The following is a 56,761-nucleotide window of genomic DNA, read 5'->3' as shown; positions in this document are numbered from 1 at the left end:
CAGGCCGCGGCCTCGTCGAGGGAGAACGAACGGCGGCGGCTCGCACTGGTCTGTTCCGGAATCTCCACCACCTCCTCGAGCTCGTCAGCCTGCCGACCGACCGGCTCGAGGTCCATGTGCCTCAGCGTAGGTGGCGCTCGCGGCCACCGGCAACGGCAGAGGCACGTGGCGCACGCCACGGTCGGCGATCCTGCCGCGACGCGCCCGCGATGTTGTAGACAACACGTGTTGTCACAATTATGGTTGTGTCAGGTTCGCCAGACAGGAGACGTGATGACCGTTACACCGACCACGTCCGCCGAGCGGGCAGCAGAGCCCGCCGAGCAGAGTGCCCCGTTGCAAGCCCCGCCCAAACCCGCAGCGGCTGTCGAACCGTTGAACTCAGAATCGCTGACCTGGAAGTACTTCGGCGACATCCGCACCGGCGTGATGGGCATGTGGATCGGCACCATCGAGAACATGTATCCCGGCCTGGGCGCCGGTGTGCAGGAGCACTCCAGCCTGTGGCGTGAGCCGCTGCAGCGGGTCACCCGGTCGGTGTATCCGATCATGGGCGTGGTCTACGACGGGGCCCGCGCCCAACAGACCGGCGCCTCGATCCGCGACTGGCACCGCGACATCAAAGGAACCGACGAGCAGGGCCGGCGCTATCACGCGCTGGACCCCGACACCTTCTATTGGGCGCACGCCACGTTCTTCATGCTGATCATCAAGCTGGCCGAGTACTTCTGCGGCGGGCTGACCGAAGCCGAAAAGCACCAGCTCTTCGACGAACACGTGCAGTGGTACCGGATGTACGGCATGAGCATGCGCCCGGTGCCGAAGTCCTGGGAAGAATTCTTGGAGTACTGGGACCGGGTCTGCGAGGAAGAGCTGGAGATGACGCCGGCCGCGCAAGGCATCTTGGACATGCGTATCCCCAAGCCGTGGTTCGTCATGATGCCGACCCCGGTGTGGGATCAGCTGTTCAAGCCGATGCTGGCCACCCAGCGCTGGATTGCCGCGGGACTCTTCGAGCCGGTGGTCCGGGAGAAGGCCGGCCTGCGCTGGTCCGAGGGTGACGAGGTGCTGTTCCGGTTGATCGGCAAGTTCAGTCAGATAGCGTTCAGCTTCGTGCCCGAGGAGATCCGGCTGCACCCGCGCGCACTGGCCGGCTATCGCCGTGAACAGGGCAAGATTCCCGCCGATGCACCGCTGGAAGAAGCGCCGTGGCGCACCGCACCGCCCAGGGACCGTCGCGCCAGCGGGATGCACTACGTCCCGCCGCGGCGGTTGAGCCTGATCGAGCGCGCCGGCTCGTTGGTGCACAGCACCTTCTCGCTGGCCGGGGTGCGCCCGCCGCGGCCACGACCACGGCCGAAGGCCGCCTAGGCGCGGGCGGCGTGGCGCTGCGCCCGCGCACTCTGGTACAAGCAGATCGCAGCTGCCGCAGCCACATTCAAGCTCTCCGCGCCACCGGACATCGGGATTCGCACCCGATGATCGGCGGCGGCTGCGGCGGCGGCCGGCAAACCCTGGGCTTCCGGTCCGAACAGCCAGGCGGTGGGCGCGGCCAGCACCGGGTCGGCGTCGTCGAGGCACAGCTCGCCGTCCAGTGCCGTCGCCAGCACCTGTAGCCCCGCCTGCTCAAGCGCGGCCAGCACGGCATCGGTGTCGGCCGCGACCACCACCGGGACGTTGAAGATGCTGCCCGCCGAGGAACGCAGGCACTTGCCGTTGTAGGGATCGACGCTGTTGCCGGTCAACACCACCAACCCGGTCCCGGTGGCGTCGGCGATGCGGATCAGGGTGCCGGCGTTACCCGGCTCGCCGATACCGACCGCCACCGCCACCAGCTGCGGCGGGCCCGCCAGCACGGCGTGCAGGTCCGGCTGCGGAAGCGTACACACCGCGACCAGCCCGGCCGGAGTGACGGTGTCCGACAAGACTTTTGCCGCCCGATCGGTGACCAGGTGGACACGGGCGGGTGCGGTGGCCAGCAGTTCGCCGTGGCGCTGGGCCGCCGCTTCGGTGGCGAAGACTTCAATGAGCAGGCCGCGACGGATCGCGGCCTCGATCAGATTGGGCCCCTCCGCCAGGAAGCGCTGTTCGCGCTTCCTGGCGGCATGCCGGTGCAGCTTGACCGCCGCGACCACCCGGGCCGAGCGTTCGGTCAGCATCCCAGAAAGACCCAGCAGGGTCAGGCGGCCTCGCCGGAGGGCGCGTTGACATCCTCGGGCAGCGCCGCCTTGGCGACCTCGACCAGCGCGGTGAACGCGGCCGCGTCGCTGACGGCGATCTCGGCGAGGTTCTTGCGGTCCACCTCGACACCAGCGGCCTTGAGGCCCTGGATCAGTCGGTTGTAGGTGACGCCGTTGGCGCGGGCCGCCGCGTTGATCCGGGTGATCCACAGCTTGCGGAAGTCGCCCTTGCGGGCGCGACGGTCACGGTAGGCGTAGGTCAGCGAGTGCAGCTGCTGCTCTTTGGCCTTGCGGTACAGGCGCGACCGCTGGCCGCGGTAGCCTTTCGAGGCCTTCAGGATGGTGCGCCGCTTCTTCTGGGCGTTGACTGCCCGCTTCACGCGTGCCATTGGGTGTTCCTACTCTCGTTGGGACGTAAGGGATGTGCGTTGCCTGGAGCGGCTGTCAGCCGTTGAGCATCGCATTGACGCGCTTGGTGTCGCTGGCAGCCACATCGGTGCGCCCGGCCAGCCGGCGGGTGCGGGTGCTCGGCTTGTGCTCAAGCAGGTGGCGACGGTTGGCCTTCTGCCGCACGATCTTGCCGGTGCCGGTGCGACGGAACCGCTTTGAAGCGCCACTGTGGGTTTTCGCCTTGGGCATGTTTCCTCAGTTCTGGTGTCGGGATCAGTTGTCGGGTTTGGGCTCGGCCGCGTCCGCCGGGGTCTCCGGGGTGGGTGCGGGCGGAACCGCGCCGGCGCCGGCCTGCTCGGCCGCCTTGGCCCGGGTTTTCGCGCCGCGGTGCGGTGCCAGCACCATCGTCATGTTGCGCCCGTCCTGCTTGGCGGAGGTCTCGACGAAGCCGTATTCGGCGACGTCGGCGCCCAGCCGCTGCAGCAGGCGGTAGCCCAGCTCCGGCCGGGACTGCTCGCGTCCGCGGAACATGATCGTCACCTTGACCTTGGCCCCGGCTTCGAGGAAGCGGACCACATGGCCCTTCTTCGTCGCGTAGTCGTGGTCGTCGATCTTGGGGCGCAGCTTCTGTTCCTTGACGACGGTCTGCTGCTGGTTCTTGCGAGACTCGCGCTCCTTCTGGGCCGCCTCGTACTTGTACTTGCCGTAGTCCATGATCTTGCAAACCGGCGGTTTGGCGGTCGGGGCTACTTCGACAAGGTCGAGATCGGCATCCGCGGCGACGCGAAGCGCATCTTCGATGCGCACGATGCCTACCTGCTCCCCTCCCGGGCCGATCAAACGGACCTCAGGTACGCGAATGCGCTCGTTGACGCGGATCTCAGTGCTGATGGGACCTCCCTGGGTAGTCTTTCGGTCGCGCCGGCCGCCGTGGTCGTCCGGACGCAGCGGCGGAAGAAACCACCCACCAGCAAAAAGGCCCTGCACGAAGCAGGGCCCGATACCGACCGATCGCGACCCGATGCCATCGGGCCACCTGCGCGGGTGCGCAGAGCAGGCGGTTCGCACCGCCTGCGACCGGACCACTGCGCCTGACGGATCGCTCCTCGGCGAGTGGTGGGAGGGAACTCCACTTGCAGTCCTGGCGTACGCCGGGACGGTCGCGGCACACAGTCTAGCAGCAGTTGCGCATTCCACTAGCCCAGCCGTTGCACCCAAGGCCGGGCCTCACACTATTTTCCAGGTTTGACTGCTTATTCTCGCGGGCTATGACGCTGACTGGGCCATCCAAGCCGGGCTTGCGCCGGCGTTCTTCCTCGCGGTTCCACTGGGTTCCGGCGGCCGCCGCTTGGGCCGTGGGCACCGCCGCCACCTTGTCGCTGGTGGCGAGCATGTCCCCGGTGATCCGCTGGGTCATCCGGGTGCCCCGCGAGTTCGTCGACAAGTACCTGTTCAACTTCCCCGACACCAGCCTGGCCTGGGCGTTCGTGCTGGGCCTGTTGGCCGCAGCGCTCAGTGCCCGCAAACGCATCGCCTGGTGGCTGCTGATCGCCAACCTGCTGGTCGCCGGGGGCTGGAATCTCAGCCGGCTGGTGTCGGGCGGCAGCGACCGGCTGCAGGTCGTCAGCGGCGTTGCCGGTCTGGCCCTGCACGCCGCCGCTTTAGTGGTGCTGGTGCTGGCCCGCGGTGAGTTCTGGGCCAAAGTCCGCCGCGGCGCCCTGCTCAAGTCCGCCGCCACCCTGGCGGCCGGCTGGACGGTGGCCATCCTGCTGTGCTGGGGGCTCATCGAGGTGTTCCCCGGAACCGTCGAGCGGCCCTGGCGGCTGCCGTATGTGGTGAACCGGGTGGTCGGCTTCGCCCTGCTGGAACCGGACTTCTTCCCCGGCAAGCCCGATTTCGGGCTCAAGGCGCTGTGCGGGCTGCTCGGGGCGCTGGCCCTGATCATCGCGGCCATCGTGCTGTTCCTGTCCCAACGCGCCGACAACGCGCTGACCGGCCAGGACGAGTCGGCGATCCGCGGGCTGCTCGAGCAGTTCGGCCAGAACGATTCGCTGGGCTACTTCGCCACCCGCCGCGACAAGTCGGTGGTGTTCGCCCCCAACGGCCGCGCCGCCATTACCTACCGGGTCGAGGTGGGGGTCTGCCTGGCCAGCGGCGACCCGGTCGGCGACCCGCGGGCCTGGCCGCAGGCCATCGCCGCCTGGCTGCACATCTGTCAGGAATACGGCTGGGCGCCCGGCGTCATGGGCGCCAGTTTCGCCGGCGCCCAGGCCTTCCGGGACGCCGGCCTGAGCGCCCTGGAGCTCGGCGACGAGGCGATCCTGCGGACCGCGGAGTTCAAGCTGTCCGGACCGGATATGCGCGGGGTGCGTCAGGCGGTGACCCGGGCCCGCCGGTCCGGGCTGACGGTCCGGATGCGCCGGCACGGGGACATCGGCGCCGAGGAGATGGCCCGGGTGATCGAACGCGCCGACGCCTGGCGCGACACCGAATCCGAGCGCGGCTTCTCGATGGCGCTGGGCCGCCTCGGCGACCCCGCCGATGCCGACTGCCTGCTGGTCGAGGCGGTGCGCGGCGACCCTCGACCCGGCCCACAAAGCGGCGAAGTGGTGGCGATGCTGTCACTGGTGCCGTGGGGGCGCAGCGGGGTCTCGCTGGATCTGATGCGCCGCTCACCGCATTCCCCCAACGGCACCATCGAGTTGATGGTCAGCGAGCTGGCACTGCAGGCCAATACCATCGGCGTGAGCCGCATCTCGTTGAACTTCGCGATGTTCCGGGCGGCATTCGAACAGGGCGCCCAGCTGGGTGCCGGCCCGGTGCTGCGGGCGTGGCGTCGGCTGCTGATGTTCTTCTCCCGCTGGTGGCAATTGGAGACGCTGTACCGCTCGAACATGAAGTACCAGCCGCAGTGGGTGCCGCGGTACGCCTGCTACGAGGACGCCCGGCTGATCCCCCGGGTCGGTGTCGCGTCGGTGATCGCCGAGGGCTTTCTGGTGCTGCCGTTCTCCCGGCGCAACGAACAGCACACCGGACACCACTCCTCGGTACCGGCGGCGGTGGCCGCCAGCGGGCGGCTGCACGCCGACGGCACCGCCCCCGACGCCGAGACCACCGGGACCGCCGCGGTGCCCGAACCCGCCGCGGCGCTCCCCCGGCTTCCCGAACAGGTTCGGGTCCGGATGGCCAAGCTGAAATCGTTGCAGGACAACGGTGTTGACGCCTATCCGGTGGGCTCCCCGCCCAGTCACACCGTCGCGCAGGCGTTGCAGAGCGGCGCCGACGAAACCGTCTCGGTGGCCGGGCGGGTGCTGCGGATGCGCGACTACGGCGGCGTGCTGTTCGCCGAGTTACGCGACTGGTCGGGTGAAGTGCAGTTGCTGCTGGACAACGCGGTGCTGGCCGAGGCCGGCCAGGCCCGCGCCGCGGACTTCAGCGCCGGCGTCGATCTGGGCGACCTGATCGAGGCGACCGGCCGGATGGGCAACAGCCGCAACGGGACCCCGTCGCTGCTGGTGCGGCACTGGCGGCTGGTGGGCAAGTGCCTGCGTCCGCTGCCCGACAAGTGGAAGGGGCTGACCGATCCCGAGGCCCGGGTGCGGTCCCGCTATGTGGATCTGGCGATCAACACGCGAGCGCGCGAGCTCATCGCGGCCCGCAGCAAGGTGCTGCACTCGCTGCGGAACACCTTGTTCGCCAAGGGATTCCTGGAGGTCGAGACCCCGATTCTGCAGCAGCTGCACGGCGGGGCCAACGCGCGGCCGTTCGTCACCCACATCAACGCCTACGACCTCGACCTGTACCTGCGGATCGCCCCCGAGCTCTACCTCAAGCGGCTGTGCGTCGGCGGCGTGGAGCGGGTCTTCGAGCTGGGGCGGGCGTTTCGTAACGAAGGCGTCGACTTCAGCCACAACCCGGAGTTCACCCTGCTGGAGGCCTACCAGGCTCACGCCGACTACCTCACCTGGATCGACGGGGCCCGCGAGCTGATCCAGAACGCCGCGGTGGCGGCCAACGGCGCACCGGTGGTGATGCGGCCCGGCGCCGACGGCCGGCTGGACGCCGTGGACATCTCCGGGCAGTGGCCGGTGCGCACCGTGCACGACGCGGTCTCGGAGGCTCTCGGAGAGCAGATCGACGCCGACACCGATCTGGGCTCCTTGCGCCGGTTGTGCGACCGCGCGGGCGTGCACTTCCTGCGACAGTGGGATGCCGGCGCAGTGGTGCTCGAACTCTACGAGCAGCTGGTGGAGGCCCGCACCGAGCGGCCCACGTTCTACACCGACTTCCCCACCTCGGTGTCGCCGCTAACCCGGCCGCACCGCTGCAAGCCCGGGGTGGCCGAGCGCTGGGACCTGGTGGCCTGGGGAGTCGAGCTGGGCACCGCCTACAGCGAGCTCACCGACCCGGTGGAACAGCGCCGCCGACTGCACCAGCAGTCGCTGCTGGCCGCCGGCGGCGACGTCGAGGCGATGGAGCTCGACGAGGACTTCCTGCAGGCCATGGAGTATGCGATGGCCCCGACCGGCGGCCTGGGCATGGGCGTCGACCGGGTCGTCATGCTCATCACCGGCCACAGCATTCGCGACACGCTGCCGTTCCCGCTGGCCAAACCGCGCTGAGCGGGCGCACGGTCCATCATGGAGGGGTGACCACCGCGACCTTCGCCCGTCTTCGCCGCGCGGTCTTCGCCCGACACGCCAACCCGCTCAGCGCCTGGAGCCGCTGGGCGACGATGCCGCTGATCCTGCTGCCGGTGTGGCGGCGCTCCTGGCGGGATGCGGCGTGGATCTCGGTGTGGTTCGCGCTGAACCCGGTGATCTTCGGTGAACCGGCCGGGACGTCGGCCTGGTCGACCCGCGCGATGCTCGGCGAGGAGCAGTGGATCACCGACCGGCCCCGCGACGCCGCCCTGCTGCTGAATCTGGCCGGCAGCACCGCGACCGTCGCCGCCCTGGTGAGCGCCCGCCGCCGGCGGTTGCTGCCCGCCGTGATCGCGACGGCGGTGGCGATGACGCTGACCATGGGCTACTGGGCGTTGATGGTCCGCTACTTCGACCGCCGCCGGTAACGTGTCGAGCATGGGTGACGATCCGAGCGGCCCGCAGCCCGACCCCGGATTCGACGAGGCCGGCGTGCCGACCTTCGAATCGGTGCGCGAGAAGATCGAAAACCGGTATCAGACCTCGAACGGCGCGCAGGAACTGGATTCGGAGACGCCCGAGGGCCGCAGCGTCGAGAAGCAGTACCAGGACCTGCAGCGCGCGGCCGCCGAGCGACTGGAGCAGATCCGGACGTCGATGCATGAGGGTGAGCACTGACCGGTGCGCAGCTTCACCATCGCCGAGCGGCGAAACCGTTTGGCGCGCCGGCACTTCCTGGCCGCCGAAGCCGCGACCGAGCCGATAACGCAGGTGGCGGCCGCGCTGATCGGCCTGCACGCCACCGACCCCGCCACCCCCTATCTGTCGCTGTGGGCCCGGGTGGCACCGTTCGCCGTCGCCGACCTGGACAGTGCGCTGTATGAAAAGCGTTCCCTGGTCAAGCATCTGGCGATGCGCCGCACCCTGTGGGTGATCGATCCCGCCGATCTGCCCGCGGTGCAGGCCGCCGCCAGTGACCGGGTGGCCGCCACCGAGCGACGCCGGCTCATCGCCGATGTCGCCAAAGCCGGCGTGGCGGCCGACGGCGAACGCTGGCTCGACCGGGCCGGTGCGGCGGTGCTGGCTCACCTCGGCGAACACGGCCCGACCCGCAGCACCGAACTGCGCGCTGCCCTGCCGGAACTGGCCGGAACCTACGATCCGGCGCCGGGTAAGTCCTATGGCGGCCAAACGCATCTGGCGCCGCGGGCGCTGACCGTGCTCGGGGTCCAGGGTGACATCGTGCGCGGGCCCAACGACGGTGCCTGGACGTCGTCGCGGCCGCGGTGGACGACCGCCATGGACTGGCTCGGCGAGCCGGGTGACCCGCTGGCCGCCGAGGTGGCGCAGGCGCAGCTGCTGCGCACCTGGCTGCGGGCGTTCGGTCCGGCCACCGCCGACGACATCAAGTGGTGGTTCGGCACCACCAAAACCGCGGTCCGAAAGGCGTTGAGCGACATCGGCGCCGTCGACGTCGACCTGCACGGCACACCCGGATATGCACTGCCCGATGATCTGGAGCCCGAGCCGGAACCCGCGCCGTGGGGTGCGCTGCTGCCCGGGCTCGACGTCACCACGATGGGCTGGTATCACCGCGACTGGTACCTCGGCGAGCACCGCGGGCAGCTCTTCGACAACAACGGCAACGCCGGGCCCACGGTGTGGTGGAACGGGCGGATCGTGGGCGGCTGGTATCAGAATGCCGCCGCCCAGGTGCAATTGCAGCTGCTGGAGGACCCCGGCCGCCCGGCACGCCAGGCGCTGGAGAAGCGCGCAAAGCGGCTCACCGAGTGGCTGGGCGGGGTGCGGGTGCCGCCGCGGTTCCCGTCGCCGCTGGTCAAAGCGGCGCCGCGCTAAGCTTATGGCACTGGTACCATAACCATATGGCGCTGAAGAAGACGACGGTGATGGTCGATGAGGACGATCTCGCCGTGATCAAGGAGGCGGCCGCGCGAGACGGACGGCCGGAGTCGGAGTACTTTCGCGAAGCCTTCCACCTCGCTGCTTTGAGGGCCCGTCGCTGGCCTGAAGACTGGGACATTCCCGCGCTGAGCTTCGGACATCCGGTGACCGTTGACGAGATCCATCAGGTGGTCGCTGAGGTTGCCGGGCGCACTACCGAATGATCCTCGTGGGAGACACGTCCGGTCTGGTGGCCGCCCTGAACGTGGACGACCCGGAGCACGCCGCGGCACGACAGGCCCTGATCAAGGCTGCACTGACCGTCATCTCCCCCTTGGTTCTCCTCGAGATCGAACACGTCACCACGCGGAGCGTCGGTAGGCGGGAGGCGCTGGCGATCAACGATTGGCTACTCACCCAGGAGCGCACCGGGCGCGTCGCCGTCGACGTCGTTCCGGCTCGCACGCTGCGAACCGCTCGCGCTGTTCAAAACCGTTACGAAACCTTGCAACTCGACCTTACTGACGCGGTCACCGTCGTATTGGCCCAACAGTACGAGACCAACGCGGTGCTTACGCTGGACCGTCGCGATTTCCGGGCCATCGTCCCCCTCAACGGGGCTCCCGCATTTCGGCTGTTGCCCGACGACGCGTAACGCGTTCACACGCTAAGCGCTGGCCTTACGCCGCCGCTTGGTGGCTTTCGCCGGTTTGGCCGGCGCCCCCAGGATTTCAGCAAGAAACTTCCCGGTGTAGCTCTCCGGCACCGCCACCACATCCTCGGGTGTGCCGGTGGCCACCACCGTCCCACCGCCGGCCCCGCCTTCTGGGCCCATGTCGATGATCCAGTCCGCGGTCTTGATCACGTCCAGGTTGTGCTCGATGACGATCACCGTATTGCCTTTGTCGACAAGGCCGTTGATGACGCCCAGCAGCTTGGCGATGTCCTCGAAGTGCAGGCCGGTGGTGGGCTCGTCGAGGATGTAGACGGTTCGCCCGGTGGAGCGCTTCTGCAGCTCCGAGGCCAGCTTCACCCGCTGCGCCTCACCGCCGGACAGCGTCGGCGCGGGCTGCCCGAGGCGCACGTAGCCCAGGCCGACGTCGACCAGGGTGCGCAGGTAGCGGTGGATGCCGGTGATCGGCTCGAAGAAGCTACACGCTTCCTCGATCGACATGTCGAGCACCTCGGCGATGGTCTTGCCTTTGTAGTGCACCTCCAGCGTCTCCCGGTTGTAGCGGGCGCCGTGGCAGACCTCGCAGGGCACGTACACGTCGGGCAGGAAGTTCATCTCGATCTTGATGGTGCCGTCGCCGGTGCACGCTTCGCAGCGGCCGCCCTTGACGTTGAACGAGAACCGGCCCGGTTGATACCCGCGCACCTTGGCCTCGGTGGTGGCGGCGAACAGGGTGCGGATCTTGTCGAACACCCCGGTGTAGGTGGCCGGGTTGGACCGCGGGGTGCGCCCGATCGGCGACTGATCCACCCGCACCAGCTTGTCCAGGTGGTCCAGGCCGGTGATGCGGGTGTGCCGGCCGGGCACCAGCCGGGCGCCGTTGAGCTTGTTGGCCAGCACCGCCGCCAGGATGTCGTTGACCAGCGTCGACTTGCCCGACCCGGACACCCCGGTCACCGCGGTGAGCACGCCGAGCGGGAAGGCCACGTCCACGCCGGCCAGGTTGTGCTCGCGGGCACCGACTACGCCGAGCTGGCGCTTGGCATCCACCTTCCGTCGAACCTCCGGCACCGCAATGCTTTTCGCGCCGGACAGGTAGGCACCGGTGATCGAGTCGGGGTTGGCCAGCAAGTCGGCATAGGGCCCGCTGTGCACGATCCGCCCACCGTGCTCCCCTGCCGCCGGTCCGATGTCGACGATCCAGTCGGCGTGGGCGATGGTGTCCAGGTCGTGCTCGACCACGATCAGGGTGTTGCCCAGGTCGCGCAGCCGCACCAGGGTTTCGATCAGCCGACGGTTGTCACGCTGGTGCAGCCCGATCGACGGCTCGTCGAGCACGTAGAGCACCCCGACCAGGCCCGAGCCGATCTGGGTGGCCAGCCGGATGCGTTGCGCCTCACCGCCGGAGAGCGTTCCGGCCGCCCGCGACAGGGTCAGGTACTCCAGCCCCACGTCGAGCAGAAAGCTCAGCCGGGACTGGATCTCCTTGAGCACCTGACCGGCGATGGCCTGCTCCCGCGGGCCCAGGGTGAGCGCGTTGAGGAAGTCCGAGCAATCCGCGATCGACAGATCACTGACCTGCGCAATGGATTTGCTGCCGTACTCACCGGCGGCCAACGTCACCGCCAGGATCTCCGGCTTGAGCCGGGTGCCGGCGCACTCCGGGCACGGCACGTCCCGCATGAAGCCGGCATAGCGTTCCTTCATCTGCTCGGACTCGGTCTGCTCCATCTTGCGCTGCAAGAACGCCATCACACCTTCGAAATCGGTGTAGTAGGAGCGGGTCCGGCCGTAGCGGTTGCGGTACCGCACGTGGACCTGTTCGTCGGAGCCTTCCAGGATCGCCTTGCGGGCCTTGGCCGGCAGCTTGCGCCACGGGGTGTCGACATCGAAGCCCATCACGTCGCCCAGGCTCGACATCATCCGGGTGAAGTACTCGCTGGTGGGGCCCATCGACCACGGCGCCACCGCGCCCTCGGCCAGGGTGCGGTCCGGGTCCGGCACCACCAGGTCGGCGTCGACCTCCTTGCGGATGCCCAGCCCGGCGCATTCCGGGCAGGCCCCATACGGCGAGTTGAACGAGAATGACCGCGGCTCCAGGTCGTCGACGGACAGCGCGTGGCCGTTGGGGCAGGCCAGCTTCTCGGAGAACCGCTGCTCCCGGTGCGGGTGGTCGTCATCGCGGTCGACGAACTCCAGCACCACGATGCCGTCGGCCAGGCCCAGCGCGGTCTCGATGGAATCGGTGAGCCGCTGTTTGGCCGACTCCTTGACCGTCAACCGGTCCACCACGACGTCGACGTCGTGCTTCTCCTGCTTCTTGAGCTTGGGCGGATCGGTGAGCGAATGCACCACGCCGTCGACCCGGACCCGGCTGTAGCCCTGGGTGTTCAGCTTCTCGAACAGGTCGGCGAACTCGCCTTTGCGGGTGCGCACCACCGGCGCCAGCACCTGAAACCGCAGGCCCTCATCCATCGCCAGCACCTGATCGACGATCTGCTGGGGGGTCTGGCGGGCGATGCGCTCACCGCAGACCGGGCAGTGCGGGGTCCCGGCGCGGGCGTAGAGCAGCCGCAGGTAGTCATAGACCTCGGTGATGGTGCCCACCGTCGAACGCGGGTTGCGGTTGGTGGACTTCTGGTCGATCGACACCGCCGGCGACAGGCCCTCGATGAAGTCGACGTCGGGCTTGTCCATCTGGCCCAGGAACTGCCGGGCATACGCCGACAGCGACTCGACGTAACGGCGCTGGCCCTCGGCGAAGATCGTGTCGAAGGCCAGCGAGGATTTGCCTGACCCGGACAGGCCGGTGAACACGATCAGCGCATCTCGCGGCAGGTCGAGGTCCACACTGCGCAGGTTGTGTTCACGCGCGCCCTTGACGATCAGCCGGTCAGCCACCCGTCCATGCTAGGTGGCGCTACCGACACCCAGCTCAGGGCCAGTACGGTGGCGGATATGACGCCTTCGATCTCGGTTGACGACAGCTACACCGGTCACGTCGAACCCGGCACCGCGGCGCGCCGCACCCTGCCGGGGGCCTCGATCATCAAGACGTCGGTGGGTCCGATGGACAACAACGCCTACCTGGTGACCTGCGCGAACACCGGCAAGACGTTGCTGATCGACGCGGCCAACGACGCCGAGAACCTGGTGGCGCTGGTGCGCGAGCACGCCCCGGAGGTGGCGCTGATCGTGACCAGCCACCAGCACTTCGACCACTGGCAGGCCCTCGAAGCGCTCGCCGAGGCGACCGGGGCGCCTACGGCGGCGCACGCCCTGGACGCCGAGCCGCTGCCGGTGACCCCGGATCGGCTGCTGGCCGACGGCGACACCGTGACGGTCGGTGACCTGAGTTTCGACGTGATCCACCTGCAGGGCCACACCGAGGGCTCGGTGGCGCTGGCCCTGAACGGCGCGGCCACCGGCGGGGTGACGCAGTTGTTCACCGGAGATTGCCTGTTCCCGGGCGGGGTCGGCAAGACCTGGCAGCCCGGGGATTTCGAGCGGCTGCTCGGTGATGTGAGCCGCAAGGTGTTCGACCGGTTCGGCGACGACACCGTCGTCTATCCCGGCCACGGCGACGACACCACGCTGGGCGCCGAGCGCCCGCACCTGGCGGAGTGGCGTGAACGGGGTTGGTGACGCCGCAAAACGCCTTGTCAGCTGGTAAAAGCCGCCTATACTGAGGCCCTTCGGGGGGCCGGAGGCTGCGGAGGGGTCGGGTGACGGCCATACCGGCGTGTGCAACGTGCGGAACCGTGCCGCGCCAGGGTGCGCGGTTCTGCGATGGCTGCGGTTCGCTGATCGTGGCATCCACCGAGCACGCCGAGTACAAACAGGTGACGGTGCTCTTCGCCGACGTGGTGCAGTCGATGCAGCTCGCGTCGGCGGTGGGCACCGAGCGGCTGCGCGAAATCATGACCGAGCTGGTGACTCGGGCGGCGGCGGTGGTGCAGCGGTTCGGCGGCACGGTCGACAAGTTCACCGGTGACGGTCTGATGGCGATCTTCGGGGCGCCGATGGCCTTGGAGGACCACGCGGTGCGGGCCTGCCGCGCCGCCCTGGTAATGCAAGAGCAGGCACGCGGACTGGCCGAGCAGCTGCGCCACCGCGACGGGGTGGACCTGCAGGTGCGGGTCGGGATCAACTCCGGCGAGGTGATCGTCGGCGACCTCGGTTCCGGGGCGCTGGGTTACACCGCGATCGGTGAGCAGGTGGGGATGGCGCAGCGGATGGAGGCCGCCGCGCCGCCGGGCGGGGTGATGCTCAGCGCGGCGACCGCGCAACTGGTGGCCGCGGTGTCGGTGCTCGGGGAACCGGAGCTGGTGCGCGTCAAAGGTGTTGCCGATGCCGTCCCGGCGCGACGTCTGCTGAGCATGTCCCCGCGCCGCCAGCGCGACCGGTCCGCGGAGTCGGTACTGGTCGGCCGCGATGCGGAACTGGCCACGCTCAAGGCGATGCTGAGCCAGGCGGTCAACGGGCACGGGGCGGCGGTGTGCGTCGTCGGCTCGGCCGGGATCGGCAAGACGCGACTGGTCGACGAAATCATCCAGTGCGCGAAAGAGGTTGGCGTCGAGGTGTTTTCCGCGTTCTGTGAAGCGCACACCACCGATGTCGCGTTCCACGTGGTCGCCGGTCTGCTGGGCGCCGCGGCACGGGTCGGTGGCCTCGACGACGCGAATATGCGGGCCACCGTGCGGGCTCGGGTCCCCGATGCCGACCCCGAAGACATGCTGCTGCTCGATGACCTCCTGGGCATCGTGGAACCCGGGGTGGAGCTGCCGAAAATCGACCCGGATGCCCGGCGGCGGCGGCTGACCGCGCTGGTCAACACCGCCCAGCTGGCCCGCACCCATCCCGCGATCTTCGTCGTCGAGGACGTGCACTGGATCGACGAGGTCAGTGAATCCATGCTCGCGGACTTTCTGACGGTGATCGCCGCCACCTGCTCGCTGGCGCTGATCACCTGCCGCCCCGAGTACCGCGGCACGCTGCAGCAGGTGTCCGGCGTGCAGACCATGACCCTCGAGCCGCTCAGCAACCGGGACACCTCGCTGTTGGTGGCCGACCTCGTGGGTACGCACCCCTCGGTGACCGAGGTCGCCGCCATCATGACCGAACACTCGGCCGGGAACCCGTTCTTCGCCGAGGAGATCACCCGCGAGCTGGCGCAGCGCGGCGTGCTGATCGGTGAACGCGGCAGCTACCTATGCCGCACCGCCGCGGCCGAGATCCATGTGCCGGCCACCCTGCAGGCGACGCTGGCCGCGCGCATCGACCGGCTCGGCACGGGCGCCAAACAGGCCCTGGCAGCGGCCGCGGTCATCGGGACCCGCTTCAGCGGCGAACTGTTGGTCGAACTGGGCGTCGATCCGTGCGTCGAGGAACTGATCAGCGCCGAACTGATCGAACCGCTGTCCCCGCCGGCGCCGGACGCCGACTACGCGTTCGGGCATCCGCTGATCCGGGTGGTCGCCTATGAAGCACAACTGAAGTCCGGTCGCGCCGAGGTGCACCGACGGCTTGCCAGGGCCATCGAAGCGCGGGACCCCGCATCGGCTGACCAGAACGCCGCCCTGATCGCTGAGCACTGGGAAGCCGCCGGAGAGGGACATGTCGCTTACGGGTGGCATCTGCGCGCCGCGACGTGGGCGTTGAACCGCGACATCATCGCGGCACGAATGAGTTGGGAACGCGCCCAGAAGATCGCCGACACGCTGCCCGCTGACGATCCCAACCGGACCGCAATGCGGATCGTCCCGCGCACCATGCTGTGCGGGATCGCTTGGCGCGCAGGCTTGAACGACATACCGACCCGGTTCGAGGAACTGCGCGAGCTGTGCGACGCCGGCGGCGACAAGCCGTCCTTGGCGATCGCCATGGCGGGTCTGGTGATCGGCTACGTGTTCCAGGATCGGATCCACGAGGCCTCCGAGCTGGCCTCGGAAACGATGGCGCTGCTGGATTCCATCGACGACTCGTCCCTGACCGTGGGACTGTCGTTTGCGCCCATCTTCGCCAAGACCGAGTTGGACGGTTGGGATGACGTGGCGGAGTGGTCCCAACGAGTCATCGACCTGGCCGATGGCGATCCCACGATGGGCAATTTCCTGGTCGGCTCTCCGCTGGCGGTCGTGCTGGCCGAGCGCTCCATCGCACGGTGGCGCCTGGGCCACCCCGGGTGGCGCGACGACCAGGAACGCGCCCTCGCCATGGCTCGCGACACCGACCCGCTGTCCTTTGTCGTCGCGGTGGCATTCACCTACCAGGCCGCGATCGCCTATGGCGTCTTGAACGCCGACGACGCAGCGGTGCGCACCATCGAGGAAGCCGTCGCGCACGCGGAACGCTCGGGTGACGACTACACCCTGTCCAAGGCGCGGCAGAACTTGGGTTTTGCGCTGTTACACCGCCCCACCGTCGCCGAGCGCGAGCGGGGACAGCAGATCTTGACCCAGGTCGGCCAGGTGGGTGAGTTCCCGATCACCCTCGTCTTCCTGGCCCGGGAAAGGGCTCGGCACGGGGACCGCGAGCATGCCCTGGCACTCATCCGCACCGTCGCCGACCACCTGATCCGCAGGGGCCAGCTGCTGGGCTGGGGCTTTCACGCGACCAACGTTTTGGTGGAGACCCTGCTGGACGGACCCACCGACGCCGATATGGCCGAAGCCGAGGCCGCGATCGACTTGCTGGCGACCGCACCCGCCGAAGAGAACCTGGCGATTCGGGATGTCTGGCTGTTGCGGCTGCGGGCGCTGCTGTCCCAGGCGCGCGGCGACGCAGCCGCCTATGCCGGCTTTCGTGACCGCTGCCGCGACATGGCCGAAACACTCGGCTACGAAGGGCATCTCGCCTGGGCCGAAGCGATGCCCTGACGCTAGCCGGTGGTGTGCACGATCAGCACGTCCACCTTGGCGCGCCGCGAGACATTGGCCGGCACCGATCCGAGCAGCCGCCCGGCGATCGTGCTCAGCCCTACGTTGCCGACCACCAGCAGGTCGGCCTTGACCGACTCCGCCAGATCCACCAGCGCGTCCACCGGAGCGCCGACGACGGCCTTCTCCTCCACCTCGTAGGCCCCGGCCGCGATAGCGCGCTCCCGGGCTTCCTTGAGGATGGCGTAGATGGGGGCGTTGCCCGAGGCGATGTAGCTCTCGTCCTTCAGAGCATCGGTGGCCCGGGGGTCGTCGGCGTGCGGCAGGTAAGCGGTGGCGACGACGACCTTCGCGCCCTCCCCAGACGCCAGGTGACCGGCGCGGTCGACGGCACGCAGCGACGAATCCGAGCCGTCCGTACCGACCACCACCGTCTTGTAGCCGCTCATCCGTAACCCTCCCGGTGAAAAGTTGCTGTGTTCTAAGCCATGGCGACATTAACGCGTCGACGGCCCCGATGGGGGCGATTGGCGTCACATGTCGGCTGCGTCGCTGCACACACATCCGACCCGACCGGCCCCGAAATCACGGTAACGTGGAAATTCATCACCCTGGTCCCCGCCGAGAGGGCACGCCGTTGAGCCAGGTACTGACCCGAGCCCCGGCGACCACGACAGCGGCTCCGCTCCGCCGGCGGCGCACACCCCCGGATGCAGCGGTGATCGGGGGGCTGGCGACGGTGATCAGCGGGATCGGGGCGGGTCGGCCGTCGCTGTGGTTCGACGAGGCGGCGACGATCTCGGCGTCGACGCATCGTTCCCTGCCCGAGCTGTGGCACCTGCTGAGCCACATCGACGCGGTGCACGGCCTGTACTACCTGGTCATGCACGGCTGGTTCGCGGTACTGCCCGCCACCGAATTCTGGGCGCGGGTGCCGAGTTGTCTGGCGGTCGGCGCGGGCGCCGCCGGAGTGGTGGTCTTGGCTCGCCGGTTCGCCGACCGGCGGGTATCGGTGTGCGCCGGGGTGCTGTATGCGGTGCTGCCGCGGGTGACGTGGGCGGGTGTCGAGGCCCGCCCGTATGCGTTTGCGGCGATGGCCGCGGTGTGGCTGACGGTGCTGTGGGTCAGCGCAGCCCGCCGCAACACCGGCGCGCTGTGGGTGGGTTACGGCGCGGCGGTGGTGGCGTCGACGCTGCTGAACACCTTCACCGTGCTCCTGGTGGCGGTGCATGCGGTGGCGCTGCGGGTGGGCGGAGGCGGACGCTCGGCGAGGCGGCGCTTTGCCGCTGCGGCCGGCGTCGCGCTGGCGGCTCTGGCCCCGTTCCTGTGGTTCAGTCAGCGGCAGATCTGGCAGGTCGCCTGGATCGAGCCGCTGAACCGGCACACCGTCGTCGAGGTGGTGCAGCAGCAGTTCTTCGACAAAAGCGTGCCGTTCGCGGTCGGGGCATGGCTGCTGATCGCGGCCGCGGTGGCGATGCGCGCCCGCCGGGCACCCAGCGGCCAGGTGCGCCGGCTGCTGATCCTCTGCGCCGCCTGGATGATCATCCCCACGGTGGCCACCCTGGCCTATTCGGCGGTGGTGAAGCCCGTCTACTACCCGCGCTATCTGATCTGCACGGCGCCGGCGATGGCGATCGTCTTGGCCGTCGCGGTCACCACCGTCGCCGGGTCACGGCGCGCCGTCATCGGTGTCGTCGCACTGCTGGCGATCGCCGCGGCACCCAATTATGTTGTGGGCCAGCGTGGTCGGTACACCAAAGAAAAAGGCTGGGACTACAGCGCGGTCGCCGACGTGATCGACGCGCACGCCGCGCCCGGGGACTGCCTGCTGATCGACAACACCACCCGGTGGTTGCCCGGCCCTATCCGGGCGCTGACCGCCGCGCGTCCCGAAGCGTTCGCGAAGCTGACCGATCCCGGCCGGGGGCCGCACCGCCAAACCCTGGGGCGGCTGTGGGACGGGCACCTGGCGGTATGGGCGCTGACCGATCAGCTGGCCGGCTGCCCGGCGATCTGGACGATCACCGATCACGATCACGCGCTGCCGGCCCACCAGGTTGCTGCGATGCTGCCGATGGGCATCCGGTTCGCCCGGACCCCTGACGGTCAGGTGCTGGACCGGCTGGGTTTCCACGTCGTCGAACGCTGGCAGTTCACCTTCGCCCAGGTGATCAAATCCACCCGGTGAACCCGTCAGGAGGTGGCGCCGACCAGCGGCTCGGCACCGCGGCTGGCCCGATAGGCCACCACGCAGCCCAGGGCGGCCAGGGCCGCGAAGGTCGCGAACAACCAGCGGGCCGCCGGCAGGCCGGTGCTGATCGCGGTGTTGACCACCAGGCCGGCGAATCCCGCGCCGAACGCCCCGCCGATCAGCGCGATGGTGTTGATCGCGGCCGCGGCCGTGCCGCCCTCGGCGGGGTCGTCGACGCAGCTCATCGCCCACGCCGACAGGTGCGGCCAGCCGGCGCCGACGCCGATGCCGACGACCAGCAGGGCGATCGCCCAGATCGCACCGACCGCGGTCGGGTTGTAGTGGTTCATCCGGGTGAACGCGACCACCGCCAGGCCGGCCGACATCACCAGCGGCGCGCTGATCACCAGGCCGATGACCACCCGCACCTTGCTGACCGAGGCGCTGGCGATCTCGCTGAACGTCCAACCGGTCGACAGGGCGGCGCCCAAGAAGCCGGCCATCACCGGCGGCAGGTGGGCCAGCCGCTGACCCAGCAGCGGGATGTACAGGTTGGCCTTCGTGGTGGCCATCAGCAGGCCCAGCGTCACGTAGATCCACTTCTCCCGCCCCGGGTGGAACGCGCTGGGCGGCAGGACCGCCGCCGAGGAGCGCCGGTCCAGGACCAGGAACACCACCAGCAGCACGCCGCCCGCGATCAGCAGGCTGGCCGCGCCGAACAGGCTGTGTGGCAGCTGCGCGACGCTGACCGCCAGCGCGGCACCGCCGAGCAGCAGCAACGAGCGCACCGGGATCTTCATCGGTTCGCCGTGGTGGCTGCCGCGCCCGGCCGCCAGCACCACGCTCACCGCGGCGGCCATCACCGCGGACAGCGCCGCCATGACGCCGAACGCCCAGCGCCAGAGGCCGAACTGGGCGAACAGCCCGCCGGCTGCCGGCCCGACCAGGGTGCCGACCCCCCACATCGCCGATACCAGCCCGGACGCGCGGGTCCACAGCCAACTCGGTAGGACGGCGTTGATCAGCGCATAGCCCAGGCCGGCCAACAGGCCACCACCCATGCCCTGCAGGGTGCGCCCGACCAGCAGAATCTCCATGTGCGGCGCCATAGCGCACACCACGCCTCCGGCGCCGAACGCCAGCAGTCCCAGCAGGTACGACGACCGGGAACCGATGCGGACCAGCACCGCATTGGCCGCGGCGGCGGCGATCACCGATCCGACCAGGTACAAGGTGGTCACCCACGCGTAGAACCGCTCACCGCCGATGTCTTTGACGGTGCTGGGCAGCAGGCTGATCGTCAGAAACTCGTTGGTGGCGTAGAGGGCCACGCCCCCGGCCAGCACGGCCGAGGTGCCCAGGTACCGCTTTCCGAGCAGCTCACGCCAGCTGCCAGTGCTTACCGCGGAGTCGGTCATCACCGCGTCAGTCAGATCCACCACCGCATTGCAGTCAATCACGGATCATCACGACACGCGAAAACACCCCGCTTGCTGGCGCGTCACTTGATCCCGGCCGCGTCCATCCCCCGCAACTCCTTCTTGAGGTCGGCGATCTCGTCGCGGATGCGTGCGGCGAGCTCGAATTGCAGGTCACGCGCCGCGTTCATCATCTGTTCGGTGAGGTCTTTGATGAGGTCGGCCAGTTCGGCGCGTGGCATGCCGGTGGTGTCGCGGCCCTCGAAGACCCCGGCGCTGACGGCCCGGCCGGGCTCGCCCTGGGCGCGCCGCCCCCGGGAGGCATTGCGCCCCGAACCCGCGACCTCGACATTCTCACTGTCGGCGGCTTCCCGATACACCTGGTCGAGGATGTCGGCGATCTTCTTGCGCAGCGGCTGCGGGTCGATACCGTGGGCCTCGTTATAGGCGATCTGCTTGGCCCGGCGCCGCTCGGTCTCGTCGATGGCCTCTTGCATCGAGTCGGTGATCTTGTCGGCGTACATGTGCACTTCACCGGAGACGTTGCGGGCCGCCCGGCCGATGGTCTGGATCAGGCTGCGCGTCGAGCGCAGGAACCCTTCCTTGTCGGCGTCGAGGATCGATACCAGCGACACCTCGGGCAGGTCCAGGCCCTCCCGCAGCAGGTTGATGCCGATCAGGACGTCGTAATCGCCGAGCCGCAGCTGGCGCAGCAGCTCCACCCGGCGCAGCGTGTCGACCTCGGAGTGCAGGTAGCGCACCCGGATTCCCGTCTCCAGCAGGTAGTCGGTGAGGTCTTCGGCCATCTTCTTGGTCAGGGTGGTGACCAGCACCCGCTCGTCGGCCTCGGCGCGCTGCCGGATCTCCCCGATCAGGTCGTCGATCTGGCCCTTGGTCGGCTTGACCACCACCTTCGGGTCCACCAGGCCGGTCGGGCGGATCACCTGCTCCACGAACTCACCGCCGGCCTGGCTGAGCTCGTACGGGCCCGGGGTGGCCGACATGTAGACCGTCTGCCCGATCCGATCGGCGAACTCCTCCCAGGTCAGGGGCCGGTTGTCGCAGGCCGACGGCAACCGGAACCCGAACTCCACCAGGTTGCGTTTGCGCGACATGTCGCCCTCATACATGCCGCCGATCTGCGGGACGGTGACGTGCGACTCGTCGATGATGAGCAGAAAGTCCTCGGGGAAGTAATCCAGCAGGGTGGCCGGCGGGGAGCCGGGGCCGCGGCCGTCGATGTGGCGCGAATAGTTCTCGATGCCCGAGCAGAACCCGACCTGGCGCATCATCTCGATGTCGTAGTTGGTACGCATCCGCAGCCGCTGGGCTTCCAGCAGCTTGCCCTGCTGTTCCAGCTCGTCGAGCCGGGCGGCCAGCTCCTCCTCGATGGTGGAGATCGCCTGCGACATCCGTTCCGGGCCGGCCACGTAGTGGGTGGCCGGGAAGATCCGCAGCGAGTCGACCTTGCGGACCACGTCCCCGGTGAGCGGGTGCAGGTAATACAGTGCCTCGATCTCGTCGCCGAAGTACTCGATACGGACGGCCAGCTCCTCATAGGACGGGATGATCTCGACGGTGTCGCCGCGCACCCGGAAGGAGCCGCGGGTGAACGCCATGTCGTTGCGGGTGTACTGCACGTCGACCAGCAGCCGCAGCAGTCCATCCCGCGGCACCTCGGAACCGACCTGGAGCTCCACGGAACGATCCAGGTAGGACTGCGGGGTGCCCAGGCCGTAGATGCACGACACCGACGCCACCACCACCACGTCGCGCCGGGACAGCAGGCTCGAGGTCGCCGAATGGCGCAGCCGCTCCACGTCGTCGTTGATGGAGCTGTCCTTCTCGATATAGGTGTCGGTCTGCGCGATGTACGCTTCCGGCTGGTAGTAGTCGTAGTAGGAGACGAAGTACTCGACGGCGTTGTGCGGCAACATCTCTCGTAGCTCGTTGGCGAGCTGTGCGGCCAGCGTCTTGTTCGGCGCCATCACCAGGGTGGGCCGCTGCAACCGTTCGATCAGCCAGGCCGCGGTGGCCGACTTGCCGGTGCCGGTGGCGCCCAGCAGCACCACGTCCTTCTCCCCCGCCTTGATGCGCCGTTCCAGGTCGGCGATGGCGGCCGGCTGGTCACCGGCCGGCTGATACTCGCTGACGACGTCGAACCGGCCACCGGCCCGGACGATGCCTGCGACAGCGTCAGCAGGCGGCCGGTACTCCGAATGCGCGACGACCGGGTGTTCCGTTGCAAAAGCCACGAACCCAGGGTAAGCCGGGTGTCTGACAAGGAGAGGCGGTCAGCGGTGCACCCACCGAAGCACGAAACCTTCGACCTGGTCGCATACACCAACACCGACCCCAAGGGGGTGGTGCGTGCCGTCGACGTCTATACCGTGCAGCCGTGGGGTCTCTACCTGGCCCGGCCCACCCCGGGCCGGGCCCAGTTCCACTACCTGGAGTCCTGGCTGCTGCCTGCGTTGGGGCTGCGCGCGACCGTCTTTCACTTCAACCCGGGCCACGAACGCGACCAGGACTTCTACCTCGATGTCGGCGACTACACGCCCGGCCCGGCGCTGTGGCGCTCCCGGGACCACTATCTGGACCTGGTGCTGCGCACGGGGCAGGACGTCACGGTCACCGACGTCGACGAGCTGATGGTCGCCGTGCGCGAGGGCCTGCTCAGCCAGGACGACGCCGAACGGGCGGTGCTGCGGTCCCTCGCCGCCGTCGACGGCCTGGCCCGCAACGGCTATGACCTGCAGCGCTGGCTGACCGGCCAGGGCATGCCGGTGTCCTGGCCGGTCAGCGAGGGTCTCACCGGCGCGCCGCCGGGATCCCACTAGCCCCACGAGTCTCGTCGACGCCGGGCTGCGAGCCCGGACAGTTAGGTAATCTCGTGAACATGAACGCCAACCTGCGAATCGGTGTCGCCACAGCGACCACCGCGGCCCTGCTCGGGTGCGGTCAGCTGATCCCAGCGCCGGCGGCGGCGTCCCAGGAGCTGCACAACGTCACCTACATCGCGCGGGTCGACGCCTGGACCCAAGGCAGCGTCGTCACCTTCATGCTCAACGACTACCAGACCGCCAGCGGCGACATCGACGGCTTCGGGGCACCGTTCGAAGCCAACGCGGTGTTGTCCGATCCGAGCAAGGCGGGCATGGTGATCCGGCTGCGCTGGCCGTCGTCGGCCAACGTGCACTGCGAGATCCACGTGGACGACATCGTCGCGGTCAAGAGCGACCGGTTCGTCTCCACCTGGAAGGACAGCAGCGACCCGCGCAACGGCGCGATGCTGTGCGGCGCGCTGATCAGCAGCATGGCCTGACCGGCCCTACGGGCGCCATCCGGTGTCGTCGGCCCATGCCCACGCCCGCCGGTAGGCGCCGTCGAGCCAGGGTTCCTTGGCATCGGCGTACGCCGCGATGCCACCGTCGGCGCCGGCACGTTCGGCCTCCCGCTTGACCGCCAGGTACTCGGCGCGTGCGTCGGCGTCGGCGGCCAACCATGCCGGGAACAGCAGAGCGAACCGCTGATTGGGCCGGCCGTCTACCCGCAGGTGGACGTTGGTGGGCCGTCCCGGATCGGCGGAGGCGTGAAACCGCTTCTCCCACAACGGCAAGTCGCTGGTGTGAGCGACATCGGTGGTGATCGACTCGATCCGGGGGTAGCCGGCGGCCAACAGATCCTCGGCGAGTTCGTCGGCGACGGCGAGCGATTCCACCGTGACCTGAACATCGATGACGTTCTTGGCGTCCAGCCCCGGCACCGCGGTGGACCCGATGTGGTCGACCCGGATCGCCCGGTGCCCGCAGCAGGTCCGCAGCCGCGCCAGGATGCGCTGGGCTTGATCGGGCCAGGACGAATCGGCCGGCACCAGCGTCGTCGGCGACGGCACCGGACGGCGGGCGGCGATGTTGTCCGCGAACGGCACAATGCGCTGCTGCCACAGCCGCAGTGCCTGCGCCGCCAGGTCGTCGGGGTCTCCGGAGTTGTCCAACCAGACGTCGGCGACCGCGCGGCGCTGCGGCTCGGTGGCCTGCGCGGCCACCCGGGCCCGCGCGTCGGTCTCCGCCATGCCGCGGTACCGGAGAAGTCGCGCGACCCGGGTCTCGATGTCCGCGTGCACCACGATCACCAACGGGAACATCGGCGCCATCTGCGACTCGACCAGCAGCGGGATGTCCTCGACGATGATCGCGTCCTCGCCCGCCATTGCGATCAGCTCGCTGCGCCGCCGCGCCACCAGCGGGTGCACGATGCCGTTGAGCGTGGCGCGTTTGTCGTCGTCGCTGAACGCGATCGCGGCCAGCGCGGGGCGGTCCAGCGCCCCGTCTTCCAGCAGGATGCCCGGCCCGAAGGCCTCCACCAGGGCGGCCAGGCCCTCGGTACCGGGTTCCACCACCTCACGGGCGATGACGTCGCCGTCGACGACGATGCCGCCACATTCAGCGAATGTGGCGGCAACTGTCGACTTCCCGGCGCCGATACCGCCGGTCAGGCCGATACGCAGCATCCGGCAGCGTGACTAGGCGCTGTTACCGGCGAGCTTCTCCCGCAGCGCGGCGAGCTGCTCGTCGCTGGCCAGCGAACCGCCGGCCGGCGCGTCGTCGCGGTGCGAGCCGTTGGCGCCGGAGCGCGGCTCGGCGTGCTCGGCGGCGGCGAACTTCTCGATCTGCGCGGTGTGCATCTTGTGCCGGCGCTCGGCCTCGGCGTAGCGGGCCTCCCATTCGGCCCGCTGCTTGTCGAAGCCTTCGATCCACTCGTTGGTCTCGGCGTCGAAGCCCTCGGGGAAGATGTAGTTGCCCTGCTCGTCGTAGCTGTCGGCCATGCCGTACTTCGACGGGTCGAACTCCTCGGTGTAGTCCTCGTTGGCCTGCTTGAGGCTCAGCGAGATCCGGCGCCGGTCCAGGTCGATGTCGATGACCTTGACCATGGCGTCGTCGCCGACGGCGACCACCTGGTCGGGCACCTCGACGTGCTGCTCAGCCAGCTCGGAGATGTGCACCAGGCCCTCGATGCCCTCCTCGACCCGGACGAACGCACCGAACGGCACCAGCTTGGTGACCTTGCCCGGCACGATCTGGCCGATGGCGTGGGTGCGGGCGAAGTGCCGCCACGGGTCTTCCTGGGTGGCCTTGAGGCTCAGCGACACCCGCTCGCGGTCCATGTCGACGTCGAGCACCTCGACGGTGACCTCGTCGCCCACCTGAACCACCTCGGACGGGTGGTCGATGTGCTTCCAGGACAGCTCGGAGACGTGCACCAGGCCGTCCACCCCGCCCAGGTCGACGAACGCGCCGAAGTTGACGATCGAGGAGACGACACCCTTGCGGACGGCGCCCTTCTGCAGCTGGTTGAGGAACTCGCTGCGCACCTCGGACTGGGTCTGCTCCAGCCAGGCGCGGCGGGAGAGCACCACGTTGTTGCGGTTCTTGTCCAGCTCGATGATCTTGGCTTCGATCTCGCGGCCGATGTAGGGCTGCAGGTCGCGGACCCGGCGCATCTCCACCAGCGAGGCGGGCAGGAAGCCGCGCAGCCCGATGTCGAGGATCAGGCCGCCCTTGACGACCTCGATGACGGTGCCCTTGACGGCCTCGTCCTTCTCCTTGAGCTCTTCGATCGTGCCCCAGGCGCGCTCGTACTGGGCGCGCTTCTTGGACAGGATCAGCCGACCCTCTTTGTCCTCCTTGGTCAGGACCAGAGCCTCGACCTCGTCACCGACGGACACCACCTCGTGGGGGTCGACGTCGTGCTTGATGGACAGCTCGCGGCTGGGGATGACGCCTTCGGTCTTGTAGCCGATGTCGAGCAGGACCTCGTCCCGGTCAACCTTGACGATCGTCCCCTCTACGATGTCGCCATCGTTGAAGTACTTGATCGTTTTGTCGATGGCGGCGAGAAAATCCTCGGCCGAGCCGATGTCGTTGACGGCTACTTGCGGCGAGGTGACGGTGGGACTTGGCATGTGTTGGGTTGCTCCGGACAAGTTGTGGTCGTAGGGACGGGGTAGTAACGGTCTAGTCACGCATGCGGGGCATGCGGTGGCCACGATCTCGGTCTAGGACTAGTCGAGGCCTACCTGTCGAGGCTACTCGACGTGTTGCACGCTGGACAAACCGGTGGTCTACGCTGCGTCGCTATGCCCGGGATGCGGAACCGCCGAAAGGTCGGAGCGCCGCTGTTCGTCATCGTCCTGCTCAGTGTCCTCACCGCGTTGCTGCTGCTGGTGTTCACCGCCGCCAACCCCGCCGGCACGTTGACCGCGTTGGTGCTGGCCAGCCTGTCGATGCTGGTGGTGCTGTTCTGTTACCGGTGGCTGGACCGCTGGGAGCCTGAGCCGCGACGGCTGCTGCAGCTGGCCTTTCTGTGGGGGGCCTCGGTCGCAGTGCTGCTGGCGGTGGGCCTGGAGACCTTCGGGTCCTCGGTGGCCACCGTGCGGCCGCTGGTGTCCAAGACCTTCGATATGGCCGCGATCCAGGCGCCGTTCATCGAGGAAGCCGCCAAGGGCCTGTTTCTGCTGATCATGCTGACCGGCCGACGGCGCCATGAGCTGAACTCGCTGACCGACTGCATGGTGTATGCGGGCATCACCGCGGTGGGATTCGCCTGGATGGAGGACATCGTCTACATCGCGCCGGCCGAGTCGCCGACCCAGATGGCGGCCGTCGCCATCGCGCGGCTGATCTTCGGGCCGTTTGCGCACCCGCTGTTCACCACGATGACGGGTATCGGGGTGTTCTTCGCCCTGCGCCGCCGCGGCTTCTGGGGGAAGGCGTCGGTGATTCTGCTCGGGTATCTGGCGGCGGTCGCGATGCACGCCTCGTGGAACGCCTCGCTGGCGATGGGCGGCGCCCGATTCTTCCTGGTGACCTATGTGACCTGGATGGTGCCGGTGTTCCTGCTGATGGTGTTGCTGGGTGTACTGAGCCGCCGGCACGAACAGCAGTTGGTGGCGAGCAAGCTGCCCGCGATGGTGGCCGGCGGACTGATCAGCCCGAACGAAGAGACCTGGCTGGGCTCGATCCGGACCCGCAAGCAGGCGATCCGCGAGGCGCGGCGCATCGGGGGCCGGCCCGCCGCCCAGTCCGTCAAGCGGTTCGCCGCCCAGGTGGTCGAGCTGGCGTTCGTACGGGACCGCATCGATCGCGGCTTCGGCGACCCCGAGGTGTTCGCCCTGCAGCACGAGGACGCCTATGGGGTGGTGGCCGCCCGGACGGCGGCGCCGGTGCTACACACCATGGCCGGGTACCGCTCGCCGGCGCTGGTGCGGCGCTGACCCCCGCGCCGAGTGTCCGGTTGTGTCACGCGAATTGCCCCGCTGACGTACATAACCCGACACTCGGCGGGCCTCCGGCAGCGACTCAGTGCGCGGCGGCGTCCCAACTGCGCCCATAGCCGACCGCCACCTCCAGCGGCACGCTGAGCTCATAGGCGCCGCCCATTTGCGCGCGCACCAGCTTTTCCAGCGGCTCACGTTCGCCGTCGGCCACCTCGAACAGCAGCTCGTCGTGCACCTGCAGCAGCATCCGCGACCGCAGATCGGAGGCCTTCAACGCCTTATCGACGTTGATCATCGCCACCTTGATGATGTCGGCGGCGCTGCCCTGGATCGGGGCGTTGAGCGCGGCCCGCTCGGCGGACTCGCGGACCTGACGGTTGCTGCTGTCCAGCTCCGGCAGGTAGCGCCGCCGGCCCAGCACCGTCGAGGTGTAGCCGTCCTTGCGGGCCTGCTCGACGACCCGGTGCAGGTAGTCGCGCACCCCGCCGAACCGGTCGAAGTAGGCGTCCATCTGCTCTTTGGCCTCTTCGGTGGAGATCTTGAGCTGCTGGGCCAGCCCGTAGGCGCTCAGCCCGTAGGCCAGGCCGTAGGACATCGCCTTGACCCGCCGCCGCATATCCGGCGTCACGTCGTCGATCGGCACGCCGAACGCCCGCGACCCGACGAACGAGTGCAAGTCCTCGCCGGTGTTGAACGCCTCGATCAGGCCCGCATCGCCGGACAGGTGCGCCATGATGCGCATCTCGATCTGGCTGTAGTCGACTGTCATCAGCTCGCTGTAGCCGGCGCCGACCACGAACGCGTCGCGGATCTGCCGGCCGGCGTCGGTGCGGATCGGGATGTTCTGCAGGTTGGGTTCGGTGGACGACAACCGGCCGGTCGCCGCGATGGTCTGGTTCAGCGTGGTGTGGATACGGCCATCGGAGGCAACCGATTTCAGCAAGCCGTCGACGGTCACCTTGAGCCGGGTGACGTCGCGGTGGGTCAGCAGGTGCTCCAGGAACGGATGGCCCGTTTTGTCGAACAGCGACTGCAGCGCGTCGGCGTCGGTGGTGTAGCCGGTCTTGGTCTTCTTGGTCTTGGGCATGCCCAGCTCATCGAAGAGCACCACCTGCAGCTGCTTGGGCGAGCCGAGGTTGATCTGCTTGCCGATCACCGCATAGGCGGCCTCGGCGGCATCGCGGATCTCGTCGCCGAACCGGCTCTGCAGCTGGCTGAGGTGATCGAGGTCAACGGCGATGCCGGCGGTCTCCAGGTCGGCCAGCACCCGCTGCAACGGCAACTCGATGTCAGCGAGCAGGCCGCCGGAGTCGATGCGGGCCAGCTCGGCATCCAGGGCGTCGGCCAGGTCGGTGACCGCCCGGGCCCGCAGCAGCGCGGTCGCGACCGCCTGATCGTCGACGCCATCGGTGTCGTCGAGCAGCGAAAGCTGTTGCTGCTCATCGGATTCGGCCCGCAGCTCGCGGCGCAGGTAGCGCACCGACAGATCATCAAGGCTGAAGCTGCGCTGCCCAGGCCGCACCAGGTAGGCGGCCAAGGCGGTGTCGGAGCTGACACCGTCGAGAGCCCAGCCGCGGCCGGCCAAGTCATGCATCGCCAGCTTGGCTTCGTGCAGCGCCTTGGGTTTGTCGGGGTCGGCCAGCCAGGCGGCCAGCGCGGCCTCGTCCTCGGCGGTCAGCGTCGCGGTCTCCAGGTAGCCGCCGTCACCGTCTCCAGCGGCGATCGCCAGCGCGGTGGTGTCGCTGTCGAAACTGCGGTGGCTGCCGATGACGGCCAACCCGGCACGCCGCCCGTCGCCGGCATGTTCGGCCAGCCAGGCGCCGACGGTTCCCGGCTCCAGGGCACCGCCGCGCACGTCGAAGCCCTCGTCGACCTCGGGCTCGGCGGTGGCGAGTGTCTCGAAGAGCCGGTCGCGCAGCACCCGGAACTCCAGGTCGTCGAAGAGCTGGTGGATCTGTTCGCGATCCCACGGCAGCAACCGCAGCGTGTCCGGTGTCTGCGCCAACGGCACGTTGCGCACCAGATCAGTGAGCTCCCGGTTGAGGATCACAGCAGAAAGATTGGCGCGCAAGGCATCTCCGACCTTGCCCTTGACGGTGTCGACCTGATCGACCAGCCCCTGCAGGGAGCCGTACTCGACGATCCACTTCGAGGCGGTCTTCTCCCCCACCCCGGGGATGCCGGGCAGGTTGTCGCTGGGGTCGCCGCGCAGCGCCGCGAAGTCCGGGTACTGCGCCGGGGTCAAGCCGTACTTCTCCACCACCGCCTCGGGGGTGAACCGGGTCAGATCGCTGACGCCCTTGCGCGGGTAGAGCACGGTCACGTTGTCGTTGACCAGCTGCAGCGCGTCGCGGTCGCCGGTGACCACCAGCACCCGGTAGCCCTCGGCGTCGGCCTGGGTGGCCAGGGTGGCGATCAGGTCGTCGGCCTCATAGCCCGGCTCGGACAGCGTGGTGATGCCCAGGGCGGTCAGGACTTCCTTGGTGATGTCGATCTGGCCGCGGAACTCATCGGGGGTGGACGACCGGGTGGCCTTGTACTCCGGGAAGCGCTCGGAGCGGAAGGTCTGCCGGGACACGTCGAACGCGGCGGCAATGTGGGTGGGATTCTCGTCGCGGAGCAGGTTGATCAGCATCGCGGTGAACCCGTAGACCGCGTTGGTGGTCAGGCCGCTGCGGGTCTTGAAGTTCTCCGCGGGCAGGGCATAGAACGCCCGGTACGCCAGCGAGTTTCCGTCCAGCAGCAGCAGCGTGGGTTTGGTCGGGGTGTCGTGCGCAGCGTCGGCGGGGGCGGTCTGGGCTGGGCTCACAGACCCAACTCTATGCACCCGGGACCGACACCCGTCAGTGCCGGTGGAATTGCAACACGTTTCAGTTCTGCCGCCGGCGTTGGGTACGCTGAACCGGTGCCAGACGTAGCCTCGCAGCCCGCGATCGACGGGTGGTTCACCACCGACGATGCCGGCCTCCCCCACCTGATCGGCGCCAAGTGTCCGCAGTGCGGCACCTATGTGTTCCCGCCGCGGGAGAACAACTGCCCCAACCCCGCCTGTGACAGCGATGCGCTGGAACCGGTCGCCCTGTCGCGGCGTGGCACGATCTGGAGCTACACCGAGAACCGGTACCTGCCGCCGGCGCCCTACCCGCCGTCCGACCCGTTCGAGCCGTTTGCGATCGCCGCGGTGGAGCTGGCCGCCGAGGGCCTGATCGTGCTGGGCAAGGTGGTCGAGGGCACCCTGGCCGCAGACCTCAAGGTCGGCATGGAGATGGAGCTGACCACCATGCCGCTCTACACCGACGACGACGGCGTGGCACGCACCGTCTACGCGTGGAAGAAGGTGGACGCATGAGTCCCGAACCGCTGTACATCCTGGGTGCGGGCATGCACCCGTGGGGCAAGTGGGGCCGCGACTTCACCGAGTACGGGGTGATCGCCGCTCGCGCCGCGCTGGCCGACGCCGGCCTGGACTCCCGGCAGATCCAGTTCATCGCCGGGGCGGACACCATCCGCAACGGCTACCCGGGCTTCATCGCCGGTTCGACGTTCGCCCAGAAGCTGGGCTGGAACGGGGTGCCGGTGTCCTCGTCGTATGCCGCCTGCGCGTCCGGTTCGCAAGCCCTGCAGAGCGCCCGCGCCCAGATTCTGGCCGGGTTCTGCGACGTGGCGCTGGTGATCGGCGCCGACACCACCCCGAAAGGCGCGTTCGCCCCAGTCGGCGGTGAGCGCAGAGGTGACCCCGACTGGCAGCGCTTCCACCTGATCGGGGCGATGAACCCGGTGTACTTCGCGCTGCTGGCCCGCCGACGCATGGACCTCTACGGCGCCACCTCCGAGGACTTCGCCCAAGTGAAGGTGAAGAACTCCCGGCACGGGCTGAACAACCCGAATGCCCGCTACCGCAAGGAATCCGCGGTCGAGGACGTGCTGGCCAGCCCGGTAGTCTCCGACCCGCTGCGCCAGCTCGACATCTGTGCCACCTCCGATGGTGCGGCCGCGCTGATCGTGGCCAGCGCGGAGTTCGCCCGCAAACACCTGGGTTCGCTCGAGGGCGTGCCCTCGGTGCGCGCGGTGGCCACCGTCACCCCGCAGTACCCGCAGCACCTGCCCGAATTGCCGGACATCGCAACGGATTCCACCGCGGTGGTGCCGGGTTCGGATCGGGTGTTCAAGGACCAGATTCTGGACGCCGCCTACGCCGAGGCCGGCATCGGCCCGGAAGACGTGAGCCTGGCCGAGGTCTACGACCTGTCGACCGCGCTGGAGATCGACTGGTACGAGCACCTGGGCCTGTGCGCCAAGGGTGAAGGTGAGCAGCTGCTGCGCAGCGGCGCCACCACCATCGGCGGGAAGGTGCCGGTGAACCCCTCCGGCGGGCTGGCCTGCTTCGGTGAGGCGATCCCGGCGCAGGCGATCGCCCAGGTGTGTGAGCTGACCTGGCAGCTGCGCGGTCAGGCCACCGGCCGCCAGGTCGAGGACGCTCGCGTTGGTGTCACCGCCAACCAAGGCCTGTTCGGGCACGGCTCGTCGGTGATCGTCGCGCGGTAGTTCGCCGCTGCGATGAGCGAAACCCTCGTCGTCAAGGTCAAACCGGGCAGCAGCAAAGGGCCGCTGGTGCAGACCGACGCCGACGGTCAGTTGACGGTCTACGTCCGCGAGCCGGCTGTGGACGGCAGGGCCAACGCGGCCGTGATCCGGGTGCTCGCGGAGCACTTCGGCGTGCCGCGCCGCAGTGTCGAGCTGGCGTCCGGCGCCGGCGCGCGGGTCAAGCGGTTCAAGATCGCCCGGTAGTCGGCCCGTCGAGAATCCGCACGATCCCCTGCGAGCCATCGATCTCGACCAGCGCGCCATCGGGGATGACCTGGGTTCCATTGCCTGTCCCGATGACGCAGGGGATTCCCAGCTCCCGTGCGATGATCGCGGCGTGCGACATGGTGGCGCCCACGTCGAGCGCCATGCCGGCCACCATCATGAACGTCGTCACCCAGGACGGGTCCGTGGTGCGGGCGATGAGCACATCATCGGCGCCGAGGATGGCTGCCGCGGACGGATTTGTCACCACACGTGCCCGTCCGCGCGCACGGCCCGGACTCGCCGCAACACCCGAGATGGTCGACTGCGGCGGCCCCTCGTCCGTACCGGCTACCCGCTTTCCGCCGTCCTCGACGAACGACAGTGGCGGCTCCATCGCCGCGAACTGCGAGCGGATCCGTTGGCGTGCAACCAGGCCAGCCGCAGTGAGATGCTCCTTCGCCTGAAGCTCGTTGAGCGTGTGCCAGGCTGCGTCCTCACCCAAGAAGGACATCGCATGGCGAACAACATCCAGGTCCTGCAGGAATGCCACTTTGCCGATCTCGCGCCCGACGACCGCACGGCGTGCCATGGCGATCAGCTGCGCGACGACCCTCCGACACGGACGCGGCAAGGAGGCACTCAGCCGCATTTCCGCCTCGCGTCGTTCCGCACTCCGGTTGTCCAGTGCCACACGGGGATCACGCGATTCGCCACGCTTCAGCGCATGCGCTACCTGCAACACCGGCTCGGGACTCTGCCGCCACGATGTCGCAGTGAGTTCTCCCTCATCGGGTCCGTGGAATCCGTACCGGCGAAGGAAGTGCTCCAGCGAGATCTGACTATGGGCCAGCAGCCACAGATCGGTGGCCAGGTGCGCTTCCGGAAGATCACCATCAGCTGAGACAAGGTCTATCACGCGGTCGCCGGCAATGCGCTCGACGGCCCGGTAAAGGGTCTGGCACACGTTGGTCTGCATCGAGTGCACGACCATCGTCTGGCCGAACCGCTTCGCACCCTCGACCAGCAACGCCATCGGATCAGCGACAGGCCGCCAGGCGTCGCGCTCCCACGACTGCCGCGATGCCGCACTCGCCGCGCGTAGACGCCGTTGCAGCAGAGCAAGATTGACCGGCGCCCGGCGTGCCATCCGCAGCGCGGTCGCGGCGCGCACCCGGACCGGCGCCGACTCCACGTCTTCTGCCTCCCCGAAGAACTGCTCACTGAAGGCACCCGCATCCATCCCAGGCATCTGGGCGATCTGATTCACCAGCACGTCGACCGAGAGCGCCGGCCACCCCTGAGCCAGGCTGACCACCTGCGCGTGCCGGTCGTCACGTTTGGCGGCCACCACACCGAGTTGGATCTGGGATTGCCGGTGGCCATAGTTGAGTCCGGCGCTCCACACCGACCAGGTGAGCGGCGTCGGCACGCCAGGAACCGCCTCGGCGATGTTCGCTCGGGTCCACCGGCTTCCGGTCGGGCGCGGCGGGTCGTAGAACTCGACAGCGGTTACTCGGGCGGCAAGTGCGCCGAAGGCGGCGATCGGGCGGCTTTGCAGAATCCAGGCTCGCCCGTCGGGATCGAATGCCCACTCGATGTCCTGAGGAGCGCCGTACCGTTGCTCGATCCGCACTGCGTGGCGGGCTATCTCGCGAGACTGATGCTCGGACAACGCCGGACTGGAAATCTCATCCGAAGTCAGAGTTCGTCTCACGACTCCCGTTGCGGCCGTATCGATCTCAAGCACCGAGTCTTGACTCCCGCGTTCCATCGCGACGATGTCGAGCGAGGCCTTGTCCATGATGACGCGGTCCGGTGTCAGCAGACCGGCGACAACGGATTCGCCCAGTCCCCGTGCCGATTCAAGAACCAACCGGTCCGCGCGACCGGTCATGGGATCCGCAGTGAACACGACGCCCGCACTGACCGACGCGACCTGGCGCTGGACCACCACGGCGATCCCGGAGTCCCGCCATTCCAATCCCCGCGCGCCGGTGTATCGACCGGCAACTACCGAAGTCGCCGACATCCAGCACCGCCGAACCGCGTCGAGCAGATCCGCGACACCTCTGACGTTGAGAACCGTTTCGTAGATACCGGCGTGGGACGCCGTGACACCGTCCTCGGCCGGCGCCGAGGACCGAACCGCCACGGCAACGTCGTGGCCCATCGCCCGATAGTTCGCGACGATGGCATCGCGCACCGCGTCGGGCACGGTCGCGGACGGCCCCCCGGACATGGCGGCCAGATAGGCCGGAACACCGATCACGAACGCCTCTGGCACCGGAAGCCCCGCAGCGACCAGCTCACCGAGATTGGCGCCCTTGCCCCCGCTGAACGCCGCGTCCGTCGCCCGAACATCAGCCAACGGCCGGACAAACGACGTACTCATGCACCTGGCTTGACGATGCGACCCGCCCTTGACATCGCCTTAATCTTTGCAAGCCGTTCGCGATCACGCCAGCGCTTACTTTCGTGAAACCGCCCCGAGCCGGCCGTGCGACGGGTTTATCGACACCCGTCAAGTTCCTGAGAGTCCCGCCTTGGCGGCGTGGTGCCGCAGGCTCCTGAGCCCCGGGTAATTACAAATTACATTCATAACTATTCACCCGAGAGGGCACTGCGTCTCCACCCGTCCTGCCGAACGGTCCACCCCAGGTCAATCGCGGTGACCACTCACTATGCGGTACACGCGCTGCGCCGACCGCATGGCGACCGGGGCTATCTGCAAGCTCTACGAGACGCGCGTCCGACCAGCCTGAAACAGGTTCTATTTTTTTGTATGCAAACTAGCCATCTCTCAGCTACTCTCACTTTTGTCCGTCACTGTGCTGTGCATCTCATAACCCGAAGGAGTTCCCTTGCACGCCATGCTTCGCCCCTACGCCACCGCCGGTGTGGTGATCGCCGGCGCCGGCCTGATCACGGCCACGCCGGTGGCCGCGCCGCTGCCGGCCATTCCCGGGGTCCAGTCCCACGCCGTGGCTTTGACCGGGGCGTACCAAGACGTCATCAATGCCGCCTCGGCCAACCTCACCACCATGCTCAACAACTGGTACTTGGCACCCGGGGTGGGCATGCAGCAGTTCTGGGCCAACCAGATGGACTACGCCGACCAGTTGGCCAACGACCCCGCCGGCTCCACCAACGCGATCAACGAACAGATCCAGCTGCACCTGAACGCCGTGATCTCCGGCTGGGCTCTGCAGGACGCCACCGCGGAGACCCGCGCCACGATCCTCAACCACACCATGGACGGCACCCACCAGCTGATGTTCGGCCAAGTCGCCGGGTACCTGCCCGCCGATGTGGATCCCAACCAGATCCTGCCGATCATCGACATGCTCGGTTCCCCGGCCAGCGCGGTCCTGATGGGCATGATCGGCCCGGCCATCAGCCCATGGATCGCCTTGATGAACAGCATCACCGACGGCGACAACCTCGGCGACACCCTGACCAACATGTGGGGCGCGTTCTTCAACGGAGCCACGCTGAATCTCGATGCCCTGTTGCCGATGATCAACGAGGCCGGCTTCTTCCCGGCCGGCATGAACATGGACCACCTGGACTTCGCCTTCGGTGGCCTGCTGTCCACGGGAGCGGCCGCGGTGAGTTACCAGGTGCTCGGCCCCGGCGGTGAGGTCGCAGCCGAGGTGCCGGCGGTCGGCGGCTCCATCTTCCAAAGTGTCGGCTTGGAATTCAGCGGCGTCCCGGTCCTGGGCACCCTGGATCTGAATAGTGCCGGCATTGGTCCGATCGCCGCGTGGCAGGCCTGGGGCCAAACCGTCGGTGCCCTGCTCGGTTCTGGCTGGGACGGCAAGGGCCCCGTTGTGGTCACGCCGCCACTGGCCGGCGCTGATCTGCCGCTGCTGCCCACCGACGTCGTCGATGACGGCGGCACCGGCGCGGCATCCGATGCGTTCGGTTGGCTGGGCGACCTGCTCGGCCTCTGATCGCCCAAAGCCCTTATCCCCCACTCTTTTCAGAAAGGTATTTTTCACGATGAGTCGTCATCACACCAGCGCGCGCCGCCACTCCCGGGCGGTCAGCGCTGCCAGCGCTGCAGGCGCATTTCTGGCCTTCGGGATGGCCCCTGCCTTTGTCGCGCCCCCGGCGCAGGCCGACGAGTTCGATTGGATCGCTGAACTTTTCGATACTTCGGCGTGGCTGGATCCCGGGCCGGCTGAGGTTGGCGCCTTCGACTGGAGCACCACGATCGATCAGTGGTTCTACGACCCGCTCCATGACAGTCTGCAGGCCTGGATCACCAGCGACTTCGGTGAGATGGTCAACGGCTGGATCAACACCGCCGCCGGGCAGTTCCTGATCGGCAACGGCATCGACGGCACCGCCGAGAACCCGGATGGCGGCAACGGCGGCCTGTGGTTCGGCGACGGCGGCGACGGCTGGGACAGCACCGAGACCGGCGTGGCCGGCGGCGACGGCGGCAACGCGCCCGGCTGGCTCGGCGACGGCGGCGACGGCGGTGATGGCGGTGCGGGCGCCGACGGCGGCGCCGGCGGGGCCGGTGGAACCTGGATGGGCAACGGCGGCAACGGCGGTGCGGGCGGAGCCTCCCTCGATCCCACCATCAACGGCGGTAACGGCGGGGCCGGCGGCAACGCATCCGGTTGGTTCTTCGGTAACGGCGGCAACGGCGGGATTGGCGGCGGCGGCGCCGACGGAATCGCCGGTACGTTCGCCAACGGCGGCGACGGCAACGGTGGCAGCGGCGGACTCGGCGGCGGCGGGGGCAACGGCGGGCGTAGCGGGTTCACGTTCGGCAACGGCGGCAACGGCGGCGACGGCGGCCGCAGTGGCAACGGCGGCGACGGTGCCACCGGCACGCTCGAGCACCCCGACGGCGGTAACGGCGGCGACGCTGGAGTCGATTGGGCCAGTGGCAACGGCGGCGCAGCCGGTGCGCGAGGCTCCACCATCTTCACCAGCCCGACGTACGGGCAGGCCGGCCAATTCGGACACGCCGCTGACGGGGGCAACGGCGGCAACGGCGGCAACGGCTATCAGGACGCCGAGGGCAACTACCTCGGCAACGGCGGCAACGGCGGGACCGGTGGATACGGCGGCGGCTACCTTTCCCCGACCGGGATCGGCGGCGACGGCGGCAACGGCGGAAACGGCGGCGCCGGGATCAACGGCGGCAACGGCGGCAACGGCAGCACCGCCAGCAACAGTTCGCCGGACGCCGGAGGGCCCGGCGGCAAAGGCGGCGACGGCGGCAACGGCGGCTTCGCCAGCGCCGGCAAAGGCGGAAACGGCGGCAGCGGAGCCTCCGGCCGCGGTGGCGGCGGGGGCAACGGCGGCAACGGCGGTGACGGCGCCACCGACGACCCCACCGTCCAGACCATCGGCGGCAACGGCGGCAACGGCGGCGCCGCCTTCTCCCCGGGGTCCGGCGGCACCGGCGGCAACGGCGGCAACGGAACCTACGCCGGCGGCAACGGCGGCTCAGGCGGCAGCGGTGGTTCCGGTGGTGGCCATGCGGGCGGCGACGGCGGCAACGGCGGCAACAGCACCGGCTGGCAGCACGACGGCACCACCTACAGCCGGGGCGGCAACGGCGGAGCCGGCGGCCGCGGCGGCGCAGGCACCGACACCACTGCCGCGGGCATCGGCGGGGCCGGTGGCGCGGGCGGTGACGGCGCAACCGGACCCGGCGTGGTCAGCGTCGGCGGCAACGGTGGCAACGGCGGTAACGGCGGGGCCAACGCGGGCAGTGTGCTGGCCGGTGGCGGCGCCGGAGGTGACGGCGGCGCCGGTGGGTCCGGCGGCAACGGAACCGCCTCCGGCGGCAACGGCGGCGCCGGTGGCTCCGGCGGCAACGGAGCAACCACCGCCGGCAACGGCGGGGACGGCGGCGCGGGCGGAACCAGCGGCGGCGTGGAAACCCCGGCCAATGACCTCGGCTTCGGACCCAGCCACGCCGGCAACGGCGGCAACGGCGGCGCCGGCGGCAAAGGCGGCGGATACGTCACCGGCGGCTCTCCCTCCACCGATCCGGTCGGCGGCGACGGCGGAACCGGCGGCAACGGCGGCAACGGCGCCGGGGCGATCGACGGCGGTACCGGCGGCAGCGGCGGCAACGGCGGCGCTGTCGGCGACACCGCCGGTGGGCTCGGCCAGCCCGGCGGTGCGCCCGCCGGGACGACCGGCGGCGCCGGCGGCACCGGCGGCACCGGCGCTCACCCGGCACCCGCCGGGTAGCCGACGGACAAGAAAGGCCCGGCACGCACCCGCGTGCCGGGCCTTCTCATCGGCCGGCGCTGGCAGCCGCCGTGTCGCCGCGGCGTGACGCTCAGCCGCTCAGCACGCCTCGCCTGGTCAACTCGGCGACCACGATCTCCGCCCGCATCTCCGCGCGCGTCATGTTCGCGGCTCGGGCGGCGTCAGGATCACGCCGGCGAATGGCTGCGGCCTCCGCTTCGTACGTGGGTAAGAACTCCTCGTGTCCCCTGGGATAGCTGCCCCAGAACCCCCGCGGAGCGAACACGCGTGCGGCGACGATCGCCGCCTGCAGCGGCGGGCCCGCGTACTCCTCAATGATGACGCTGCGGAACGCATATGCCGCCTCTTGAAACGCCGCTTGCCCGGGGCACGCTCGGATGTTCCGCAGTGCCGCGTCAAGTTCGGCCAGCACCCGCGGAGTCGGGTTGGTCGCCGCCCGCGCCGACGCGATGCAGTTCAATGCCCCATGCAACTCGTGCTGTTCACGGACGACGGCCTCATCGAACCGGCTGACAAACACCCCGCGGTGGTAACGGCTGGCCAACATCCCCTGCTGTTCAAGCTGGTCGATGCCCTGCTGAACCGGCAGCCGGCTGACGCCCAGGGCCGTTGCGATCGCGTCGCGGTTGAGCCGGTCACCGGTGCGCAGCTCGCCGGCCAAGACCAGGTCGACGATATGATTGACGACCAGGTCCTTTTCTTTGACTCCGTATTTCTTCGGCATCGGCGGGCCTAGCCAGGAGCCACTTCTGACGCCTCCTCGGACGAACCGAGCTGTGGCGGAAACGATTCCAACAACCTCGACGGTGCCCGGGTGAAGTCTTCGCCGGCGGGCTCGCTACATGAGCCCATGGCCGGCTCAGGCGAAATGAAATTCCCGAAACTCATTTCTCGCCCCTAAAGCATGCGCCGTTCGATCGTCTCACCGTAGCTGGGGCCTACGACGGCAAAGCGACCAGGCCCGATAATGCTCGTCAATCCGACAGGAGCCCGTCGAGCACGCCTCGCATGGACAGCTCGGCGAACACGACCTGGGCCTGCAGCTTCGCTCGGTTCATGCACGCCGTCGTTGCGGCCTCCGGGTCGCGCTGCTAAATCGCAGCAGTTTCAGCTTCATAACTGGGCAGGAACTCCTCGTGGGCGTTGACGTAGCTCCCCCAGAATCCGCGCGGCACGAAGACTCGGGCCGTGCTGATCGCCGCTTGCAGCGCCGGGCCGGCATATTCCTCGACGATGATTCGGCGGAAAGCGTAGGCCGCGTCTTGGAACTCGGCCGGTTTCTTGTTGGCGCGCAGGTCCCGCAGCGCCGCGTGCAATTCGGCCAAAACACGCGGAGTCGGGTTGGTTGCCGCCCGCGCCGACGCGATGGCGTTCAACGTTCCGTGCAACTCGTGCTGTTCGCGAACGACGGCTTCGTCGAACCGGCTGACAAACACGCCACGGTGATAACGGCTGACCAGCATCCCCTGTTGCTCGAGTTGGTCAATCGCCTGCTGAACGGGCAGCCGACTGACCCCCAGAGCCCCCGCAATCGCATCGCGGTTGATGCGGTCGCCAGAGCGCAGCTGCCCCGCCAGCACCAGGTCGACGATGTGATTGACGACCAAGTCCTTCTCTTTGACTCCGTACTTCTTGGGCATGGAGTGACTCACCTGGAACTTCCGCGAAACTCATTACGACACAGGATCGGACGAAAGTATCTGTGGCACCCGAGATCCCGAGGTATTCACCCGATACCACATATTCGGACGAGACGACACTTTCTAGGTGAACAGTAGCGCAGCGAAATTCTCGAGGTGGAAGTGTTGGCCGGCGACGCGGATGTTGTGGCACGTCCATTCGGCGGTCGTTCTGCTCCGAAACCCCGGTGTCACGGCTGTGCACCGCGATTCTGGGCCGAGCAGTCCAGACACCATGGTCACGGGGTCCAGCCGGCGGCTCGGTCATTAAACACCCCCCGCGCCGCCAGCTCGGCGAGCACCACATCGACATGCCACGCCACCCGGTTCACGCAGGCTCCCCGGGCCGCCTCGGGGTCCCGGCTGCGGATCGCCGCCGTCTCGGCTTCATAGCTGGCCACGATCTCCGCCGTGTAGTCGTGGTAACCCGTCCAGAACCGAGTCGGCAGCAGGTCTCGCGCCGCGCTGATCTCCGCCCGCAGCCGAGGGCCGGCGTACTCGTCGACGATGATCGTGCGGTACTGCCCGGCCGCCTCCCCGAACGCCGGACCCTGCGCGAGGCGCATGGCCTGCATCGCCGCGGCCAGGTCGGCGAGGACCCGGGGAGTAGGGTCGGCCGCCGCCCGGGCCGACGCCATGCCGATCAACATGCCGTACAACTCATGGTGTTCGCGCACCACGGCCTCGTCGAAGCGCTCGACGAACGCGCCGCGGCCATAGTGGGTGAGCACGAACCCGTCGTGTTCGAGTTGGGCCACCGCCTCGTGAACCGGCAGCCTGCTCACCCCCAACTCCGCGGCGATCGCGTTGCGGTCGATGCGATCACCGCCGCGCAGCTTCCCGGTCAGCACCAGGTCGATGATGTGCGCGACGACCAGGTCCTTCTCTTTGACCCCGTACTTCTTCGGCATCGCAACACCTAGCCGGATGCGTCGTCTGACGTCTCCCCCGACGAATCTGATTGCGGCAAAAGCTCTTCCAGGGCCGACCGGGCGATCCGGCGAAAGGCCCGCTTGGGCCGGTTGGCGTCCAGGATGGCCACCTCGAGGGTGCCCGGACCGAGCTCGCGCTGCTCGGCACCGTTACCGGTGTCGGTCTGCTTGAGCGCGTTGACGGCGATGCGCAGGGCGTCGGCCAGGGCCGCGTTCTCGGTATAGGACTCCTTGAGCGCGGCGATCACCGGTTCGGTGGTGCCCCCCATCACCACGAAATGCGGTTCGTCGGTGATCGACCCGTCATAGGTGATCCGGTACAGCTCAGGCGCTTTGGCCTGCCCCTGGTAGGCCACCCCGGCCACGCACAGCTCGACCTCGTAGGGCTTGGCCTGCTCGGTGAAGATCGTGCCGAGGGTCTGGGCGTAGACGTTAGCCAGCTGGCGGGCGGTCACGTCGCGACGGTCATAGGCATAGCCGCGGGTGTCGGCGAACTGGATGCCGCCGCGGCGCAGGTTCTCGAACTCGTTGATCCGGCCGGCGGCGGCGAACCCAACCCGGTCGTAGAGCTCACTGATCTTCTGCAGTGAGCGCGAAGGGTTTTCGGCGACGAACAGCACCCCGTCGGCATAGGCCAGCGCCACCACGCTGCGGCCGCGGGCGATGCCCTTGCGCGCCAGCTCGCCGCGCTCCCGCATGGCCTGCTCGGGCGAGATGAAGTACGGGAAGCTCATTTCTTACCGCCGCCCCTTTTGTCTCTGCCGGCCTTCGGCGCAGATCCTCCTCCGCGCGTTCGGCTCTCGATGATCTCGCGAGCCAGCTCGGCGATGCGCTCCTCGGGAACGTCGACGGCACCGTCGGCGCCGATCGTCACCGCCGTCGGGTAGATTCCGCGCACCAAATCCGGCCCGCCGGTGGCGGAGTCGTCGTCGGCGGCGTCATACAGCGCCTCGATGGCCACCCGCAGCGCCGAATCCGCGTCGGTCACCTGCGCGTAGAGCTTCTTCATCGACGACTTGGCGAACAGCGATCCGGAGCCCACCGCCTGGTAGCCCTCCTCCTCGACGTTCCAGCCACCGGCGGCGTCGAACGACACGATGCGCCCGGCGTGCTCGGCGTCGGCCTCGTCGATGTCATAGGCCACCAGCAGCGGCAGCGCCAGCAATCCCTGCATCGCCGCACCCAGGTTGCCGCGCACCATGATCGCCAGCCGGTTGACCTTTCCGGCGAACGTCAGCGGCACCCCTTCGAGCTTCTCGTAGTGCTCCAGTTCGACCGCGTAGAGCCGGGCGAACTCGACGGCGATCGCCGCGGTGCCGGCGATGCCGGTGGCGGTGTAGTCGTCGGTGATGTAGACCTTCTGCACATCGCGTCCGGCGATCATGTTGCCCTGCGTGGAGCGCCGGTCCCCGGCCATCACCACACCGCCGGGATACTTCAGCGCGACGATGGTGGTGCCGTGCGGCAGCTCAGCGGCCGCGCCCGCGGGCAGGCCCGCGCTGCCCGTCGGCAACAGGTCCGGTGCCTGACGGCGCAGGAAATCGGAGAACGACGACAGGTCTACCGGGCTGGACGGCATTCCCGGAAGCGCGGAATTGGCAGGTAGGCGGTCATGGAAGGGCCAGCTCACTGGCCGCCCTTTTGGACGTATGCGCGCACGAAGTCCTCCGCGTTCTCTTCCAGCACGTCGTCGATCTCGTCGAGCAGGTCGTCGGTCTCGCCGGTCAGCTTCTCGCGACGCTCCTGGCCTGCGGCCGCGGGACCGGTGGGGTCGTCCTCGTCGCCCCCGCCACCGCCACGCTTGGTCTGCTCCTGAGCCATCGCTGCCTCCTGCATCTCCATCGGCTTGCGCATCACGCGCACGTCGGTTTCTCCACCCTACCGGTCGATGCCGGTGTTGCTGGCGGGCTTAGGTGGTGAGTTGTTCGACCAGCTCAGCGGCGCTGTCCACCGAGTCCAGCAGCGCCCCGACGTGGGCCTTGCTGCCGCGCAGCGGCTCCAGGGTAGGGATCCGCACCAGCGACTCCCCGCCCAGGTCGAAGATCACCGAGTCCCAGCTGGCCGCGGCGATATCGGCGCCGAACCGGCGCAGGCACTCGCCGCGGAAGTAGGCGCGGGTGTCGGTCGGGGGGTTGTCCACCGCGTCGAGCACCTGCTGCTCGGTGATCAGCCGCTGCATGGAGCCGCGGGCGACCAGCCGGTTGTAGAGGCCCTTGTCGAGGCGGACGTCGGAGTACTGCAGATCGATCAGGTGCAGCCGCGGCGCCGACCAGCTGAGGTTCTCCCGCTGCCGGAAGCCTTCCAGCAGGCGCAGCTTGGCCGGCCAGTCCAGCAGGTCGGCGCACTCCATCGGGTCGCGTTCGAGCTGGTCGAGCACCCGCGCCCAGGTCTCCATGATGTGGTTGGCGCGCGGATCCGGATCGCGGGCGTCGACCAGCTTGGCCACCCGGTCGAGGTAGATCCGTTGCAGCGCAAGGCCGGTCATCTCGCGGCCGTCGGCCAGCGCCACGGTGGCCCGCAGCGTCGGGTCGCGGCTGATCACGTGCACGGCGCGCACCGGGCGGGCCAGGGTCAGATCACTCAGGTCGATGCCGTGCTCGGGCCCCTCCTCGACGAGGTCGAGCACCAGCGCGGTGGTACCAAGCTTGAGATACGTCGATGTCTCGGCCAGGTTGGCGTCGCCGATGATGACGTGCAGCCGGCGGTACTTGTCGGCGTCGGCGTGCGGCTCATCGCGGGTGTTGATGATGCCGCGTTTGAGCGTGGTCTCCAGGCCGACCTCGACCTCGATGTAGTCGGCGCGCTGGGAGAGCTGAAAGCCCGGCTCGTCGCCGGCCGGTCCCAGTCCGACCCGGCCGGACCCGCAGATCACCTGGCGGGACACGAAGAACGGGGTCAGCCCGGCGATGATCGCCGAGAACGGGGTCTGCCGGCTCATCAGGTAGTTCTCGTGGGTGCCGTAGGAGGCGCCCTTGTTGTCGATGTTGTTCTTGTACAGCTGCAGTTTGGCCGCGCCCGGCACGCTGGCCACATGGCGGGCGGCGGCCTCCATCACCCGCTCGCCGGCCTTGTCCCAGATCACCGCGTCCATCGGGTCGGTGACCTCGGGCGCGGAGTACTCCGGGTGGGCATGGTCGACGTAGAGCCGCGCCCCGTTGGTCAAGATCATGTTGGCGGCACCGACCTCGTCGGCGTCGATGATCGGCGGTGGCCCGGATGAGCGGCTCAGGTCGAAGCCGCGGGCATCGCGCAGCGGGGACTCCACCTCGTAGTCCCACCGGGTGCGCTTGGCGCGCGGGATGCCGGCCGCCGCGGCATAGGCCAGCACCGCCTGCGTGGAGGTCAGGATCGGGTTGGCGGTCGGATCCGACGGTGAAGCGATGCCGTACTCGACTTCCGTCCCGATGATCCGTTGCATGAGTTAGAGCCTAGGCGAGGCGGTCAGTCGCAACGCGGGCGCTGGTCCCGGTCGACAGGGAGTCACGGCAGTTGCCCCCGGGAGTCGGGCAGTGCGCGAACCTCGCCGCCCTCGGCGCGGACGAGTTGCGCCAGCGGTGGATCGGCGGTTGCCAGCGGCCGGTTGGCCGATAACGCGGCTGCCGCAGCCACACAGTCGGCGAGACTGACCGGCATCCGCACGCGGTGGTAGTGGCGCGCCCGCAGGCGTCCCGCCAGCATTCCGATCTCTGCTGACACCGCGTCGAGCTGCATCCCGGTGTGGGCCAACAACGCCAGATCGGCGTGCACATCGTCGGCGTCGCGCCCGTAGACCCGCACCAGCTGATCGAGCACCTCGGCGGCGTTGACTGCGCTCAGCAGCGTCGGTCCCGCCAGGAGTTCGGCCACGGCGCCGGCGGCGGGCTCGTCGCGTAGGTAGGCCAGCACCGCGTAGGCGTCCAGCACGATCATCGGTCGGCGGCGCCCCGGTTTTCGTGCTCGGCCTCGCTGGCACGTTCGGCGGCCCGCGCCTGTTCGAGGCTCGGCCCGGGCCCGGCATGCGCACCGCGCAACTGCTGCAGCGGTTCGGCCGGGATCGGGCGCACGATCGCGTAGTCGCCCCGATCGATCACCAGGACTGAGCCGCTTGCCCAGCGATGCCGCAGCTCCGCGGGGAGCGACATCTGTCCGTTGCGAGTCAGTTTCGCTTGAACGGCGTCCATACAGTCATCATACGAAATGCCCCCAACATAGTATGTTCAGCGTCGCTCACCATGCATCAGGCCCGGGCGGTACGTAGGGTCCGGTGGGCCATCTCCTGGGCCGCGGCGATGATGGCGTCGGCATCCGGTTCGGTATCGCCCAGGTACGCAGCGTTCAGCAGACCGTCGACGGCGTAGTACAACAGTGCGGCCGTGGTGGGCGGGTCGGCCACGGTGACGGCCCCGGCGTCCACCGCGGCTGCGATGGCGTCGGCCAGCAGCGTGATGACGTTCGAATCGGCCAGCCGCAGCTGGCGCAATCCGTCGCCGGAGGCTTGGGAGAACACCGCGCGGTGCAGGGCCGCGTTGGCGATGTCGTAGCGAATCATCTGCTCGATCAACGCATCTAACGCCGCCGGCCAATCGGGCGCGGTGGGCGTCGCGGTGGCGAGCTGGCCTTGCACGGTGGCCAGGAAGCTGTCGAGATAGTCGGCCCACAGCTTGGCCAGCAGGTGATCTTTGGAGTCGAAATACAGGTAGAACGTGCCCTTGGCGACCTGCGCGGCGGCGGTGACTTTATCCACCGTCAACTCAGTCGGCCCGTCGGCCAACAACAGTGCCCGGGTCACCTCCAGCAGCTGGCGTTCCCGTTGTGCCGCGGGCAGCGTCGTGCGCCGCCGCCCAGATCCGCGCTGCACCAAGGCACCTCCCTCCCGAGTCGATCGCGTTGACAGCCGCGTAAGCCCACAGCTACGGTAGCATGACTGACGGTCAGTCAGTTGCGCGAAGCGGTAGGCGAAGGAGGTTCGCAGTGGCAACAACGACGGCAGCGACTGGTCAGGACGTCACCGAGAGTCGCACCAGCGCCCTGAGCCTGATGGCACTCGGCCGGGTGATCCTCGCCGGCATCTCACTGGCCGCACCGCGGGGATTCGCCAAGGTCCTCGGAGTCACCCCGTCCCCCGAACTGACCTACATGACCCGGATCTACGGTGCGCGGGCATTCGCGATGGGCCTGGGTTACCTCACCAGCGGCGCCGCGGAACGGCATCGCTGGAAGCGGCTCGCCCTGGTGGTCGACACCACCGACACCGTCAATGGCGTCGGCCACCTGGTGCGCCGCGACCTGCCGCTGCGCGCGGCACTGAGCATGGTCGCGCTGACCGGGACCTATGCGGCGATCGGCGCGACCAAAGTCGCAACCGAACAGCTCCGGTAGATCCCGCGATTACAGGTACTGGCCCAGGTTCGACTCGGTGTCAATCGCCCGGCTGGCGCTGGAGCTCTTGCCGGTGACCAGGGTGCGGATGTAGACGATCCGTTCGCCCTTCTTGCCCGAGATCCGTGCCCAGTCATCGGGATTGGTGGTGTTGGGCAGGTCCTCGTTCTCAGCGAACTCGTCGACGATCGAGTCCAGCAGGTGCTGGATGCGCAGCCCCGGCTGGCCGGTCTCCAGCACCGACTTGATCGCGTTCTTCTTCGCCCGGTCGACGACGTTCTGGATCATCGCCCCGGAGTTGAAGTCCTTGAAGTACATGACCTCTTTGTCACCGTTGGCGTAGGTGACCTCTAGGAACCGGTTGTCGTCGATCTCGGCGTACATCCGGTCGACGACCTTCTCGATCATCGCCTTGATGCAGGCCGCGCGGTCCCCGCCGAACTCGGCCAGATCGTCGGCGTGCACCGGCAGGCTCTCGGTGAGGTACTTGGAGAAGATGTCCTGGGCGGCTTCGGCGTCCGGGCGCTCGATCTTGATCTTGACGTCGAGGCGGCCGGGCCGCAGGATCGCCGGGTCGATCATGTCCTCCCGGTTGGAGGCGCCGATCACGATGACGTTCTCCAGCCCCTCCACGCCGTCGATCTCGCTGAGCAGCTGGGGAACCACCGTCGTCTCCACGTCCGAGGAGACACCGGTGCCGCGGGTGCGGAAGATCGAGTCCATCTCGTCGAAGAACACGATCACCGGCGTGCCTTCGGAGGCCTTCTCCCGGGCCCGCTGGAAGATCAGCCGGATGTGACGTTCGGTCTCGCCGACGAACTTGTTCAGCAGCTCGGGGCCCTTGATGTTGAGGAAGTACGACTTGGCCTCGTGGGCGTCGTCGCCGCGCACCTCGGCCATCTTCTTGGCCAGCGAGTTGGCGACCGCCTTGGCGATCAGCGTCTTACCGCAGCCGGGCGGCCCGTAGAGCAGCACACCTTTGGGCGGGCGCAGCGCGTACTCCCGGTACAGCTCCTTGTGCAGGAAGGGCAGTTCCACGGCGTCGCGGATCTGCTCGATCTGGCGGCCCAGGCCCCCGATGTCGCCGTAGCTGACGTCGGGCACCTCCTCGAGCACCAGGTCTTCGACCTCGGCCTTCGGGATGCGCTCGAAGGCGTAGCCGGCCTTGGTGTCGACCAGCAGGGAGTCGCCGGGGCGCAGCTTGCGGGGGCGCCGGTCATCCGACATGGCGTCCGGGTCGCGCTCGGGCAGGTCCTCGGCGACCAGGGGCTCGGCCAGCCACACGATGCGCTCCTCGTCGGCGTGGCCCACCACCAGGGCCCGGTGGCCGTCGGCGAGCACCTCGCGCAGCGTTGAAATCTCGCCGACCGCTTCGAAGGCGGTGGCCTCGACCACGGTCAGGGCCTCGTTGAGCCGCACCGTCTGGCCCTTTTTCAGCACCGAGACGTCAATGTTCGGCGAGATGTTCAGCCGCATCCGGCGCCCGGAGGTGAACACGTCGACGGTCTCGTCGTCGTGGCTGCCCAGCAGTACCCCGTAGCCACTGGGCGGCTGCCCCAGCCGGTCCACCTCTTCACGCAGGGCCAGCAGCTGCTGCCGTGCGTCTTTGAGGGTGTCCATCAGCTTGGAATTGCGCGCGGTCAGCGAGTCGATGTGCGCTTCGAGCTGCCGCACGTCGCGCCCGACCCGCGCGCTGTCCTGCGGTGTGTTGTCCAGCTGCTCGCGCAGCACTGCAGCCTCGCGGCGCAGCTCCTCCAGCTCGGCCAGGTCATCGTCGGGCATGCCCGGCCCCCTGGACGCGTCGAAGGCCTCTGAACGCCCTGGCTCTCCCATGTTGTCCATGTTGCGCTCCTTTCCCGAACTGGAAGTTGAAGCGACCAATACCTCAACGCTACCGGCCATTGTGCATTCGCGCGCACAGTGGCAATCCGACACACCGAGAAACGCTGTTAGCCTGGTTTCCGGAATCGGGTGATCGAAAGGACTTCAGTGAGCGTGAAATCCCTAGCCACAGGTGTTGCAGCGGCCGCACTGATCGGCGCCGCGGGCACGGCTGTGAGCTGCCTGGCAACCGTTGCTCCCGCTGCCGCCCAGGCTCCGGTGACGGTGTTCTTCGCGCCCCTGCCGCTGGACCCGGCAGTTGACGTGCCCGCCCCGGAACAGTTGACCGACGTGCTCAACACCCTCGCCGACCCCGGTATCCCCGCCGCCGGCAAGTCCCACCTCATCGAGGGTGGCCTCGGCCCCGTCGAGAGCAGCCTGATGGACCGCAAGATGGCCAAGGCCGCCGCGAACGGCAAGTTCCCGCTGGCGATCAGTGTGGCCAACATCGCCCCGGCCGGCCCCGGTGCCGCCACGGCCGATGTCACCGCCTCCGGGCCGAGGATGGAGCCGCGCTCGGTCAACCTGATGTTCGTGGACCAGGGCGGCTGGAAGCTGTCCAAGACGTCGCTGATGACGCTGTCGCAGATGACCTCGTCGAACTGATCACGTCTGGATGTCCCGGCAGCGCCTCGCGTTGAGCACCGCCCTGGCGGCGGTGCTGGCGTTGTCGGGCTGCGCCGACCACCGGCAGGCGGCCGAGCCGGCTGCTGAGGTGCCGTCGCCGCCGTCGACGACGACGGTGCTTGCACCGGTTTCGGCGATGCCGGCACCGGAAGCCCTGACCGACGTGCTCTACCGGCTGGCCGACCCGGACGTTCCCGGCGCAGACAAGGTGACCCTGATCGAGGGCGCCAAACCCAGCGACGGCGCAACCATCGACAAGTTCGCCACCGCGCTGCGAGACGGCGGATACCTGCCGCTGAATTTCGACGCCGCCGGACTGACCTGGTCGGATCGCCACCCGGGCAATGTGACCGCCGACGTCACCGCCAACACCGCCAATCCCGACACCGGCGCGTTCACCTTCCCGATGGAGTTCACGCCGCACGACGGGGCCTGGCAGTTGTCCCAGGAGACCGCCAAGACGCTGCTGGCGTTCGGCAAGGCGCACGCCGGCTCCCCAGCGCCCGCCGCACCTCCGGCGCCCTAGCCATGTGGATCGGCTGGTTGGAGTTCGACCTGCTGCTCGGGGACGTGCATTCGCTCAAGCAGAAGCGGTCGGTGGTGCGCCCGATCGTCGCGGAGTTGCGACGCAAGTTCAATGTCTCAGCGGCGGAGACGGATTCGGCCGATCTGCATCGGCGCGCCGGTATCGGGGTTTCCGTCGTATCCGGCGAGCGCGGTCATCTGGTGGAGGTGCTCGACGCCGCCGAGCGCGTGGTGGCCGCCCGACCGGAGATCGAGCTGCTGTCGGTGCGCCGCAGGTTGAGCCGCAGCGACGACTGAGGGTGTGCCGCTGGCCGATTCAGTCCCCGGTCTGATCGGCCGGGACCTCGCATTCATCGCCCTGCAACCGGATCGGCGCCGGGTCGTTCTTCGGCGTGTTGGCCGGGCCGTACGGCGAGGGAATGGCGGTGACCCGCAGTTGGGCGGGGATGGGGTCGGGCAGTGCGGCGAGTTGACCCCGGTCGGTGGGTTCGTCGGTTGGGGCGTACAGGGCGCCCTCGGGGTAGTAGGTGGTGTGTTCCGGCGGTAGGTGAGCGCCGACCAGTGGCAGGTAGTCGTTGCCCAGCCAGGTCAGCCAGACCGGATTGGCCGGCAGGCCCAGAATGCCGTCGGCCGCGCGCAGGGAGCCGTGCTGGTCGCGGCCGGGGTCGGGTGGACCACTCAACCTGTGGTTACGCAGCACTTCGGCGACCGCGAGGACGCTGCCGCGGCGGCGCGCATAGGTGACGAAGAAACGCCGGACGGTGTTGCGCCACCGCGGATCGTCGAGCGGCGCGGCCAGCATTTGCAGACGGTCGAGGAGGTAGCCGCCCCACGGCGGGGCGAACAGGCCACCCGAGCGGCACGGGCTGCTGGCGAGGAACGTCTGCGATTCGTACCGCTCGCCGAAGCGGCCGAACTCGGTGATGAACGGGCCTTCGCCGTCGCGATCCAGCCGGTAGGGATAGGGCTCATATCCACCGTAGCGTCGCGGCAGAGCTTCGGGGAAGAGCTTTTTGGCCAGTTCCAGCCAGAGCGCCGGGGCCGGGGGCGCCGACGCCGGCGAGTACCACTCCAGTTCGAGCAGTCGGACGAATTCCGTGGTGGGACGGGGTATTTGACGCGATTTCTTGGCGCCCAGGACATCCTCGGTTTGCTCGTCGACCGCCACCCCGCGCGCGGCGTGTGCGAGGGCCTTGGCGAAGCGGCACGCCGGCGCGATCTCGGTGGGAGTGCTGCCCTCGACGATGACCTGCCAGCTGGTCGTCGGATCGAGAACGAGCGGAACGACGTCGTCGGGCAGATCTTCGGGTTCGATGCGGTGGGGCCCGAACACGGTGAACGAGTAGTTCCGCCGTTTGCCGCGCAGCACGCTGATCTCACCGCCACCGCCATCACCGACCGACAGGCCCGGGATGGATTCGACCAGGGCGTTCAGTCCGTCGGCGCCGATGTGGTCGGCGGCATACACCGTGAAGTCGTAGGACATTGCGATCGACGCTAACCTCGCGGCAACTAGCCGTCGGGCAGCTTGGCCAGGGTTTTGGCGGCCAGTTTGCGCCATACCTCGTGCTCGTCATCGAGATATACCGCGACGGCCTCACGCACGCCCGTAGCCCGCTGACGAACCAGCGCTGCCATCGCATCAGTCCGGGTAGCCGGATCGGCCAACTGGCTGACCACAATCCGCTTGGCCTCCTCGGTTTTGAACTGACCCAGCCACCGCACCAGCACTCCTTTTGTGGAAAAAACCTTGTCGGACAGGATCAACTCGGCCACGCGCTCGAAATCGGAACGGTCGCAGGCTTCCGCCAATGCAAAGCCGGCGACCTCCAGTTCCAAATTGCTCAGCGCCGGCTCGATATCGAACTGGTGAAAAAGAATTTCCACAGCATCGCGATTCCCCTTGGCGTGCTTGGTGATCAGATTACGCATGAGTCCTAACCGCATCGCCTTGCGCGGTTCGCCCGGCGGGACACGTTCGTCGAGATGTTGCAGCCAGTCCACCATGATCGCCACCGCTTGCGGATAGTCGGTCGGCGAGTTCACCAACTCCCACACGGTGTCCTCTGGAATACCCGCCGCGTCGAGCTCGTCCTTCATCGCCCGGCGGTACTCGGGCCACGTTTCCGGGTCGGGTCCGTACTTCATGACAGGTTTATGCTCTCGTCGATCACCACATCCAATCCTGGATATTTCTCTTCCAGGGTCCGTTCTACATTGCCGACGTCGGTTCGTCCCTTGTCGACGACGATCACCATCTTGTATCCGTTCTCCTGCGCCCACTGAGCCATGTCCCGGAGCTGCTGGGTAGCGCTCAACTTCTTGACGTTCTTGACCTCGCGCATCACATGGTTTTCGTCATCGATTTCGTCGGGGATGCGAGTTCGGACTTGGCCGGTCTCTGGAACCGTGACCCGGATCGGCCGCTTTTTCTTGGGGTCGATCCCCGCCCGTTGTTCGGCCCGAGAGCCCTTGCGCCGGTTGTCGTTGACCCGCTCGGCCGGCGTCGGGTCTACCCGGCGCGGCACCAGATCCAGCAGCGTCTTCGCCGCCGGCAGCGCCGTGCTCATCGACAGAGACGCCGCGCCCAGATCAAGCATCGTCGTCGCGGCGGTGGTCCGCAGCGCGGTGTTGAGGTTGTTGATGGTGGTGACCGCCATATTGGTGGCTACCTTCATGACCGAGCTGCGGAAGGGCCACAAATACGGCTCATCGAGGGTTTGCTTGAGTGCATACAGTTCTGCCACCAGCAGCTTCATACCGAACTTGGTGGTTTCCATCTTGTCGCCGTAGCCTTTGGACGCCCGCGCCAGGTCGCCGCAGGCGCCGGCCACGTCGGTGTTGAGGACTCTGGCTTCGTTCATCCGGGCCGTCACCACACCGATCTCGGCGGCGTCCACCCCGGTGATCAGCGCAAGTTCCTGCGGGCTGGCCTGATCATCGACCGCCACCAGGTCATGTCCGAAAGTGGTCCACCCCGACGAAGCCGCCCACAGCCGATCCGGATGACCGTTGGGCCAGCCGTCGGTGATCCGGTCGCGCACCAGATCCCAGTGCGGCGGCTCGGGGTCGTCGCCACCTTTGACGGTGCCCAGATCCACCGCCGCACCCAAGAACGTGCCGGCGGTCTCCCCGGCCGGAGGGATCGGATCACCGAACTCGTTCTGCCGGTTCAGCGTTGATGCTTCCTCGGTCTGGTCGTGGTTGATTCCGTTCTGGCGCAATAGGTTGCCCAGGTTGTGAAACACGTTGACCAGCCGATACGCCACTTCCCCGGCACCGTCGGCCGCGGAATCGTACGCCGTCGCCCACTGCGGCCCGACCCCGTTGCTGCCGGCCGCGTTGGAAGTATCCACCCCGCCAAGCTTTCCCAGGGCCGCGGCGGCGGTGTCACTGTCCTGTTTATAGACCACGGCAGCGTCGTAGAACAGTTCGGGATCGACATCAGTGCTCACGCCACGGCTCCGTTGGCTAACCGCCCCACATGGCGGTGTTGACCTGCGCGTTGTGGGTGTAGTTGTGATGGGCGATCTGGGCGTTGCGCTGCATGGCGGACACCAGCTCGTTCATATCGTCGGCCCAGCGCTGCCAGCCGTGCACCGTGTCGAGGAAGGCGTCGAAGGCGATGCCCGCCCAGTCGTGCTGCAAGCCGTTGAGCCCCTCCGCCACCGCGTCGAGCCGGTGCTTCATGACCCCGCAGAACTGCCGCATCGCGTCGGCCGCATCGAGCAGCTCCTCTTCGCTGACGGTGCGCCGTACCATGATCAGAGCCCGCTGTTGCCGGGGACCGAGCGGCTCACCTCGTTGAACGCCTGCACCGCGGCTTGCTCCATCTGGCCGTAAGCCGAGGCTGCGGCCGCCAGTGACTTCCCGATCCAGCCCAGATCCTCGATCATACTGCGGCACTCTTCGCTGATTTCCGCCCAGACGTCCAGATACGCCGGGGCCGCCGTGCCGCCGGTCCAGGTGCTCGCCAGGCTGTCCATCCGGGTGCGCAGCCCGCCCAGCCGCTGCCCGATCTCCTCGGCAGCGTTAGTGGCGTTCTTGGACTGGACAGCCAGTGCTTCGACCTGTACCCGGATGATGTCTGCCATGCCTACCCGCCGCCCTCAACCGATGCCGTGCTGACAGGTTACCGTTGAGGTCGATCTGACAAGGAGGCAATCAGCCGATGCCGAGCTGGCGCGACACCGTGACCGAACAGGCGCAGGCGGACCTTGACGGACTCGCCGATGCCGCGGTCGATTTCGCCCTGGAAAGCATTGCGGCCAGCGGTGAGTTCCTGCCGTTCGCGCTGGCGGTATCGGTTGACGGCGACCGCGAGGTGATCGCGCCCAACTACCCGACGTCGGCCGAGTTGACGGTCGTCGAACAACTGGCGGCGCACTGGCGAGCGGTAACCGAGGTCAAGGACAGCTTGCGGGCCGCCGCGGTCGCCTTGAACGTCACGTTGACCGAGCGTCGCTGCGACGGGATCGAGATCAGCGTCGAACACCGTGAGGGCGCGGCGATCGGACTGATCTTTCCGTACACGATCGGCGCCGACGGCGCCGCGGAGCTGGAATCACCCTCGGCGCACGCGATGAGCCCACGCATTTGGGGCGCGTGAGCTTCACGTCTCGTCGGATTCGGTGAGGGCCGCAGCGATCTGCTGCTCCAGCTCGGACAGATCCTGGTCCGCCGACACCGCCGCGAAATCGCTTGCCGCCCACATTGCCTCGTTGATCCGTTCGGTGACGTCGTGGGCTCCGAGGTTCATAATCCGATCATCGAGGATGCGCAGGTCAACGAGGCGACGCTGGGCGTTGACGCTCGCCTCGACGGTGCCCGCAGAATCGGTCGCGACGAACAGGTATTTGCCCGACTGCTCGCTGGCGCGTTCCAGCAGAGACCGCACAGCGCGCAACTGCGCGACTACGCGGGCGACCTCGGGATCAGGCAGCACAGTGCCAACCTAACCCGCCGCTCACACCGGGCGTTTGCGTCCCCGCCGGGTCGGGGCCACCGTGCCGGGTGCCAGCCGGCGGGCGGTGATCAGAAAGGCGGTGTGGCCGCGCATCGCATGCTGCGGGCGTACCGCCAGGCCGACGACGTTCCAGCCGCGCTGCAGCGTCTCCCACGCCCGCGGCTCGGTCCAGCACTGCTGCTCGCGCAGCGCCTCGACCACCTGCGAGAGCTGGGTGACGGTGGCGACATAGATCACCAGCACCCCACCGGGAATCAGCACCCGCGACACGGTGTCGACCACGTCCCACGGCGCCAGCATGTCCAGCACCACCCGGTCGATCGACCCGGCGTCCATATCGCAGTCGGCGACATCGCCCATCACCAATTGCCAATTGTCCGGCAGGGACCCGAGGAAGGACTCGACGTTGCGGCGGGCATGCTCGGCGTGGTCGTCGCGCAGCTCGTAGGAGATCACCCGGCCCTCCGGCCCGACGGCCCGCAGCAACGACAGCGTCAGCGCGCCGGAGCCGGCGCCGGCTTCCAGCACCCGGGCCCCGGGGAAGATGTCGCCCTCGTGGATGATCTGCGCGGAGTCCTTGGGGTAGATCACCTGAGCTCCGCGCGGCATCGACATCACGTAGTCGACCAGCAGCGGGCGCAGCACCAGGAACGGTTCACCGTTGGCGGACTTGACCACGCTGCCGTCCGGCAGCCCGATCACCTCGTCGTGCGGGATCGCGCCGCGATGGGTGTGGAAGTCACCGCCGGGGGCCAGCACCGTGGTGTAGCGGCGGCCCTTGGCGTCGGTGAACTGAGCCCGATCGCCCGCTTGAAAGATCCCGGATTCCGACACAGCCGTTAACCCTACGCAAGGCTGTGCTGCGCGGGCTGTCGGCGCATGCCCGTAAGGTTCCCGGGTATGAGCAAGCCGGCGTTGTCCCCCTCACGCGCGGCCGACTTCAAGCAGTGCCCGCTGCTGTACCGCTTCCGGGCGATCGACCGGCTGCCCGAGCCGCCGTCGGCGGCACAGTTGCGCGGCTCGGTGGTGCACGCTGCGCTGGAGCGGCTCTTCGCGCTGCCGGCGCCGCAGCGCGGCCCCGAGGCGGCCCAGGATCTGATCGCCCCGTCCTGGGACGAGCTGATCGGCGCCGAGCCGGGCCTGGGTGAGGGTCTGGACACCGGCAAGCTGCTCGCCGAGGCCCGCAAGCTCCTGTCCGGCTACTACCGGCTGGAGGATCCGCGCCGCTTCGATCCGCAGAGCTGCGAGCAGCGCGTCGAGGTCGAGCTGGCCGACGGGACCCTGCTGCGCGGTTTCGTCGACCGCATCGACGTCGCCGGCTCCGGGACGCTGCGGGTGGTCGACTACAAGACCGGCCGAGCGCCGTCGAAGGCCCGCGTGTCGGCGGAAGCCAAGGCGCTGTTCCAGATGAAGTTCTACGCGGTGGCGCTGCTGCGATCTCGCGGGGTGGTGCCCGCGCAGCTGCGGCTGATCTATTTGGCCGACGGGCAGCTGCTGGACTACTCCCCCGGCCATGACGAGTTGCTGCGGTTCGAGAAGACCCTGATCGCGATCTGGCGCGCGATCCAGACCGCCGGCGCCACAGGAGACTTCCGCGCCAAACCGTCGCGGTTGTGCGACTGGTGCGCCCACCGTGCGCTGTGCCCGGCGTTCGGCGGCACCCCGCCCGCCTATCCCGGCTGGCCGGCGGAGAGCGCAGCATGAACGCCAGCTATTACCGGCGGGCGCAGGGCTCCGGCCCGGGGGTCTACGACTCCACCGATCTCACCCGCAGCAACTGGGGAGCGCACCTGCAGCACGGTTCACCGCCGCTGGCGTTGCTCACGCGCGAGATCGAGCGGCTGCTCGCCGGATCGGGTCAGCGGATCGCCCGGCTGAGCCTGGACATCCTGGGGGCGATACCGGTGGCCCCGGTGCGGGTAGCGGCCCGGGTGCAGCGGCCCGGACGGCGGATCTGCCTGCTGGAAGCCGAAATGCACGCCACCGACGATGACCGGCCGGTGGCGCGGCTGAGCGCCTGGGCGCTGGCGACCGCGGACACCGCCGCGGTGGCCGCCGACCGGCATCCGAGCCTGAGCGAGGGGCCGGCGCTGCCACCGCCGGACTGGTTCACCCGGGCCAGCGGCTACGCCCAGTCGGTGGATTGGCGCATGCAGCCGGACTCCCCCGACGGCGCCGCGGTGTCCTGGCTGAGTCCGCAGG

55 protein-coding genes are annotated in these 56,761 nt (G+C 68.5%); 25 read left to right on the top strand and 30 right to left on the bottom strand.

Going from position 1 to position 56,761, the window contains the following annotated elements; genetic code table 11:
• Positions 1-273: 273 nt before the first annotated feature.
• On the top strand, positions 274-1,371 hold the full coding sequence (locus A5694_RS02655; protein ID WP_109535571.1) for an oxygenase MpaB family protein: 1,098 nt from the start codon (positions 274-276) through the stop codon (positions 1,369-1,371).
• Here A5694_RS02655 and A5694_RS02650 read toward each other — a convergent pair.
• From A5694_RS02650 to infC, 4 genes are read right to left on the bottom strand one after another with little or no spacing between them, the layout of a single operon-like run.
• The gene (locus A5694_RS02650) at positions 1,368-2,159 is read right to left on the bottom strand and encodes a TrmH family RNA methyltransferase (protein WP_064920296.1); all 792 of its coding nucleotides are present in this window, start codon (positions 2,157-2,159) and stop codon (positions 1,368-1,370) included. The two genes, A5694_RS02655 and A5694_RS02650, sit on opposite strands and share 4 nt — an antisense overlap.
• A gap of 20 nt (positions 2,160-2,179) precedes the next feature.
• A complete protein-coding gene (gene rplT / locus A5694_RS02645) occupies positions 2,180-2,569 on the bottom strand; it encodes a 50S ribosomal protein L20 (RefSeq protein ID WP_013828758.1) in 390 nt (129 codons plus the stop codon).
• A 55-nt stretch (positions 2,570-2,624) separates the two neighbouring features.
• Positions 2,625-2,819, bottom strand: a complete 195-nt coding sequence (gene rpmI, locus A5694_RS02640; protein WP_064920295.1) for a 50S ribosomal protein L35 — start codon at positions 2,817-2,819, stop codon at positions 2,625-2,627.
• Positions 2,820-2,843: 24 nt separating this feature from the next.
• A complete protein-coding gene (infC, locus tag A5694_RS02635; RefSeq protein WP_082952474.1) occupies positions 2,844-3,518 on the bottom strand; it encodes a translation initiation factor IF-3 in 675 nt (224 codons plus the stop codon).
• 320 nt (positions 3,519-3,838) lie between these two features.
• Here infC and lysX point away from each other — a divergent pair, with 320 nt between their 5' ends.
• Genes lysX through A5694_RS02605 form a run of 6 tightly spaced genes read left to right on the top strand, consistent with a single transcriptional unit; the run spans position 3,839 to position 9,770 of the window.
• Positions 3,839-7,192 (top strand): bifunctional lysylphosphatidylglycerol synthetase/lysine--tRNA ligase LysX, encoded by a 3,354-nt coding sequence (gene lysX / locus A5694_RS02630; protein ID WP_064920293.1) that lies wholly within the window; start codon positions 3,839-3,841, stop codon positions 7,190-7,192.
• A gap of 26 nt (positions 7,193-7,218) precedes the next feature.
• Complete coding sequence (locus tag A5694_RS02625) at positions 7,219-7,641, top strand: DUF6653 family protein (RefSeq protein WP_064920292.1); 423 nt, start codon at positions 7,219-7,221, stop codon at positions 7,639-7,641.
• Between the two features lie 10 nt (positions 7,642-7,651).
• The gene (locus A5694_RS02620) at positions 7,652-7,891 is read left to right on the top strand and encodes a hypothetical protein (protein ID WP_064920291.1); all 240 of its coding nucleotides are present in this window, start codon (positions 7,652-7,654) and stop codon (positions 7,889-7,891) included.
• Positions 7,892-7,894: 3 nt separating this feature from the next.
• The gene (locus A5694_RS02615; RefSeq protein ID WP_064920290.1) at positions 7,895-9,070 is read left to right on the top strand and encodes a winged helix DNA-binding domain-containing protein; all 1,176 of its coding nucleotides are present in this window, start codon (positions 7,895-7,897) and stop codon (positions 9,068-9,070) included.
• A 26-nt stretch (positions 9,071-9,096) separates the two neighbouring features.
• Complete coding sequence (locus A5694_RS02610) at positions 9,097-9,339, top strand: ribbon-helix-helix protein, CopG family (protein WP_064920289.1); 243 nt, start codon at positions 9,097-9,099, stop codon at positions 9,337-9,339.
• Positions 9,336-9,770 (top strand): type II toxin-antitoxin system VapC family toxin, encoded by a 435-nt coding sequence (locus A5694_RS02605; protein ID WP_064920288.1) that lies wholly within the window; start codon positions 9,336-9,338, stop codon positions 9,768-9,770. Before A5694_RS02610 ends, A5694_RS02605 begins: the two co-directional genes overlap by 4 nt.
• Before the next feature lie 12 nt (positions 9,771-9,782).
• Here A5694_RS02605 and uvrA read toward each other — a convergent pair whose 3' ends face one another.
• On the bottom strand, positions 9,783-12,689 hold the full coding sequence (uvrA, locus tag A5694_RS02600) for an excinuclease ABC subunit UvrA (RefSeq protein ID WP_064920287.1): 2,907 nt from the start codon (positions 12,687-12,689) through the stop codon (positions 9,783-9,785).
• Positions 12,690-12,746: 57 nt separating this feature from the next.
• Here uvrA and A5694_RS02595 point away from each other — a divergent pair, with 57 nt between their 5' ends.
• Together A5694_RS02595 and A5694_RS02590 are read left to right on the top strand one after the other, a co-directional pair.
• Entirely contained in the window at positions 12,747-13,433 is a 687-nt protein-coding gene (locus tag A5694_RS02595) for an MBL fold metallo-hydrolase (protein WP_064920286.1), read from the top strand.
• An 80-nt stretch (positions 13,434-13,513) separates the two neighbouring features.
• The gene (locus tag A5694_RS02590) at positions 13,514-16,666 is read left to right on the top strand and encodes an ATP-binding protein (protein ID WP_064920285.1); all 3,153 of its coding nucleotides are present in this window, start codon (positions 13,514-13,516) and stop codon (positions 16,664-16,666) included.
• A 2-nt stretch (positions 16,667-16,668) separates the two neighbouring features.
• On the opposite strand, the gene A5694_RS02585 is transcribed toward A5694_RS02590, so the two are convergent.
• The gene (locus A5694_RS02585) at positions 16,669-17,115 is read right to left on the bottom strand and encodes a universal stress protein (protein WP_064920284.1); all 447 of its coding nucleotides are present in this window, start codon (positions 17,113-17,115) and stop codon (positions 16,669-16,671) included.
• 269 nt (positions 17,116-17,384) lie between these two features.
• Between A5694_RS02585 and A5694_RS02580 the strand changes: the two genes are divergently transcribed.
• Positions 17,385-18,854, top strand: coding sequence for a glycosyltransferase family 39 protein (locus A5694_RS02580; protein WP_064920283.1), 1,470 nt, complete (start codon positions 17,385-17,387; stop codon positions 18,852-18,854).
• A gap of 5 nt (positions 18,855-18,859) precedes the next feature.
• Here the strand turns inward: A5694_RS02580 and A5694_RS02575 are convergent, their stop codons facing one another.
• Positions 18,860-20,275, bottom strand: coding sequence for an MFS transporter (locus A5694_RS02575; RefSeq protein ID WP_064920300.1), 1,416 nt, complete (start codon positions 20,273-20,275; stop codon positions 18,860-18,862).
• Positions 20,276-20,358: 83 nt separating this feature from the next.
• A complete protein-coding gene (gene uvrB, locus A5694_RS02570; protein ID WP_064920282.1) occupies positions 20,359-22,530 on the bottom strand; it encodes an excinuclease ABC subunit UvrB in 2,172 nt (723 codons plus the stop codon).
• Between the two features lie 45 nt (positions 22,531-22,575).
• Between uvrB and A5694_RS02565 the strand changes: the two genes are divergently transcribed.
• A complete protein-coding gene (locus tag A5694_RS02565; RefSeq protein ID WP_064920281.1) occupies positions 22,576-23,115 on the top strand; it encodes a DUF402 domain-containing protein in 540 nt (179 codons plus the stop codon).
• A 59-nt stretch (positions 23,116-23,174) separates the two neighbouring features.
• Complete coding sequence (locus tag A5694_RS02560) at positions 23,175-23,600, top strand: hypothetical protein (protein ID WP_064920299.1); 426 nt, start codon at positions 23,175-23,177, stop codon at positions 23,598-23,600.
• 6 nt (positions 23,601-23,606) lie between these two features.
• Here A5694_RS02560 and coaE read toward each other — a convergent pair whose 3' ends face one another.
• A complete protein-coding gene (gene coaE / locus A5694_RS02555; protein WP_064920280.1) occupies positions 23,607-24,788 on the bottom strand; it encodes a dephospho-CoA kinase in 1,182 nt (393 codons plus the stop codon).
• Positions 24,789-24,800: 12 nt separating this feature from the next.
• Complete coding sequence (rpsA, locus tag A5694_RS02550) at positions 24,801-26,240, bottom strand: 30S ribosomal protein S1 (protein ID WP_064920279.1); 1,440 nt, start codon at positions 26,238-26,240, stop codon at positions 24,801-24,803.
• Positions 26,241-26,414: 174 nt separating this feature from the next.
• Between rpsA and A5694_RS02545 the strand changes: the two genes are divergently transcribed.
• Positions 26,415-27,551, top strand: coding sequence for a PrsW family intramembrane metalloprotease (locus A5694_RS02545; RefSeq protein WP_234786331.1), 1,137 nt, complete (start codon positions 26,415-26,417; stop codon positions 27,549-27,551).
• Positions 27,552-27,636: 85 nt separating this feature from the next.
• Here the strand turns inward: A5694_RS02545 and polA are convergent, their stop codons facing one another.
• Positions 27,637-30,363 (bottom strand): DNA polymerase I, encoded by a 2,727-nt coding sequence (polA, locus tag A5694_RS02540; protein ID WP_064920277.1) that lies wholly within the window; start codon positions 30,361-30,363, stop codon positions 27,637-27,639.
• A gap of 96 nt (positions 30,364-30,459) precedes the next feature.
• Here polA and A5694_RS02535 point away from each other — a divergent pair, with 96 nt between their 5' ends.
• The 3 genes from A5694_RS02535 to A5694_RS02525 are packed head-to-tail and all read left to right on the top strand — an operon-like array spanning position 30,460 to position 32,342.
• On the top strand, positions 30,460-30,903 hold the full coding sequence (locus A5694_RS02535) for a Zn-ribbon domain-containing OB-fold protein (protein ID WP_064920276.1): 444 nt from the start codon (positions 30,460-30,462) through the stop codon (positions 30,901-30,903).
• Positions 30,900-32,099 (top strand): lipid-transfer protein, encoded by a 1,200-nt coding sequence (locus A5694_RS02530; protein WP_064920275.1) that lies wholly within the window; start codon positions 30,900-30,902, stop codon positions 32,097-32,099. The genes A5694_RS02535 and A5694_RS02530 overlap by 4 nt, the downstream gene beginning before the upstream one ends.
• Before the next feature lie 12 nt (positions 32,100-32,111).
• Positions 32,112-32,342 (top strand): DUF167 domain-containing protein, encoded by a 231-nt coding sequence (locus tag A5694_RS02525; protein ID WP_064920274.1) that lies wholly within the window; start codon positions 32,112-32,114, stop codon positions 32,340-32,342.
• Here the strand turns inward: A5694_RS02525 and A5694_RS02520 are convergent.
• A complete protein-coding gene (locus A5694_RS02520; protein WP_064920273.1) occupies positions 32,326-34,737 on the bottom strand; it encodes a PEP/pyruvate-binding domain-containing protein in 2,412 nt (803 codons plus the stop codon). The genes A5694_RS02525 and A5694_RS02520 overlap by 17 nt on opposite strands.
• Before the next feature lie 478 nt (positions 34,738-35,215).
• Here A5694_RS02520 and gjpA point away from each other — a divergent pair, with 478 nt between their 5' ends.
• Positions 35,216-36,298, top strand: coding sequence for an outer membrane porin GjpA (gene gjpA, locus A5694_RS02515; protein ID WP_064920272.1), 1,083 nt, complete (start codon positions 35,216-35,218; stop codon positions 36,296-36,298).
• 49 nt (positions 36,299-36,347) lie between these two features.
• Complete coding sequence (locus tag A5694_RS25045) at positions 36,348-38,570, top strand: PGRS repeat-containing protein (RefSeq protein ID WP_207515904.1); 2,223 nt, start codon at positions 36,348-36,350, stop codon at positions 38,568-38,570.
• A gap of 91 nt (positions 38,571-38,661) precedes the next feature.
• Here A5694_RS25045 and A5694_RS02505 read toward each other — a convergent pair whose 3' ends face one another.
• The 10 genes from A5694_RS02505 to A5694_RS02460 all read right to left on the bottom strand — a co-directional run bounded on the left by A5694_RS02505 (position 38,662) and on the right by A5694_RS02460 (position 46,039).
• Complete coding sequence (locus A5694_RS02505) at positions 38,662-39,315, bottom strand: GntR family transcriptional regulator (RefSeq protein WP_064920270.1); 654 nt, start codon at positions 39,313-39,315, stop codon at positions 38,662-38,664.
• A 367-nt stretch (positions 39,316-39,682) separates the two neighbouring features.
• Complete coding sequence (locus A5694_RS02500; protein ID WP_342707943.1) at positions 39,683-40,231, bottom strand: GntR family transcriptional regulator; 549 nt, start codon at positions 40,229-40,231, stop codon at positions 39,683-39,685.
• 278 nt (positions 40,232-40,509) lie between these two features.
• On the bottom strand, positions 40,510-41,181 hold the full coding sequence (locus A5694_RS02495; protein WP_064920269.1) for a GntR family transcriptional regulator: 672 nt from the start codon (positions 41,179-41,181) through the stop codon (positions 40,510-40,512).
• An 8-nt stretch (positions 41,182-41,189) separates the two neighbouring features.
• Positions 41,190-41,936, bottom strand: a complete 747-nt coding sequence (gene prcA, locus A5694_RS02490) for a proteasome subunit alpha (protein WP_064920268.1) — start codon at positions 41,934-41,936, stop codon at positions 41,190-41,192.
• On the bottom strand, positions 41,933-42,832 hold the full coding sequence (prcB, locus tag A5694_RS02485; RefSeq protein ID WP_064920267.1) for a proteasome subunit beta: 900 nt from the start codon (positions 42,830-42,832) through the stop codon (positions 41,933-41,935). The genes prcA and prcB overlap by 4 nt, the downstream gene beginning before the upstream one ends.
• A complete protein-coding gene (locus A5694_RS02480) occupies positions 42,829-43,023 on the bottom strand; it encodes a ubiquitin-like protein Pup (protein ID WP_013828730.1) in 195 nt (64 codons plus the stop codon). Before A5694_RS02480 ends, prcB begins: the two co-directional genes overlap by 4 nt.
• Positions 43,024-43,111: 88 nt before the next feature.
• Positions 43,112-44,620 carry a depupylase/deamidase Dop gene (dop, locus tag A5694_RS02475; RefSeq protein WP_064920266.1) on the bottom strand — a complete coding sequence of 503 codons (1,509 nt, stop codon included), beginning with the start codon at positions 44,618-44,620 and terminating at the stop codon, positions 43,112-43,114.
• A 62-nt stretch (positions 44,621-44,682) separates the two neighbouring features.
• Positions 44,683-45,111, bottom strand: coding sequence for a PIN domain-containing protein (locus A5694_RS02470; protein ID WP_064920265.1), 429 nt, complete (start codon positions 45,109-45,111; stop codon positions 44,683-44,685).
• On the bottom strand, positions 45,108-45,362 hold the full coding sequence (locus A5694_RS02465) for an AbrB/MazE/SpoVT family DNA-binding domain-containing protein (protein WP_064920264.1): 255 nt from the start codon (positions 45,360-45,362) through the stop codon (positions 45,108-45,110). Before A5694_RS02465 ends, A5694_RS02470 begins: the two co-directional genes overlap by 4 nt.
• Positions 45,363-45,418: 56 nt before the next feature.
• Positions 45,419-46,039 carry a TetR/AcrR family transcriptional regulator gene (locus tag A5694_RS02460; RefSeq protein WP_234786330.1) on the bottom strand — a complete coding sequence of 207 codons (621 nt, stop codon included), beginning with the start codon at positions 46,037-46,039 and terminating at the stop codon, positions 45,419-45,421.
• 113 nt (positions 46,040-46,152) lie between these two features.
• On the opposite strand from A5694_RS02460, the gene A5694_RS02455 reads away from it, so the two are divergent.
• Positions 46,153-46,560 carry a hypothetical protein gene (locus tag A5694_RS02455; RefSeq protein ID WP_064920263.1) on the top strand — a complete coding sequence of 136 codons (408 nt, stop codon included), beginning with the start codon at positions 46,153-46,155 and terminating at the stop codon, positions 46,558-46,560.
• A 9-nt stretch (positions 46,561-46,569) separates the two neighbouring features.
• Here A5694_RS02455 and arc read toward each other — a convergent pair whose 3' ends face one another.
• A complete protein-coding gene (arc, locus tag A5694_RS02450) occupies positions 46,570-48,393 on the bottom strand; it encodes a proteasome ATPase (protein ID WP_064920297.1) in 1,824 nt (607 codons plus the stop codon).
• A gap of 156 nt (positions 48,394-48,549) precedes the next feature.
• Here arc and A5694_RS02445 point away from each other — a divergent pair, with 156 nt between their 5' ends.
• Genes A5694_RS02445 through A5694_RS02435 form a run of 3 tightly spaced genes read left to right on the top strand, consistent with a single transcriptional unit; the run spans position 48,550 to position 49,890 of the window.
• Positions 48,550-49,047 (top strand): hypothetical protein, encoded by a 498-nt coding sequence (locus A5694_RS02445; RefSeq protein ID WP_064920262.1) that lies wholly within the window; start codon positions 48,550-48,552, stop codon positions 49,045-49,047.
• 10 nt (positions 49,048-49,057) lie between these two features.
• Positions 49,058-49,594 (top strand): hypothetical protein, encoded by a 537-nt coding sequence (locus A5694_RS02440; RefSeq protein WP_064920261.1) that lies wholly within the window; start codon positions 49,058-49,060, stop codon positions 49,592-49,594.
• Positions 49,595-49,596: 2 nt separating this feature from the next.
• Positions 49,597-49,890: a DUF503 domain-containing protein gene (locus A5694_RS02435; RefSeq protein WP_064920260.1), complete on the top strand. Its 294-nt coding sequence runs from the start codon at positions 49,597-49,599 to the stop codon at positions 49,888-49,890.
• 19 nt (positions 49,891-49,909) lie between these two features.
• On the opposite strand, the gene A5694_RS02430 is transcribed toward A5694_RS02435, so the two are convergent.
• From A5694_RS02430 to A5694_RS02410, 5 genes are read right to left on the bottom strand one after another with little or no spacing between them, the layout of a single operon-like run.
• On the bottom strand, positions 49,910-51,079 hold the full coding sequence (locus tag A5694_RS02430; RefSeq protein ID WP_064920259.1) for a hypothetical protein: 1,170 nt from the start codon (positions 51,077-51,079) through the stop codon (positions 49,910-49,912).
• Positions 51,080-51,105: 26 nt separating this feature from the next.
• On the bottom strand, positions 51,106-51,693 hold the full coding sequence (locus A5694_RS02425) for a hypothetical protein (protein WP_125224982.1): 588 nt from the start codon (positions 51,691-51,693) through the stop codon (positions 51,106-51,108).
• Between the two features lie 44 nt (positions 51,694-51,737).
• Complete coding sequence (locus A5694_RS02420; RefSeq protein WP_064920257.1) at positions 51,738-53,048, bottom strand: putative toxin; 1,311 nt, start codon at positions 53,046-53,048, stop codon at positions 51,738-51,740.
• A gap of 16 nt (positions 53,049-53,064) precedes the next feature.
• Positions 53,065-53,355, bottom strand: coding sequence for a WXG100 family type VII secretion target (locus A5694_RS02415; protein WP_064920256.1), 291 nt, complete (start codon positions 53,353-53,355; stop codon positions 53,065-53,067).
• A 2-nt stretch (positions 53,356-53,357) separates the two neighbouring features.
• Complete coding sequence (locus A5694_RS02410; protein WP_064920255.1) at positions 53,358-53,687, bottom strand: WXG100 family type VII secretion target; 330 nt, start codon at positions 53,685-53,687, stop codon at positions 53,358-53,360.
• Positions 53,688-53,764: 77 nt separating this feature from the next.
• On the opposite strand from A5694_RS02410, the gene A5694_RS02405 reads away from it, so the two are divergent.
• A complete protein-coding gene (locus tag A5694_RS02405; protein ID WP_064920254.1) occupies positions 53,765-54,202 on the top strand; it encodes a hypothetical protein in 438 nt (145 codons plus the stop codon).
• A 3-nt stretch (positions 54,203-54,205) separates the two neighbouring features.
• Here the strand turns inward: A5694_RS02405 and A5694_RS02400 are convergent, their stop codons facing one another.
• A complete protein-coding gene (locus tag A5694_RS02400; RefSeq protein WP_064920253.1) occupies positions 54,206-54,538 on the bottom strand; it encodes a YbaB/EbfC family nucleoid-associated protein in 333 nt (110 codons plus the stop codon).
• Positions 54,539-54,559: 21 nt separating this feature from the next.
• Entirely contained in the window at positions 54,560-55,393 is an 834-nt protein-coding gene (locus A5694_RS02395) for a tRNA (adenine-N1)-methyltransferase (RefSeq protein ID WP_064920252.1), read from the bottom strand.
• Positions 55,394-55,459: 66 nt separating this feature from the next.
• On the opposite strand from A5694_RS02395, the gene A5694_RS02390 reads away from it, so the two are divergent.
• Both A5694_RS02390 and A5694_RS02385 read left to right on the top strand, forming a co-directional pair.
• Positions 55,460-56,263 carry a RecB family exonuclease gene (locus A5694_RS02390; RefSeq protein WP_082952471.1) on the top strand — a complete coding sequence of 268 codons (804 nt, stop codon included), beginning with the start codon at positions 55,460-55,462 and terminating at the stop codon, positions 56,261-56,263.
• A partial coding sequence (locus A5694_RS02385) for an acyl-CoA thioesterase domain-containing protein (protein WP_165605179.1) occupies positions 56,260-56,761 on the top strand: 502 nt, incomplete at its 3' end. The genes A5694_RS02390 and A5694_RS02385, both read left to right, overlap by 4 nt.

It is taken from the genome of Mycolicibacter sinensis (assembly GCF_001667945.1).
Lineage (GTDB): Bacteria > Actinomycetota > Actinomycetes > Mycobacteriales > Mycobacteriaceae > Mycobacterium > Mycobacterium sinense_B.
The sequence above is the reverse complement of the archived record's forward strand: the minus strand, read 5'-3'. Positions and strand labels throughout refer to the sequence as shown.

Bases quoted from the DNA above. Each gene is read 5' to 3' on its own strand.
- A5694_RS02655 (WP_109535571.1), top strand. From the start codon at position 274: ATGACCGTTACACCGACCACGTCCGCCGAGCGGGCAGCAGAGCCCGCC.
- A5694_RS02650 (WP_064920296.1), bottom strand. From the start codon at position 2,159: ATGCTGACCGAACGCTCGGCCCGGGTGGTCGCGGCGGTCAAGCTGCAC.
- rplT (WP_013828758.1), bottom strand. From the start codon at position 2,569: ATGGCACGCGTGAAGCGGGCAGTCAACGCCCAGAAGAAGCGGCGCACC.
- rpmI (WP_064920295.1), bottom strand. From the start codon at position 2,819: ATGCCCAAGGCGAAAACCCACAGTGGCGCTTCAAAGCGGTTCCGTCGC.
- lysX (WP_064920293.1), top strand. From the start codon at position 3,839: ATGACGCTGACTGGGCCATCCAAGCCGGGCTTGCGCCGGCGTTCTTCC.
- A5694_RS02620 (WP_064920291.1), top strand. From the start codon at position 7,652: ATGGGTGACGATCCGAGCGGCCCGCAGCCCGACCCCGGATTCGACGAG.
- A5694_RS02610 (WP_064920289.1), top strand. From the start codon at position 9,097: ATGGCGCTGAAGAAGACGACGGTGATGGTCGATGAGGACGATCTCGCC.
- A5694_RS02605 (WP_064920288.1), top strand. From the start codon at position 9,336: ATGATCCTCGTGGGAGACACGTCCGGTCTGGTGGCCGCCCTGAACGTG.
- A5694_RS02595 (WP_064920286.1), top strand. From the start codon at position 12,747: ATGACGCCTTCGATCTCGGTTGACGACAGCTACACCGGTCACGTCGAA.
- A5694_RS02585 (WP_064920284.1), bottom strand. From the start codon at position 17,115: ATGAGCGGCTACAAGACGGTGGTGGTCGGTACGGACGGCTCGGATTCG.
- A5694_RS02575 (WP_064920300.1), bottom strand. From the start codon at position 20,275: ATGACCGACTCCGCGGTAAGCACTGGCAGCTGGCGTGAGCTGCTCGGA.
- A5694_RS02560 (WP_064920299.1), top strand. From the start codon at position 23,175: ATGAACGCCAACCTGCGAATCGGTGTCGCCACAGCGACCACCGCGGCC.
- coaE (WP_064920280.1), bottom strand. From the start codon at position 24,788: ATGCTGCGTATCGGCCTGACCGGCGGTATCGGCGCCGGGAAGTCGACA.
- rpsA (WP_064920279.1), bottom strand. From the start codon at position 26,240: ATGCCAAGTCCCACCGTCACCTCGCCGCAAGTAGCCGTCAACGACATC.
- A5694_RS02545 (WP_234786331.1), top strand. From the start codon at position 26,415: ATGCCCGGGATGCGGAACCGCCGAAAGGTCGGAGCGCCGCTGTTCGTC.
- A5694_RS02530 (WP_064920275.1), top strand. From the start codon at position 30,900: ATGAGTCCCGAACCGCTGTACATCCTGGGTGCGGGCATGCACCCGTGG.
- A5694_RS02525 (WP_064920274.1), top strand. From the start codon at position 32,112: ATGAGCGAAACCCTCGTCGTCAAGGTCAAACCGGGCAGCAGCAAAGGG.
- A5694_RS02520 (WP_064920273.1), bottom strand. From the start codon at position 34,737: ATGAGTACGTCGTTTGTCCGGCCGTTGGCTGATGTTCGGGCGACGGAC.
- gjpA (WP_064920272.1), top strand. From the start codon at position 35,216: ATGCTTCGCCCCTACGCCACCGCCGGTGTGGTGATCGCCGGCGCCGGC.
- A5694_RS25045 (WP_207515904.1), top strand. From the start codon at position 36,348: ATGAGTCGTCATCACACCAGCGCGCGCCGCCACTCCCGGGCGGTCAGC.
- A5694_RS02505 (WP_064920270.1), bottom strand. From the start codon at position 39,315: ATGCCGAAGAAATACGGAGTCAAAGAAAAGGACCTGGTCGTCAATCAT.
- A5694_RS02500 (WP_342707943.1), bottom strand. From the start codon at position 40,231: ATGCCCAAGAAGTACGGAGTCAAAGAGAAGGACTTGGTCGTCAATCAC.
- A5694_RS02495 (WP_064920269.1), bottom strand. From the start codon at position 41,181: ATGCCGAAGAAGTACGGGGTCAAAGAGAAGGACCTGGTCGTCGCGCAC.
- prcA (WP_064920268.1), bottom strand. From the start codon at position 41,936: ATGAGCTTCCCGTACTTCATCTCGCCCGAGCAGGCCATGCGGGAGCGC.
- A5694_RS02480 (WP_013828730.1), bottom strand. From the start codon at position 43,023: ATGGCTCAGGAGCAGACCAAGCGTGGCGGTGGCGGGGGCGACGAGGAC.
- dop (WP_064920266.1), bottom strand. From the start codon at position 44,620: ATGCAACGGATCATCGGGACGGAAGTCGAGTACGGCATCGCTTCACCG.
- A5694_RS02470 (WP_064920265.1), bottom strand. From the start codon at position 45,111: ATGATCGTGCTGGACGCCTACGCGGTGCTGGCCTACCTACGCGACGAG.
- A5694_RS02465 (WP_064920264.1), bottom strand. From the start codon at position 45,362: ATGGACGCCGTTCAAGCGAAACTGACTCGCAACGGACAGATGTCGCTC.
- arc (WP_064920297.1), bottom strand. From the start codon at position 48,393: ATGGGAGAGCCAGGGCGTTCAGAGGCCTTCGACGCGTCCAGGGGGCCG.
- A5694_RS02440 (WP_064920261.1), top strand. From the start codon at position 49,058: ATGTCCCGGCAGCGCCTCGCGTTGAGCACCGCCCTGGCGGCGGTGCTG.
- A5694_RS02435 (WP_064920260.1), top strand. From the start codon at position 49,597: ATGTGGATCGGCTGGTTGGAGTTCGACCTGCTGCTCGGGGACGTGCAT.
- A5694_RS02430 (WP_064920259.1), bottom strand. From the start codon at position 51,079: ATGTCCTACGACTTCACGGTGTATGCCGCCGACCACATCGGCGCCGAC.
- A5694_RS02425 (WP_125224982.1), bottom strand. From the start codon at position 51,693: ATGAAGGACGAGCTCGACGCGGCGGGTATTCCAGAGGACACCGTGTGG.
- A5694_RS02415 (WP_064920256.1), bottom strand. From the start codon at position 53,355: ATGGTACGGCGCACCGTCAGCGAAGAGGAGCTGCTCGATGCGGCCGAC.
- A5694_RS02410 (WP_064920255.1), bottom strand. From the start codon at position 53,687: ATGGCAGACATCATCCGGGTACAGGTCGAAGCACTGGCTGTCCAGTCC.
- A5694_RS02405 (WP_064920254.1), top strand. From the start codon at position 53,765: ATGCCGAGCTGGCGCGACACCGTGACCGAACAGGCGCAGGCGGACCTT.
- A5694_RS02390 (WP_082952471.1), top strand. From the start codon at position 55,460: ATGAGCAAGCCGGCGTTGTCCCCCTCACGCGCGGCCGACTTCAAGCAG.